General features: G+C 26.6%; 59 protein-coding genes, 1 tRNA gene and 2 pseudogenes (1 of these 62 running past the window's edge). 43 read left to right on the forward strand and 19 right to left on the reverse strand.

The genetic code is table 11. From position 1 onward, the window contains the following. From AVBRAN12642_RS02395 to AVBRAN12642_RS02405, 3 genes are all read right to left on the reverse strand, one after another. A partial coding sequence (locus AVBRAN12642_RS02395) for a cache domain-containing protein (protein WP_336607901.1) occupies nt 1-715 on the reverse strand: 715 nt, incomplete at its 3' end. A gap of 67 nt (nt 716-782) precedes the next feature. Beyond that, nucleotides 783-2,135, reverse strand: a complete 1,353-nt coding sequence (locus tag AVBRAN12642_RS02400) for a magnesium transporter (protein WP_336607693.1) — start codon at nt 2,133-2,135, stop codon at nt 783-785. Nucleotides 2,136-2,138: 3 nt separating this feature from the next. After that, nucleotides 2,139-3,311 (reverse strand): peptidoglycan DD-metalloendopeptidase family protein, encoded by a 1,173-nt coding sequence (locus AVBRAN12642_RS02405; protein ID WP_214116477.1) that lies wholly within the window; start codon nt 3,309-3,311, stop codon nt 2,139-2,141. A 95-nt stretch (nt 3,312-3,406) separates the two neighbouring features. Here AVBRAN12642_RS02405 and AVBRAN12642_RS02410 point away from each other — a divergent pair, with 95 nt between their 5' ends. The 5 genes and pseudogenes from AVBRAN12642_RS02410 to AVBRAN12642_RS02430 all read left to right on the forward strand — a co-directional run bounded on the left by AVBRAN12642_RS02410 (nt 3,407) and on the right by AVBRAN12642_RS02430 (nt 7,315). Beyond that, entirely contained in the window at nt 3,407-4,108 is a 702-nt protein-coding gene (locus AVBRAN12642_RS02410) for a plasminogen-binding N-terminal domain-containing protein (RefSeq protein WP_214116480.1), read from the forward strand. 214 nt (nt 4,109-4,322) lie between these two features. Next, a pseudogene (locus AVBRAN12642_RS09870) lies at nt 4,323-4,631 on the forward strand (lipoprotein required for motility); the annotation flags it as partial. After that, the gene (locus tag AVBRAN12642_RS02420; protein ID WP_214116482.1) at nt 4,607-4,993 is read left to right on the forward strand and encodes a hypothetical protein; all 387 of its coding nucleotides are present in this window, start codon (nt 4,607-4,609) and stop codon (nt 4,991-4,993) included. The pseudogene AVBRAN12642_RS09870 and the gene AVBRAN12642_RS02420, both read left to right, overlap by 25 nt. Further along, nucleotides 4,990-6,285 carry a sigma-54-dependent transcriptional regulator gene (locus tag AVBRAN12642_RS02425; protein ID WP_336607902.1) on the forward strand — a complete coding sequence of 432 codons (1,296 nt, stop codon included), beginning with the start codon at nt 4,990-4,992 and terminating at the stop codon, nt 6,283-6,285. Before AVBRAN12642_RS02420 ends, AVBRAN12642_RS02425 begins: the two co-directional genes overlap by 4 nt. Before the next feature lies 1 nt (nt 6,286). Further along, the gene (locus tag AVBRAN12642_RS02430) at nt 6,287-7,315 is read left to right on the forward strand and encodes an aspartate-semialdehyde dehydrogenase (RefSeq protein ID WP_214116494.1); all 1,029 of its coding nucleotides are present in this window, start codon (nt 6,287-6,289) and stop codon (nt 7,313-7,315) included. Nucleotides 7,316-7,349: 34 nt separating this feature from the next. On the opposite strand, the gene AVBRAN12642_RS02435 is transcribed toward AVBRAN12642_RS02430, so the two are convergent. After that, the gene (locus tag AVBRAN12642_RS02435) at nt 7,350-8,531 is read right to left on the reverse strand and encodes a hypothetical protein (protein WP_336607903.1); all 1,182 of its coding nucleotides are present in this window, start codon (nt 8,529-8,531) and stop codon (nt 7,350-7,352) included. 2 nt (nt 8,532-8,533) lie between these two features. Further along, on the reverse strand, nt 8,534-9,094 hold the full coding sequence (locus AVBRAN12642_RS02440; RefSeq protein WP_214116498.1) for a uracil-DNA glycosylase family protein: 561 nt from the start codon (nt 9,092-9,094) through the stop codon (nt 8,534-8,536). Between the two features lie 88 nt (nt 9,095-9,182). Here AVBRAN12642_RS02440 and rpmH point away from each other — a divergent pair, with 88 nt between their 5' ends. The 19 genes from rpmH to AVBRAN12642_RS02535 all read left to right on the forward strand — a co-directional run bounded on the left by rpmH (nt 9,183) and on the right by AVBRAN12642_RS02535 (nt 27,081). Beyond that, on the forward strand, nt 9,183-9,320 hold the full coding sequence (rpmH, locus tag AVBRAN12642_RS02445; RefSeq protein WP_214116499.1) for a 50S ribosomal protein L34: 138 nt from the start codon (nt 9,183-9,185) through the stop codon (nt 9,318-9,320). Next, nucleotides 9,308-9,646, forward strand: coding sequence for a ribonuclease P protein component (gene rnpA / locus AVBRAN12642_RS02450; protein WP_275592001.1), 339 nt, complete (start codon nt 9,308-9,310; stop codon nt 9,644-9,646). Before rpmH ends, rnpA begins: the two co-directional genes overlap by 13 nt. Nucleotide 9,647: 1 nt before the next feature. Next, the gene (gene yidD / locus AVBRAN12642_RS02455) at nt 9,648-9,980 is read left to right on the forward strand and encodes a membrane protein insertion efficiency factor YidD (protein ID WP_214116501.1); all 333 of its coding nucleotides are present in this window, start codon (nt 9,648-9,650) and stop codon (nt 9,978-9,980) included. 9 nt (nt 9,981-9,989) lie between these two features. Further along, nucleotides 9,990-11,537, forward strand: a complete 1,548-nt coding sequence (gene yidC / locus AVBRAN12642_RS02460) for a membrane protein insertase YidC (protein ID WP_214120382.1) — start codon at nt 9,990-9,992, stop codon at nt 11,535-11,537. Beyond that, nucleotides 11,524-12,153, forward strand: a complete 630-nt coding sequence (locus AVBRAN12642_RS02465) for a Jag N-terminal domain-containing protein (RefSeq protein WP_336607697.1) — start codon at nt 11,524-11,526, stop codon at nt 12,151-12,153. The genes yidC and AVBRAN12642_RS02465 overlap by 14 nt, the downstream gene beginning before the upstream one ends. After that, entirely contained in the window at nt 12,150-13,475 is a 1,326-nt protein-coding gene (gene mnmE / locus AVBRAN12642_RS02470) for a tRNA uridine-5-carboxymethylaminomethyl(34) synthesis GTPase MnmE (RefSeq protein WP_336607904.1), read from the forward strand. Before AVBRAN12642_RS02465 ends, mnmE begins: the two co-directional genes overlap by 4 nt. Nucleotides 13,476-13,696: 221 nt before the next feature. Then, complete coding sequence (locus tag AVBRAN12642_RS02475; RefSeq protein ID WP_214116509.1) at nt 13,697-14,185, forward strand: RDD family protein; 489 nt, start codon at nt 13,697-13,699, stop codon at nt 14,183-14,185. Beyond that, the gene (locus AVBRAN12642_RS02480; RefSeq protein WP_336606873.1) at nt 14,178-16,220 is read left to right on the forward strand and encodes an LPS-assembly protein LptD; all 2,043 of its coding nucleotides are present in this window, start codon (nt 14,178-14,180) and stop codon (nt 16,218-16,220) included. The genes AVBRAN12642_RS02475 and AVBRAN12642_RS02480 overlap by 8 nt, the downstream gene beginning before the upstream one ends. After that, nucleotides 16,210-16,887: a sodium:proton antiporter gene (locus tag AVBRAN12642_RS02485; RefSeq protein WP_214116520.1), complete on the forward strand. Its 678-nt coding sequence runs from the start codon at nt 16,210-16,212 to the stop codon at nt 16,885-16,887. The genes AVBRAN12642_RS02480 and AVBRAN12642_RS02485 overlap by 11 nt, the downstream gene beginning before the upstream one ends. After that, nucleotides 16,871-18,964, forward strand: coding sequence for a polyribonucleotide nucleotidyltransferase (locus AVBRAN12642_RS02490; RefSeq protein ID WP_214120586.1), 2,094 nt, complete (start codon nt 16,871-16,873; stop codon nt 18,962-18,964). Before AVBRAN12642_RS02485 ends, AVBRAN12642_RS02490 begins: the two co-directional genes overlap by 17 nt. Then, nucleotides 18,957-19,553: a LysE family transporter gene (locus AVBRAN12642_RS02495; protein WP_214116524.1), complete on the forward strand. Its 597-nt coding sequence runs from the start codon at nt 18,957-18,959 to the stop codon at nt 19,551-19,553. The genes AVBRAN12642_RS02490 and AVBRAN12642_RS02495 overlap by 8 nt, the downstream gene beginning before the upstream one ends. Continuing rightward, entirely contained in the window at nt 19,543-20,190 is a 648-nt protein-coding gene (locus AVBRAN12642_RS02500; RefSeq protein WP_336606874.1) for a nitroreductase family protein, read from the forward strand. The genes AVBRAN12642_RS02495 and AVBRAN12642_RS02500 overlap by 11 nt, the downstream gene beginning before the upstream one ends. A gap of 10 nt (nt 20,191-20,200) precedes the next feature. Beyond that, nucleotides 20,201-20,500, forward strand: a complete 300-nt coding sequence (locus tag AVBRAN12642_RS02505; RefSeq protein ID WP_214116528.1) for a thiamine-binding protein — start codon at nt 20,201-20,203, stop codon at nt 20,498-20,500. A gap of 7 nt (nt 20,501-20,507) precedes the next feature. Further along, on the forward strand, nt 20,508-21,071 hold the full coding sequence (locus AVBRAN12642_RS02510) for a ComF family protein (RefSeq protein WP_214150330.1): 564 nt from the start codon (nt 20,508-20,510) through the stop codon (nt 21,069-21,071). A 38-nt stretch (nt 21,072-21,109) separates the two neighbouring features. Continuing rightward, entirely contained in the window at nt 21,110-23,713 is a 2,604-nt protein-coding gene (gene gyrA / locus AVBRAN12642_RS02515) for a DNA gyrase subunit A (RefSeq protein WP_336607905.1), read from the forward strand. Continuing rightward, a complete protein-coding gene (locus AVBRAN12642_RS02520) occupies nt 23,691-24,263 on the forward strand; it encodes a manganese efflux pump MntP (RefSeq protein WP_214120127.1) in 573 nt (190 codons plus the stop codon). The genes gyrA and AVBRAN12642_RS02520 overlap by 23 nt, the downstream gene beginning before the upstream one ends. A 98-nt stretch (nt 24,264-24,361) precedes the next feature. Then, complete coding sequence (ald, locus tag AVBRAN12642_RS02525) at nt 24,362-25,474, forward strand: alanine dehydrogenase (protein ID WP_214116534.1); 1,113 nt, start codon at nt 24,362-24,364, stop codon at nt 25,472-25,474. Nucleotides 25,475-25,626: 152 nt separating this feature from the next. Beyond that, a tRNA-Ile gene (locus AVBRAN12642_RS02530) sits at nt 25,627-25,703 on the forward strand. A 64-nt stretch (nt 25,704-25,767) separates the two neighbouring features. Next, on the forward strand, nt 25,768-27,081 hold the full coding sequence (locus AVBRAN12642_RS02535; protein WP_336606876.1) for an oligopeptide:H+ symporter: 1,314 nt from the start codon (nt 25,768-25,770) through the stop codon (nt 27,079-27,081). Between the two features lie 7 nt (nt 27,082-27,088). On the opposite strand, the gene AVBRAN12642_RS02540 is transcribed toward AVBRAN12642_RS02535, so the two are convergent. From AVBRAN12642_RS02540 to AVBRAN12642_RS02565, 6 genes are all read right to left on the reverse strand, one after another. Then, nucleotides 27,089-28,243, reverse strand: coding sequence for a murein hydrolase activator EnvC family protein (locus AVBRAN12642_RS02540; protein WP_214116538.1), 1,155 nt, complete (start codon nt 28,241-28,243; stop codon nt 27,089-27,091). Further along, nucleotides 28,240-29,046: an ABC transporter permease gene (locus tag AVBRAN12642_RS02545; RefSeq protein WP_214116540.1), complete on the reverse strand. Its 807-nt coding sequence runs from the start codon at nt 29,044-29,046 to the stop codon at nt 28,240-28,242. Before AVBRAN12642_RS02545 ends, AVBRAN12642_RS02540 begins: the two co-directional genes overlap by 4 nt. Beyond that, the gene (locus tag AVBRAN12642_RS02550) at nt 29,033-29,710 is read right to left on the reverse strand and encodes a cell division ATP-binding protein FtsE (protein WP_214120129.1); all 678 of its coding nucleotides are present in this window, start codon (nt 29,708-29,710) and stop codon (nt 29,033-29,035) included. The genes AVBRAN12642_RS02545 and AVBRAN12642_RS02550 overlap by 14 nt, the downstream gene beginning before the upstream one ends. After that, nucleotides 29,707-30,840 carry a tRNA (guanosine(46)-N7)-methyltransferase TrmB gene (gene trmB, locus AVBRAN12642_RS02555; protein WP_336606877.1) on the reverse strand — a complete coding sequence of 378 codons (1,134 nt, stop codon included), beginning with the start codon at nt 30,838-30,840 and terminating at the stop codon, nt 29,707-29,709. Before trmB ends, AVBRAN12642_RS02550 begins: the two co-directional genes overlap by 4 nt. After that, a complete protein-coding gene (locus AVBRAN12642_RS02560; protein WP_336606878.1) occupies nt 30,840-32,039 on the reverse strand; it encodes a fibronectin type III domain-containing protein in 1,200 nt (399 codons plus the stop codon). Before AVBRAN12642_RS02560 ends, trmB begins: the two co-directional genes overlap by 1 nt. Nucleotides 32,040-32,101: 62 nt before the next feature. Further along, on the reverse strand, nt 32,102-33,091 hold the full coding sequence (locus AVBRAN12642_RS02565) for an RluA family pseudouridine synthase (protein WP_336606879.1): 990 nt from the start codon (nt 33,089-33,091) through the stop codon (nt 32,102-32,104). A 52-nt stretch (nt 33,092-33,143) separates the two neighbouring features. Between AVBRAN12642_RS02565 and AVBRAN12642_RS02570 the strand changes: the two genes are divergently transcribed. Continuing rightward, the gene (locus AVBRAN12642_RS02570) at nt 33,144-34,259 is read left to right on the forward strand and encodes an FtsW/RodA/SpoVE family cell cycle protein (protein WP_214116552.1); all 1,116 of its coding nucleotides are present in this window, start codon (nt 33,144-33,146) and stop codon (nt 34,257-34,259) included. Nucleotides 34,260-34,287: 28 nt separating this feature from the next. Here AVBRAN12642_RS02570 and AVBRAN12642_RS02575 read toward each other — a convergent pair. Then, nucleotides 34,288-34,485, reverse strand: a pseudogene (locus AVBRAN12642_RS02575) (Rdx family protein); the annotation flags it as partial. Nucleotides 34,486-34,648: 163 nt separating this feature from the next. Here AVBRAN12642_RS02575 and AVBRAN12642_RS02580 point away from each other — a divergent pair. Genes AVBRAN12642_RS02580 through AVBRAN12642_RS02625 form a run of 10 tightly spaced genes read left to right on the forward strand, consistent with a single transcriptional unit; the run spans nt 34,649 to nt 42,621 of the window. Next, the gene (locus AVBRAN12642_RS02580) at nt 34,649-35,059 is read left to right on the forward strand and encodes a Fur family transcriptional regulator (protein WP_214116554.1); all 411 of its coding nucleotides are present in this window, start codon (nt 34,649-34,651) and stop codon (nt 35,057-35,059) included. Between the two features lie 33 nt (nt 35,060-35,092). Then, complete coding sequence (locus AVBRAN12642_RS02585; RefSeq protein WP_214116557.1) at nt 35,093-35,896, forward strand: hypothetical protein; 804 nt, start codon at nt 35,093-35,095, stop codon at nt 35,894-35,896. A gap of 2 nt (nt 35,897-35,898) precedes the next feature. After that, complete coding sequence (gene ubiE / locus AVBRAN12642_RS02590) at nt 35,899-36,600, forward strand: bifunctional demethylmenaquinone methyltransferase/2-methoxy-6-polyprenyl-1,4-benzoquinol methylase UbiE (RefSeq protein ID WP_336606880.1); 702 nt, start codon at nt 35,899-35,901, stop codon at nt 36,598-36,600. Then, nucleotides 36,587-38,116, forward strand: a complete 1,530-nt coding sequence (gene xseA, locus AVBRAN12642_RS02595; protein ID WP_336606881.1) for an exodeoxyribonuclease VII large subunit — start codon at nt 36,587-36,589, stop codon at nt 38,114-38,116. The genes ubiE and xseA overlap by 14 nt, the downstream gene beginning before the upstream one ends. Before the next feature lie 2 nt (nt 38,117-38,118). Beyond that, nucleotides 38,119-39,195 (forward strand): 3-phosphoserine/phosphohydroxythreonine transaminase, encoded by a 1,077-nt coding sequence (gene serC, locus AVBRAN12642_RS02600; protein WP_214116563.1) that lies wholly within the window; start codon nt 38,119-38,121, stop codon nt 39,193-39,195. After that, nucleotides 39,192-39,896 carry a type II secretion system protein gene (locus tag AVBRAN12642_RS02605; RefSeq protein WP_336606882.1) on the forward strand — a complete coding sequence of 235 codons (705 nt, stop codon included), beginning with the start codon at nt 39,192-39,194 and terminating at the stop codon, nt 39,894-39,896. The genes serC and AVBRAN12642_RS02605 overlap by 4 nt, the downstream gene beginning before the upstream one ends. Before the next feature lie 8 nt (nt 39,897-39,904). Continuing rightward, on the forward strand, nt 39,905-40,840 hold the full coding sequence (locus AVBRAN12642_RS02610) for a prepilin-type N-terminal cleavage/methylation domain-containing protein (protein WP_336606883.1): 936 nt from the start codon (nt 39,905-39,907) through the stop codon (nt 40,838-40,840). Then, a complete protein-coding gene (locus AVBRAN12642_RS02615; RefSeq protein ID WP_214150038.1) occupies nt 40,837-41,265 on the forward strand; it encodes a hypothetical protein in 429 nt (142 codons plus the stop codon). Before AVBRAN12642_RS02610 ends, AVBRAN12642_RS02615 begins: the two co-directional genes overlap by 4 nt. 10 nt (nt 41,266-41,275) lie before the next feature. Continuing rightward, entirely contained in the window at nt 41,276-42,274 is a 999-nt protein-coding gene (gene hypE / locus AVBRAN12642_RS02620; RefSeq protein WP_336606884.1) for a hydrogenase expression/formation protein HypE, read from the forward strand. Next, nucleotides 42,274-42,621 (forward strand): hydrogenase maturation nickel metallochaperone HypA/HybF, encoded by a 348-nt coding sequence (locus AVBRAN12642_RS02625; RefSeq protein WP_336606885.1) that lies wholly within the window; start codon nt 42,274-42,276, stop codon nt 42,619-42,621. The genes hypE and AVBRAN12642_RS02625 overlap by 1 nt, the downstream gene beginning before the upstream one ends. Nucleotides 42,622-42,623: 2 nt before the next feature. Here AVBRAN12642_RS02625 and AVBRAN12642_RS02630 read toward each other — a convergent pair whose 3' ends face one another. From AVBRAN12642_RS02630 to rsmH, 3 genes are read right to left on the reverse strand one after another with little or no spacing between them, the layout of a single operon-like run. After that, nucleotides 42,624-44,588, reverse strand: coding sequence for an FUSC family protein (locus tag AVBRAN12642_RS02630; RefSeq protein WP_214116576.1), 1,965 nt, complete (start codon nt 44,586-44,588; stop codon nt 42,624-42,626). Further along, nucleotides 44,575-44,877, reverse strand: coding sequence for a hypothetical protein (locus AVBRAN12642_RS02635; protein WP_214116578.1), 303 nt, complete (start codon nt 44,875-44,877; stop codon nt 44,575-44,577). Before AVBRAN12642_RS02635 ends, AVBRAN12642_RS02630 begins: the two co-directional genes overlap by 14 nt. Further along, complete coding sequence (gene rsmH / locus AVBRAN12642_RS02640; RefSeq protein ID WP_214150036.1) at nt 44,877-45,782, reverse strand: 16S rRNA (cytosine(1402)-N(4))-methyltransferase RsmH; 906 nt, start codon at nt 45,780-45,782, stop codon at nt 44,877-44,879. The genes AVBRAN12642_RS02635 and rsmH overlap by 1 nt, the downstream gene beginning before the upstream one ends. Before the next feature lie 64 nt (nt 45,783-45,846). Between rsmH and AVBRAN12642_RS02645 the strand changes: the two genes are divergently transcribed. The 4 genes from AVBRAN12642_RS02645 to ftsZ all read left to right on the forward strand — a co-directional run bounded on the left by AVBRAN12642_RS02645 (nt 45,847) and on the right by ftsZ (nt 50,490). Further along, nucleotides 45,847-46,344: a hypothetical protein gene (locus tag AVBRAN12642_RS02645; RefSeq protein ID WP_214116582.1), complete on the forward strand. Its 498-nt coding sequence runs from the start codon at nt 45,847-45,849 to the stop codon at nt 46,342-46,344. Between the two features lie 67 nt (nt 46,345-46,411). Beyond that, nucleotides 46,412-47,887: a SurA N-terminal domain-containing protein gene (locus AVBRAN12642_RS02650; protein WP_336606886.1), complete on the forward strand. Its 1,476-nt coding sequence runs from the start codon at nt 46,412-46,414 to the stop codon at nt 47,885-47,887. Then, nucleotides 47,884-49,302: a cell division protein FtsA gene (gene ftsA / locus AVBRAN12642_RS02655; RefSeq protein WP_214116587.1), complete on the forward strand. Its 1,419-nt coding sequence runs from the start codon at nt 47,884-47,886 to the stop codon at nt 49,300-49,302. The genes AVBRAN12642_RS02650 and ftsA overlap by 4 nt, the downstream gene beginning before the upstream one ends. Nucleotides 49,303-49,305: 3 nt before the next feature. Next, nucleotides 49,306-50,490 carry a cell division protein FtsZ gene (gene ftsZ / locus AVBRAN12642_RS02660; RefSeq protein ID WP_214116589.1) on the forward strand — a complete coding sequence of 395 codons (1,185 nt, stop codon included), beginning with the start codon at nt 49,306-49,308 and terminating at the stop codon, nt 50,488-50,490. Nucleotides 50,491-50,846: 356 nt separating this feature from the next. On the opposite strand, the gene AVBRAN12642_RS02665 is transcribed toward ftsZ, so the two are convergent. Genes AVBRAN12642_RS02665 through AVBRAN12642_RS02680 form a run of 4 tightly spaced genes read right to left on the reverse strand, consistent with a single transcriptional unit; the run spans nt 50,847 to nt 54,406 of the window. Beyond that, nucleotides 50,847-52,112: an MFS transporter gene (locus tag AVBRAN12642_RS02665; protein WP_336606887.1), complete on the reverse strand. Its 1,266-nt coding sequence runs from the start codon at nt 52,110-52,112 to the stop codon at nt 50,847-50,849. Beyond that, nucleotides 52,105-53,148 carry an NAD(P)-dependent alcohol dehydrogenase gene (locus tag AVBRAN12642_RS02670; protein WP_336606888.1) on the reverse strand — a complete coding sequence of 348 codons (1,044 nt, stop codon included), beginning with the start codon at nt 53,146-53,148 and terminating at the stop codon, nt 52,105-52,107. The genes AVBRAN12642_RS02665 and AVBRAN12642_RS02670 overlap by 8 nt, the downstream gene beginning before the upstream one ends. A 9-nt stretch (nt 53,149-53,157) precedes the next feature. Continuing rightward, nucleotides 53,158-53,895: a hypothetical protein gene (locus AVBRAN12642_RS02675; protein ID WP_336606889.1), complete on the reverse strand. Its 738-nt coding sequence runs from the start codon at nt 53,893-53,895 to the stop codon at nt 53,158-53,160. 1 nt (nt 53,896) lies between these two features. After that, a complete protein-coding gene (locus tag AVBRAN12642_RS02680) occupies nt 53,897-54,406 on the reverse strand; it encodes a rhomboid family intramembrane serine protease (protein ID WP_214116597.1) in 510 nt (169 codons plus the stop codon). Nucleotides 54,407-54,469: 63 nt separating this feature from the next. On the opposite strand from AVBRAN12642_RS02680, the gene AVBRAN12642_RS02685 reads away from it, so the two are divergent. The 4 genes from AVBRAN12642_RS02685 to proB form a co-directional block, all read left to right on the forward strand. Beyond that, nucleotides 54,470-55,207, forward strand: a complete 738-nt coding sequence (locus AVBRAN12642_RS02685) for a (Fe-S)-binding protein (protein WP_214116599.1) — start codon at nt 54,470-54,472, stop codon at nt 55,205-55,207. Further along, on the forward strand, nt 55,204-56,634 hold the full coding sequence (locus AVBRAN12642_RS02690; protein WP_214116601.1) for a LutB/LldF family L-lactate oxidation iron-sulfur protein: 1,431 nt from the start codon (nt 55,204-55,206) through the stop codon (nt 56,632-56,634). The genes AVBRAN12642_RS02685 and AVBRAN12642_RS02690 overlap by 4 nt, the downstream gene beginning before the upstream one ends. After that, entirely contained in the window at nt 56,627-57,283 is a 657-nt protein-coding gene (locus tag AVBRAN12642_RS02695; RefSeq protein WP_214116603.1) for a LutC/YkgG family protein, read from the forward strand. Before AVBRAN12642_RS02690 ends, AVBRAN12642_RS02695 begins: the two co-directional genes overlap by 8 nt. Nucleotides 57,284-57,412: 129 nt before the next feature. Continuing rightward, nucleotides 57,413-57,671: the start of a glutamate 5-kinase gene (gene proB / locus AVBRAN12642_RS02700; RefSeq protein WP_214116606.1), read on the forward strand. The gene runs 542 nt beyond the window's last position; the window shows 259 of its 801 coding nt (coding positions 1-259); the start codon lies at nt 57,413-57,415; its stop codon lies beyond the right edge, outside the window.

A 57,671-nucleotide genomic window follows, 5' to 3' on the forward strand; every position in this document is an offset into this window, starting at 1 on the left:
GATTATTTAGTGGGCGAGTGATTTGGAATTTTACGAAGATAATCATTAATATTAAAATTATAGCTGCTATAACAACTGCTGCTAATGTAAATTTGTAATTTGAGCTACTAATAACTTCATCAATTATTTTACCTACTTCAGCGATTTCTTGATTTGTTATATCCATATCTATTGTGCAACCATAGATAATATCCATATTTTTATCTTTTTTAGTATAGGTAATGATATTTCTGTTTTTATTAGCTACCTTATCAAAGAATGTAACTTCTGTAAAACCACCACCTGCTAAGCCATTCTTAACAAATTTTTCTACATAGCTTTCGCCTTTAATATCTAAATCTGCTTTTAAATTCTTTCCTACTTTTTCTGGTTGATAATGAACTAAATAAGTTCCATCTGAATTAACAGCAAAAAATCTAATATTTGTGCTATCTAAATTCATACCTTGAAGATATTCAATTGTGCTTTCAAGTGCATCTTCAGGTCCATCTCCGGCTTTTACGAAGTCTTTAAATAATTTTTCAGAAAAATTATAAAATCCAAATACAATGCTTTTTGCAGCACTTCTAGCATCTTTTACTGCTAATTCTTCTACTGTTTTAGTTGTTACATCGTCAATTTCTTGCATTCCTTTGTTAGAAATAAATATTAGGCTAATACCTAAGATACACAAACTAATCAGTATACATAACGAAAGTTTTGTTGAAATTTTCATTTCATCTCCTTTTTCATTGAAAATTAAATCATTAATTTAAACATAATTTTGTTAAAAGTAGATTAAATTATAACAATATTACCTTAGCAAGTAATAAAAAGCTAAAAAACCCTAAAGCATCGGTGGTTGCTGTTAGTAAAACTGCACTACCTAGTGCAGGGTCAAATCCACATTTTTTTAATACCAAAGGTATTAATGAGCCAATTAAACCTGCAAAACCTAAATTTAAAATCATTGATATAAATATCACAAGGCTTAGCATTGGGATTGAAAACCAAAAATACGCAACAGCTCCTAACACAATGGCAAAAATCGTTGCGTTTGAAAACGAAATAGCAATTTCTCTTAATAATATATGTTTTGAATTCTCATAACTTAATTCACCTAAAGCAAGTTTTCTAATAGTTACTGCAAGTGCTTGTGAGCCAGTATTTCCACCCATTGATGCAACTATTGGCATTAAAGCTGCAAGTGCTACTAACTTTTCTATTGCATCAGAAAACATTGCGATAACATGGGCTGAAATTAGCGAAGTAATTAGATTTACAATAAGCCATTTAGCCCTACTTTTAGCTGCTTTTATAGTATTTTCATCTTCGCTATCAATATCTCCAACCCCTGCAAAGTTATACATTTGCTCTGTTGCATAGTCTTGGATTAAGTCGTGTATATCATCATAAGTTATTCTTCCTAATAATTTATTATTATTATCAACTACAGCAATTACACTTAAATCATAGTCTTGAACCATAGAGATAGCATCATTTATAGTGTCATAATCTCTAATAAAATGTAAATCTTTTGCTAAATCTTCATTTTTATCTAGAATTTGCTGAAAAGTATCTTTAAATTCATATAAAATTAAATCTCCTACATGCAAACTATAAATTAATTTTTCATTCTCATCGGTTATAAAAAGTTGGATTATATGTTCTATTTCTTCGCTTTTTTTAAGCTCTTTATATTTGCTAATAGCACTTTCTAGAGTATCACTAAGCTTTGCGGTAAAAATCTCTGTTTGCATATAAGCACCAGCTTTTTCATCATCGTAGCGTTTTAAGAATAAAATATCATCTTGTTCGTCTTTACTAAGATTTGAAAAAATTCTATTTGCTTTTTCATCATCAATTTCTTCAATGCTTTGCATTAAATCAGTTGCATCATCGCTTTCTAATTCGCCTAATGCTAAAGCTAATTTTTTGCTTGAAGATAATTTCAAAACATCGCTTAACATATGTTCAGGCATTAGCGTTGCGATATTTCCTAAGTCTTCATCATCAAGACTTTTAATTATGTTTTCATAAGCTTCATAATCATCATTTTTTATTATTTTTAGGGCTTCTAATAATTCAGCGTAGCTAACATCTTTTTCATCTAAAAAATCTTGTATTATTTCAAAAGCTACTGCTGTATTTTTCATATTTTAATTAAGCTCCACAATATTTTCAAAATTCTCTTCTTTTATAGGAGTTATTTTACTTTCTAATATATGCTTAATTTCACTTATATATTCTTTAGTTATTAAATCAAATTTTTGCTTTTCTTTGCCTACTAGACCATCTTTTGCAACTCTAACAACTGTTGCTGGGTTAATTGCTGCATTGTTTTTATACATACCAAAATGTAAGTGCGGCCCTGTGCTAAGACCTGTAGTTCCTACATAGCCAATTACTTGACCTTGTTTTACACTATCTCCTATTTTATATTTACCAAATTTGCTTAAATGTGCGTATAAAGTCATATAGCCACTTGAGTGATTTACTTGAACTACATTTCCATATCCGCCTTTTACTCCTCTAAACATTATTTTTCCAGCACCTGCTGCTTTTACTGGTGTTCCTGTTGGTGCTGCATAATCTATTCCTAGATGGGCTCTATATTTTTTTAAAATAGGATGAAATCTTCCTGGGTTAAATGGAGAACTAATTCTAACATTTCCAACAGGCAATATAAAAGTATATGTTTCTAATTGTTTTCCGTTTTCATCGTAAAAATCATTATCTCCATATTTAAATATATAATAAGGCTTTTTATTGACTTCAATCATAGCTGATTTTATATTTGCATCTCCATAAATTCTACCTAATCTTCTTTTTTGAGAATAAACGATTACTACCCTATCATCTTTTTTCATTCCTGTATAATTAATTGTTCCTGCATATGCTCTAAGTAGAGCGCTTGCTAATCTAGAGTTTTGAGTATTGTCTATAATATCTTGATATACTGATTTATTTATTTTAAATGTTAAACTTGTTTCTTCAACTTTATAAGTAATTGGAGTAAATGTTATAGCATATTTATCTTCTAAATCCTTATATATTTGTATTTGTAAAGTTTCGCTTATTGGTATTAAAATTTGCTCTATATTATCATTTTCATCTCTTAATATTTGATATTTAACCCCAGCTATAATTTCTGCTGTTAGTTCTTTATCTTCTTTATCAAGATTATGATATATGCTTAATGGAATTTGATTTTTTTGTAAGAAAAATAAAAAACTCTCGCCTCTTTCCCATATTAATTCTTCCATTTTTAATTCTTTTGAGAATAAATTTAAACTTAAAAAAATAGATAAAACTAATATGATTTTTCGCATTATTTTCCTTTAAAATATGATAAAATTTCCAAAATAAGGCAGACATTTTACTTTTTTTTGCTTATAATTTAGTAATTTAATTTTAAAGGGATAATATGTTTAAGAAAACTTTTATTTTAATATGCTTTTCGGTTTTTGCATTTGCTAATCAATTTATAAATGCTGTTATTGACAAGATTGATAATGGCTATGCTTATGCTCATATAGTTGATGCAAAATATGATGAAAATAATTTAAAAAATGGCGCTATTGTTATTAAAGATATTGGAGAATATTCTATAATTGTTGCTAGAGCTAGTTTTGTAAATAATGAGAACAATAATATTAAATTAGAGTTATATACATTTTCTGATTTAAAACAAGATGCTTTACCATTACCTATATTAACTCCACAAATAGGCGATAGAGTAATTTTTAATAATTATATTGAGCATACATTATTAATAGCTCCTAGTCAAAAAATATATGATAGTATTAAAAATAAATATAACAATTTTATATATTTTGATACTAATGTTTTAGCAGCGAATTTATACGCTAAAAAACAACTAACTCCAAATAGAAATGATTTAAGAGAATTTTGTAGAACTTGGGCTATTGGCAGTGTGATGGTTGCATTAAAAAATAACTTATATTTATATGAATGTTCTTCTTTAAAGAAAATAGCTGAATTGGATAATAATTTAGAATATAATCAAATTGATGAAATAAATTTTTATTCAAATATTTCTAAGCAATTAAGCAAAACAACAGATTATTTTTCATATTATAACAAGCTATTTAAAGAAAAGGAATAATAATTGCTTTGAAGCAATTAAATAATTATTTAAAGGAAAAATCGTGAAAAGATTAGGCACCATCGCTTTAGCTATATTTATTTGTGCTTGTGTTCCACAAAAAAAAGAAACAACAGTTCAAGTAGAAAATAACACTCAAAAAACAGCTTATAAAAAAGCAAGTTATCAAGAGCCTGTTTTAAGTCCTGAAGAAGAAGCAGTAAGACTTATGATTTTTAGTTCGGTAGGAGAGGGAATTCCACCTCAAAACACAGTTTCGCAAGCTCAAGCATTAGCACTTGCAAAAAGAGCAGCATTAGCTGATGCTTATCGTCAATTAGCTGGCAAACTTTATGGGGTTAGAGTAAATTCTAGAGAAAATGTAAAAGATGCAATGCTTAGAAGCTCGTTAATTACAACATATGTTAATGGACTTATTAAAAATGCAAACATTACCGGAGAAGGATTTAAAGATGGTCTTTATACGGTTGAATTAGAATTAAAAATTGATAAATATAAATGGAACGAATTGTTCTCATATTAATTAGCTTTTTAGGATTATTAAACGCTGCAAATCCTGATTATATATTTTGGGCTAGATTAAGTACTACTAATCTAGTCCTAACTAACGAAGAATTTCACTTAAGTAGAGCAATGAGTATTGATAAAAAAGCAAGGTATACTTATGTTTGTGAGATTAATGCTACAAAGTCTAATATTTATGATAGTTTAAAAGACCAACAAACAAATTTAATAGATTGTGTTAATAAAGCGATAGTGAGTGAATATGTTGATGTCAATAATTTTAAAGCAAGTATAAAAACTCATTTAAGATTATTGCCAATTTATTTTAAAGCAGAACTTGCTCAAGGTAAAATATTGATTTACACAAAGGATAAGGTATGAAAATAGCCATAGTTGAAGATGATATTAATATGAGAAAATCCTTAGAATTATCATTAAGTGATGATTATGAATTAAAAACTTATAAAAATCCAATTGATGCTTTAAAAGAATTAGATGATAGTTTTGACTTAATAATAAGTGATATTAATATGCCTAAAATGGACGGACTTGAGTTTGTAAAAACAGCTTTAGAACAAAAAATTAGTGCTGAGTTTATAATTATTACAGGAAATGCAACTTTAAATAAAGCAATTGAAGCACTAAGACTTGGAGTAAAAGATTTTTTAACAAAGCCATTTGATTTGGATAAATTATGTGAAGCAATAAATAGAGCAAAAATTATTAGAGAAAAAAAAGCTAATAAAATCAAAAAAGAAATTCCAGTAAAACAAAATGGATTTTTAGGTTCATCAAAAGAACTTGAGAATTTAAAAACAATAGCTTTAAAAGCAGCTAAAACAAATGTCAGTGTATTTTTAAGCGGTGAAAGTGGAGTTGGTAAAGAAGTATTTGCAAAATTTATTCACGAAAATAGTAAAAGAGCAAATAAGCCTTTTATAGCTATTAATATGGCTGCTATCCCTGAAAATTTAATAGAGAGTGAATTGTTTGGATATGAAAAAGGAGCTTTTACAGATGCTAATTCTAGTAAATTGGGCTTATTTGAGTTAGCTAATGAAGGCACTTTATTTCTTGATGAAATAGGCGAAATGAGTGCTAGTATTCAAGCTAAGTTATTAAGAGTTTTACAAGAAAAAACCATACAAAGATTAGGTGGCACAAAATTAATTAATATAGATGTAAGAATTATAAGTGCTAGTAATATAAACATACAAGATAATATTAAAAATAATAAATTTAGAGCAGATTTATTTTATAGATTAAATACAATTATGCTAGATATTTTGCCTTTAAGACAAAGAAAAGATGAAATAATAGAAATTGCTAATGCTACTTTAAATAGAATTTGTAATGAGTATGATTTAGGGGAAAAAACTTTTAGCAAAGAAGCTATAAAAGTATTAAATGATTATAATTATCCTGGAAATATAAGAGAATTGATTTCCATTGTTGAAAGTGCTGCAATTTTAAGCGATGAAAATATAGTAAAAGATAGTGATTTAAGGCTTAATTTTACTAATAATAATAAAAATAATATAAATGACTTAGAATTTGAATTAATTAAAGAAGCTTTAAAGCAAGAAAAGGATATAAAAGCAGCTTCTAAATTAATTTCAATGAGCGAAAAAGTTTTTAGAGAAAAAATGCAAAAATACAATTTAGGAGAGTGAAATGAAAAATATTGCAATCATTGGTGCAACAGGTGCTGTAGGCGAAGAAATATTAAATGTATTAAATGAATACAATTTTCCAGTAAAAGAACTAAGATTATTAGCTAGTAAAAATAGTGCTGGTAAAGAGATTGTATGGCGTGATGAAACTTATGTTATAGAAGAATTAGATGAGCATAGTTTTGATGAAGAAGATGTTGATATAGCATTCTTTTGTGCGGGTGGAAGTATAAGTGAAAAATATGCAAAAATTGCAGCAAATAAAGGTGCTTTGGTTATTGATAATACAAGTTATTTTAGAATGATGAATGATGTGCCTTTAATAGTGCCTGAATGTAATCCTGGTGATTTTGAAAAACATAAAGGAATAATTGCAAATCCAAATTGCTCAACCATTCAAATGGTGCAAGTATTAAAACCACTTGATGATGTATTTGATATAGAAAGAGTTGATGTTAGCACTTATCAAGCGGCAAGTGGAGCAGGGAATTTAGGTATGAGTGAGCTTATGGAAGGTCTTCAAAAAGTATTTGCTTTTGAAGAAATTAAACCGTCAAAATTTACTTATCAACTAGCATTAAATCTAATTCCACAAATTGATGTATTTACTGATAGCGGCTATACAAAAGAAGAGCTAAAAATGGTAAATGAAACTCAAAAAATTATGAATAAAAAAATGCAAATTAGTGCTACTTGCGTTAGAGTGCCAGTGCTTAGAAGTCATAGCGAAAGTATTACAATTACTTTTAAAAATAATGTAGATTTAACAAAAGTAAGAGAGATTTTAAGTAAAGCTCCAAGCGTTGTATTGATGGATAATCCAAATACAAAAGCACATAATGAAGATAGTGAAAATGAAGAGTTACGCTATCCAATGCCTTTATTTACAAGCAATACGAATGAAACTTATGTTGGTAGAATTAGAGTTGATTTAAATAACCCTAAGATTTTACATTTATGGTGTGTAGCTGATCAAATTCGTGTTGGAGCAGCAACTAACGCAGTAAGAATTGCTTTATTATCTTTATAAAATTACTTAAAACTAAGAATTTAAATTCTTAGTTTTATTTTTGTTCGCTAAATTTTGATTGTTTAGCATTCATAATTCTTACATTAAAATGTATTGAATTACCTATAAAATTATCTTTAAATAATCTATCTTTTTTGTTTGAATATAGCTCGTGATAGTAGTAATCTAATCCAACGCTAGTTGAATAAGCTATCCAGTTATAAGCTATTTTTTGCCCTAATAAATCATTTATATACTCTATTTCTTCATCAATTTCGCCTATCGAATTAGCAAAATAAAACATAGACCTTTCGTTTTCTTGGCTTAGGTTTAAAAACATAGGATGATAATTAATTTGAGTGCTTAAATATTTATTCGGTCTAATACTTAAAGCTCTTATTTGTGTTGCCAAAAGAGTTGTTTTTACTAATGGTATATTAAAAAATACGCTAGAATTATTTAATTTCCAAGCATCACTTAAAGCCGAATTTACATTTAGATTTTTCTTTTCAATAGTTTTAAGAGAAATTATATTGCTTTGTTCTCTTATATTATCAGTTATTTTACTTGCTAGTAAGCTATCATCTTTAAATACAGCGATTTTATTATTTGAAATATTTATTAGTTTTGCAACTTGTTCTTGATAATCTATGCTACCAAATGTAAAATTAGAATTTACATTATCAAAATCACTAGATTTTGCTAATGGATTAAATACTGCAATATTTGTAATACTTTTGTTTAATACATTAATGCCGTTTTTTTGAAATCCTGTAATAATTAGTGAATAATCGTGTAATTGGCTTATGATAGGAGCTATATTAGCTTCACTTTCATCTCCTGTAAAATATACTTTCATATATACTTTATCATTTTGTTTCATAAGATATGCAAGTGCAGGAGAAATTATATTACTAGAATAAGATTTTACAACTTTTTCTGGTATAACTAAAGCTATTTTAATTGTGTTTAATTGTTGTTTTTTAGGTAAATCAATATATTCAATTCCATTAAGAAGTTTTACATAAATGTTATTTAGTTTTTCATCATTAGAATTAAATCTTGTTATATAGCTTATGTAAAGACCTTTGTATAATAAGTCTTTTAGACATTCATCAGAGCATTTTTCTTTTTCGTAATTAACATAAAAAACCTTTGCTGGCTCAATTTTGACTAATTCTTGTTTGGCAGCAATAAGATTTGAGCATATTAACATTGTTGTTAATAATTTTTTCATAATTATTCCTTTATTTTTTTTAAGTTATTTATAAAATCATTTTCATAACTTGGATTTTTTTTAATAAAGCTAAAGCTGTAATTTAGCAAAACTTTTCTTTTTTTACCATAAAAGTCATAAAAAATAATATCTCCAATATTAAAATTTGATAATTGTAATATATTTTTTAAATTTTCTCCTAATAAAATTATAATATTTGCTTCACTTTCTAAAAGTTCATTTAAAAAATACTGATAGCACTTTAAAATATTTTCTTGTTTATATTGATTTGAGCATTTTACTATATTTGTAATATATACATTATTTAAATTAAGATTTAAATTCTTGCTTAAAATACTATTAAAATATTCAGCATCATTGTCATTAAAACCAATATCGCTTAGTATGAAAATATTTGATTTAATTACTTTATTTGTATAAAAATTATTTTTACTTTTGTATAAATTGCATAATTTGCAATTTTTTATATCTTTTATATTGTAGTTTTTATTAACGCTTAACTTATCGTTGTAAAAGGAAAATCCGAATAATTTTAAGTAATGTAAATATGTATTTTTATCCATAAAATTTATTTTATATCAAAAATACTTAAAAATAATTAAGTTATTTGTGATAGAATATGCGTTTAATTTTTTTATTTAAGGAAGAAAAATGCCAAAAAGAACTTATCAACCACACAATACACCTCGCAAGAGAACTCACGGATTTCGTGTAAGAATGAAGACTAAAAATGGTCGTAAAGTAATCAATGCAAGACGCGCAAAAGGTAGAAGAAGATTAGCAATCTAAAGGAATTTTCTAGCATAAATGATTCTAAAGATTTTGCTAGACTTTATAAAATTGGTTCAAAATGGTTTGCTAAAAACTGCGTTATTTATCACGAACCAAGCGAAGTTAAAAAAATTGCAGTAATCGCAAGTAAAAAAGTAGGATGTGCTGTTGTAAGGAATAGAACTAAAAGATTAATAAGAGCTATTTTTTTACAACTTTATCCAAATATAAGTAGCGGTTATTACATATTTGTAGCAAAAAAAGGTTTTAGTGATTTAGGTTATTTTGAATTAGAAAAGAATATTAAGTGGAGTCTTAAAAGGTTGGGGTGTTTAAAGGAATAAAATGTTTAGGTATTTAGCTGTTAAATTAGTTGAATTTTATAGATATTTTTTAAGTCCTTTAAAGCCTAAATCTTGTAGATATTATCCAACTTGCTCTCAATATGCGATTATTCAACTTCAATATAATAATTTTTTTAAAGCACTTTTTTTAACAGCTTTAAGAATTTTAAAATGTAATCAATTATTTGTAGGTGGTTTTGATTATCCTATAATTAAAATTAAACATAAACCTATTATGCTTTTTACACATCAAAATAAGATAAAAAAACTTAAAATGATTTTTGTTCCAAAAGATAAACAATTTTATTATATAGTAAAAGTAATATTCAAATAAAGGAAAAATATGTTTGATAATATGTCTCAACAAAAAAGGATTATAATTGCTGTAGTTTTATCTATGGTTTTTTTTATAGGTTATGATTTTTTAATCCCTAAACCAGTTGTTACTAATACTCAACAAATTCAAAAGCAAGAAGTTAGTAATATACAAACAAAAACTCAAAATATCGGAGATATTAAAGCAATAAAAACAAATAATATTATTGCTAGTGTTAATAATGAGCATTTTGATGTTCAAATCAATGAAAATGGAGAAATTAGTAGTTTTATTTTAAAAGATGAAAGATTTTTAAATGAAACAAATGAAGCTATTAATTTAGTTGATAAAAATACTACTTTATATCCTTTATCTATGGTTTTTTATGATAGTGAATTTAATAAAGAATTTAACAATACAACTTTTAAAGCAAATAAAAGTAGTGTAAATATTGGTGAAGAGCTAGTTTTAAGTAAAGATGTAAATGGTGTAATTGTTAATAAAATTATAACATTCAAAGAAAATGGTTTTTATCAAGTAAAAATTACTTTTAGTGATAATAAATTAAGAGATTATGTTATTACTCCAGGTGAGCGTCCGAATGTTTTAGCAGATACTTTAACAGTTCATGGTGCTATGATTTACAAAAATGATGATACTAAAGTAGATTATGAAGATGGAGATATAAAATCAAATGATGAAAGAGTTGAAACTGATTCTATAATAGCTGCATTTTCTGATAGATACTACACAAGCACATTTTATAATTTTGAAAAGCCATTTAAGGTAGTTGTTAAAAATCACAAAGATTTATCAGTTGGTTATGTTGTAGCTAGTGGTAATGATACATTTAATGCTTATATTGGTCCAAAAGAGCATAAAATTTTAGAAGCTGTTAATGAAAAACTTACAAATGTGGTTGAATATGGTTGGTTTACTTTTATTGCTAAACCAATGTTCGCATTTTTAAGTTTTATATATTCACATGTAGGCAATTGGGGTTGGTCTATTGTTATTCTTACGATAGTTGTTAGAATTTGTCTTACATATCCAACTTATAAAAGTATGGTTTCTATGCAAAAATTAAAAGTTTTAGCTCCAAAAATTAAAGAAATTCAAGAAAAATATAAAGGTAATCCACAAAAAATGCAAATGCATATGATGGAGCTTTATAAAAAACATAAGGCAAATCCATTAGGCGGATGTCTACCAATATTAATTCAAATTCCAATATTTTTTGCAATTTATAGGGTATTATTAAATGCTATTGAGCTTAAGGCTGCTCCTTGGGCTTTATGGATTAATGACTTAGCAATACATGATCCTTATTATATTTTACCAATTTATATGGGTGCTACTATGTTTTTACAACAAGTTATAACTCCTATGACTATACAAGACCCTACACAAGCTAAGATTATGAAATTTTTACCTTTAGTATTTGTGATATTTTTTATAAATTTCCCAGCAGGTCTTACATTGTATTGGTGTGTAAATAATACATTTTCACTAGCTCAACAATGGTTTGTAAATAAAATTTTTGCTAATAAAGAAGGAAAAAATGCAAATAGTTGATAGAACACTAGAAGGTGCTATTGATAGAGCAATTAAGGAAACTAATTGCTCTATTAGAGAATTAGAGTATGAAATAATTCAATTGCCAAAAGCTGGTTTTTTAGGTTTTTTTAAAAAAGATGCAATAATTGAAGTAAAAGTTAAGAAAAAAATTGAAATTAATATTATTGAAGATATTGCAAAAGATTTAAAAAATTTATTTTGTAGTGAATATTTTGATGTAAGAGATGTTGTGGTAACTCCAGCTAATGAAAATAGTGTAAATGTAGAATTTATTGCAAATTCTTATGAAAGTTTAATAGGAAAAGACGCACATAAATACAAAGCACTAGATACTATTGTAAATCATCTAATAAACATTAAATACAATCTTCACGCAAGAGTTGAGATTTGTGGTGTTCTTGCCAAATTAAGAGAAAATCTTGAAAAGCATTTAAGCGAAGTAAAGACAAAAATTGATGAAGTGGGTAAGGCTCAAACAAGACCATTAGAAACAAGTTTATTAAATCTAGTATATGAAGAATTATTAAAAGAATTTTCTCATAAAAATATAGTTATAAAAGATAGTTCTTTAGGAAGATACATTGCAATTTATGGAGAATTTAAAAAACAATGAATAGCACAATAGCAGCACTTGCTAGTGCTAGTGGAAATGGTGCTATTAGTATTATTAGATTAAGTGGGGAAAAAGCTTTAGAAATAGCATCAAAATTATTAAGTCAAAAAAACGCAGAAAAATTAAAAAATAATCCCCGCTATGCTCACTTTTTTAAACTATTTTACGAAAATGAATTTGTTGATGAAGGCATTATAATTTATTTTAAAGCCCCTTTTTCTTTTACTGGTGAAGATTGCGTAGAGTTTCAAATTCACGGCGGTTTTACAAACGCACAAAATATACTTATGATTTTAAATAAATTAGGTGCTAGATTTGCAAGAGCAGGGGAATTTAGCAAAAGAGCTTGCTTAAACAATAAAATGAGTTTAGAAAAAGCACTTTTAATAAATGAATTAATTGCTGCAAAGAGTGAAAATGCAAGAAAAATAATATCTAAGAATATAGATGGAGCTTTTAAAGAATTAATCACTAACACCCAAGATGAGTTAATTAAAACTTTAGCTTATTTAGAAACTGCAATTGATTATGCTGATGATGATTTGCCTGAAGATATTTTAGAAAATGCTAAAGCAAAACTACTTAATAACGCTAAAGAATTAGAAACAATTGCAATTAGAAGCGAGAAAAAAAGAGGCTTAATAGAAGGATTTAACCTAGCAATTATTGGAAAACCAAATGTAGGTAAAAGCTCTTTATTAAATGCTTTATTATCATTTAATAGAGCAATAGTTAGTGATATTGCAGGAACTACAAGAGATAGTATTGAAGAGTATTTAAACTATCACGGACATTTAATAAAATTAGTTGATACTGCAGGAATTAGACAAAGTGATGATTTGATAGAAGAATTAGGTATTAAAAGAAGCTATGAGGCTATTAATAAGGCTGATATAGTATTGTTTTTAATTGATTCATCAAAAGAATGCTTAGAAGATGAATTAAAACTTTTAGAATACATTAAAAATAGTGGTAAAAAATATTTTATAGTTCAAAATAAAAGCGACTTAGCACAAGTAAATACTTTAGAAGGTATTAAAATATCAGCATTAAATAATGATATAAAAGCTTTAGAATTTGAATTAAAAAATTATTTAAATTCTCAATTAGACAATGAATTGGTTTTAACAAATACTGATTTAATAAGTGCGTTTTATAGTGCTAGTGAGAATATTTATTTAGCTATAGATAATTTTAATGAGCTTGAAATTTGTGCTTATTATTTAAATGAAAGTTTAAATAAACTATCTCTTTTTGGTAAAAAAACAGGAAGCGATGAATTGTTTGATGCAATGTTTTCTGAGTTTTGCTTGGGTAAGTAAAAATTCATTAAGCTTTTTATGTAAAATTACACTACCCTAGACAACGCGGGTTTAATATATTCGGTCTAACAGATTTTTTTATGTGATTAAGTTTAAGCAACCGTGTTCTGTGATGCAAGTAATTGTGAATTGCAGCCTTTAATGCTTTTCTTCCACTATTTTTTAGGTTACAAGACCTTGAAATTTAACGCTTGTTTGGGGATTTATGTTTAGGGTTTTAAATGGATGATAAAATATTAGAAAAGCTTGAAAAAGAAGATAAACAACTAGCCGATATTGTTGCTAGGTTTATTGCTTTTGTGGCTGATTTTATAATTTGCTATATTCTTATCTTTATTTTAATGATATATTTTATAAATGATGAAGAAATAATTAAAATAAGAACCTTAATAAATAACGAAGATTATATCAATTTAAATATATTATTATTTCGCTATGTAAAAGCATATTTTATTATTAAATTCTTTTATGTTCTTATATTTTTTTATATGTATGGTGCAACTTTTGGCAATATGATTACAAAGACAAAAATTGTAAATTGCGAACATTTTGATACTCCTAATTTTACAGAATCTTTAAATAGAGCTTTAGTGTTTGTATTTTGTGAATTTTTTATAAATGGGGTATTGTTTGTATCTATATTCTTTAATAAGACAAGAAGAAATTTTGCTGATATTGCCAGCAAATCTATGGTGATTAAAGTTGATTAAAAAAATATCTTATTTGATATTGCTTATTGGCTTACTTTATTCAAATCAAATTGAAATTCAATCAGATGAGTTTGTAAAAAAAGATAATTACATAATCTCAAATAAAGATATATTGTTGTTTAAAGAAAATTATTTTGCAAGAGCAAATAGTGGTAAATATAATCAAGATACAAAAGAATTAGAATTATTTGGAGATGTATTTTTAATAAACAATAATCAAACTACTATATCAAATTATGCAAAAATTAATTTAGGTAATTCTTGTGCAAATTTTGATAATTTTTTTATAAGCGATTCTTTTATTGAAGTATGGTTAAAAAGTAAGAATAGTTCTTATATAAATGGTGATTTTATTGTAAAAAATGCAAGTGTTAGTTCTTGTGATGTTGCAAATCCTGAATGGAGTATTGATTTTAAGGAAGGTATTTATAATACTAAAACTCAAGATTTAGTATTAAAAGGTATGGTTTTAAGATTTAAAAATATACCAATTTTTTATATGCCATATTTTGCTATTAATACAGATGATAGTAGAAAAACTGGTTTTTTGGTTCCTAAATTATCAATAAAAAGCAAGGAAGCTATTCATTATGAGCAACCATTTTTTTGGGCAATTAATCATAGAATGGATTTAGAATTAAGACCACAAATTAGAACAAATAGGGGTTATGGAATTTATTCTAATTTTCGTTTTGTTGATAGCCCTTATTCTAAAGGAAATATAGGAGTTGGGTATTTTAAAGAATTTAATAGTTATTTTAATAAAGAAGAATTGAAATTTGGCGAGCATTATGGATTTAATATGCACTATGAAAGAGATAAAATCTTTAATACAAATAACAAAAATCAAGAAGGATTATATTTAGACTTTTTAAGAATTAGTGATATTGATTATTTGAATTTATCTAGTTTTTTAGATAATAATGATGAAGCCATAATAACTTCAAAATTTAATTATTTTTATACAGATAATAAAGATTATTTCGGTTTATATGCTAAATATTATCAAGACACTTCAAGTATTAATCAAGATTATACTTTACAAGAAATTCCAAATCTACATTATCATAGATTTTATGATACTTTATTTGATAATCATATTAACTATAAAGCAGATTTTTCATATAGCAATTTTTATAGAAGAGAAGGTAGCACATTAAATAGATTTCATTTTTATGTTCCAATTGAGTTTAATAAAAGCTTATTTAATGATTATATTAACTTTGTTTTAAATGAAGAATTTGAATTAGGACTTAACTTTTATAATAATTATAGTAGAAGAGATGATTATAATTTTAATTCTACTCATAGTGCTTTTATATATACTAATTTATTTAGAAAGTATGATTATATATTGCATAATATTAATTTTGGTTTTGGTGCTAGTCTTAGGACTGGTTCAAAAGAAATAGAAAATGAATTTTTCATACCAAATACTTATGATGATTTAACCTTTAATATTGAGTTATCTCAAATAATTTTTAGTGATAATGATAAAAAACTTAAGCATTCTTTAACGCTTAGGACAGAAGATTCTAAGTTTAATATTTTAAGCAATCAGCTTAAGTATTATTTTAATAATAATTTTAATATTAATAATACTACGGAGTATTCGTTCAAAAATTCTAATATTGATAGATTTTTTATAGAAGGAGTATATACAACCCAGCCATTTAAAATAAGTTCTGGATTTTATTATAATAAAATTGATGAGCTTCTTGTGAAAAATAAGCCTTATGATAGATTTTTAACTAGTAAATTTCAATATGAATTTATGCCTTATAACATAATATATTCTCAAGCTTGGTTTAATTTAAATAGTAAGAAATTTGAAAACTATAGTATAGGTTTTACTCATAAAAAAAGATGTATAAATTATTCTTTAGAATTTAAAGAAAGCACAACAGCAAAACTTACTCAAATGGGTGTAAAATCTGTAAGAGATAGGGGAGTTTATTTGAAATTCAATCTTTATCCAATAGGCGGTGTAAGATATAATTTTGCTTTAAGAGGTGATGATACTTATGATTTTTGACAATCCTTTACAAGCTGCTAATAAATTTAGTGAAAAATTATTGCAATATAAAGAATTAGAAGGACATATAATTATAGGAAATAGTATTAAAAATATTCCTTTTATTGAGACTATTGCAAGTGAACTTAATTTATATTATGATATGCTTTTTAACAAAGGCATATATGCCCCAAATAATGAATGTCAGATAGCAAAAATTAGTGAAACAAGAGATATAGTATGTATTCAAGAATTAATTGAAGCTTTTTCCATAACTCAAGAATATATTTTATCAATGAGCACTGTGCTTTATGATGAATCAATTATGGGTAAAATTGCAAAATATAGAAAGTCTTTACCACTTAGCAATCTTAAAGGTAAGGATATTTTATTGTTAGACCAAGGTTCAAACAGCGGTTTAACTATTAATGTATGTCATAAAAGTTTATTGGGTTTAGGCGTTAGAAGTATAAAATATGCAAGTGCTTTAGTAGCTGCTGATGCTTATAATTATTATAATGATTTATTTGATAAAGTTTATTATTTAGAAAAAATAGAACATTTTATAGATAAAGATTATTACTACAAGCAACCACTTGAAATATCAAGTGAATATGCGTGTGAGATTTTAGAAACGAGCAATTATTATTTGCCATATCAAAAGGAGATAAATGAAAAAAATAATTAAGATTAACGATAAAGAATTAGTATTTGAACTTGATTTAGTTGCAAAACAAGCAAATGCAAGTGTTTTAATGACTTGTGGTAAAACGGTTATGTTAGCAAGTGTTGCTAGAGAAGATGAATGTGTTAGTGAAGATTTTTTACCATTAACCGTTAGCTATGTAGAAAAAACTTATGCAGCAGGTAAAATTCCAGGCGGTTTTGTGAAAAGAGAAACAAAACCAAGTGATTATGAGACTTTAACTTCAAGAATAATTGATAGAACATTACGCCCATTATTTCCTAAGGGTTATTTACACCCAACTCATATCGTTGTTATGCTTCTTTCGGTTGAAGAAAATGTTGATATTCAGCCACTTGCACTTTATGCAGCAAGTGCGGCTTTATTTTTAAGTGATATTGAAATTGTATATCCAGCAGTTGGGGTTAGGGTTGCTAAGGATGAAAATGGTTTTGTTCTAAATCCTGATTTAAATTCTTTAGAACTTTCAAGTCTTGATTTGTTTGTAAGTGGTCTTAAAGATGAATTATTAATGATAGAAATGAAAGCAAATGAGACTAATAATTCAATGAATGAGATGAGCGAGAGTGAGTTATTACAAGCTTTAGAATTTGCAAAAGGTAGTATTTTAAATATAAGTAATGATTTTTATAATACTTTTAAAGAATATAAAAAATCTTATGAGTTTAACTATAAAGCTGATAGCGAAAATCTAGCAGTATATGAATATTTAGAAAAAAACTATTTAGAAGATATAAAATTTGCAATTAATAAAATGGCTAAAAGCGAAAGGGCAAGTGAGCTTAAAGCTATTGCAAAAAAAGTTGTTTTAGATGAAGAATTTATAAATAATAATTGGAGTGAAGCTGAACTTGATTATGAATTAAATCGTATTAAAAAGCACATAGTAAGAAAGCAAATCTTAAAAGAAAGAAGAAGAGCTGATGGGAGAGCTTTAGATGAGGTTCGTCCTATTAGTATATTGACTAATATTTTACCAAATGCGCACGGCTCTTGTTTATTTACAAGGGGTCAAACTCAAGCATTAGTGGTTTGCACTTTAGGTAGTGACAATGACGCTCAAGCAATTGAATTATTAAATAATAAATCAACTACCTATGAAAGATTTATGTTTAATTATAATTTTCCTGGTTTTTGTGTAGGCGAAGCAAGTCCTTTAAAAGCACCTTCAAGAAGAGAATTAGGACACGGAAATCTAGCAAAAAGAGCTTTAAGTTCTTCAGTTAGTAAAGATTATGCTCATACTATTAGAATAGTTTCAGAAATATTAGAAAGTAATGGAAGTAGCTCAATGGCTAGTGTTTGTGGTGGCTCATTAGCTCTTCGTGCTGCAGCAGTTCCTAGTAAAAAACTAGTAGCTGGAGTTGCTATGGGGCTTATAATTGAAGATAATGAATATGCTGTATTAACTGATATTATGGGCTTAGAAGATCACGATGGGGATATGGATTTTAAAGTAGCAGGTAGTGTTGATGGAATAACTGCTATGCAAATGGATATAAAATTAGGTGGGGTTAGCACTGAAATATTAACCCAAGCTTTAGAAGCTGCTAGAAAAGGAAGAATTCATATTCTTAATTTAATGGAAGAAGCAAATTCTAAGATTGTTATTAATGAAGAAATTTTACCTAAATTAGAAATATTTAGCGTAAGTGCTAATGATATTCCAGAAATTATTGGTCAAGGTGGTAAAACTATTAAAGAAATCATAGATAAATTTGGCGTTAGCATAGATTTAGATAGAGATAAAAATGAAGTAAAAATTAGTGGAAAATTAGTAAAAGAAGCTAAAGAATATATATTAAATGAAGTGTTAAAACCAAAATCTAAAGGCAAAAAACAAGCTCCTAAAGTAGAATTTGAAATAGGAACTAGATTTAGTGGTGTTGTTAAAAAAGTAGCTAATTTTGGAGTATTTGTAACCTTACAAGACGGCATTGATGGATTATTACATTCTAATAAAATTAAGGGCAAAAGCTTTAATGAGGGCGAAACGCTAGAAGTAATAGTTAGTGAAATTAAAGATGGAAAAGTAGGACTTAGTTTAGCAGATGAATGATTTATTTGATGGGATATTATTAGGACTTGGAGTTTGCGTTCCTTTTGGTCCTGTTAATATTCTAATTTTAAGTTATGCACTAAAATCTTTTAAGAATGCTTTTGCTTTAGGTTTTGGTGCTTTTGTCGCTGATTTACTTTATTTATCATTATTAAGCTTTAGCGTTTTAGAATTTATTAAAAATGATTTATTTTTAAATATTTTAAGTATTTTTGGCTTTATATTTTTAAGTTATTTAGCATTTTTAATGCTAAAGCCAGTAAAAGATATAAATCTTCATAAGAATTTAGAAAATACAAATATATTTAGTAATTTTATTAAAGGATTTTTACTAAATCTAGCAAATCCTTATGTAATCACATTTTGGCTTAGCGTTGCAACTATGCTAAGCACTAAACAAAATCCTATATATTTATTTTTAGGACTTAGCGTTAGCATACTTATTTGGATATTTTCGCTTTCGTTTTTTGTATATAAATATACAAATTTATTTAGTCTAAAAGTGCTAAAGATTATTAATATAATTTCTGCTTTTATTTTAGAATATTTTGCAATTATGCTTGTTTTAAGGAGATTTTATGACTTTTAAGGAATGTTTGGATAATAGATTTTCTTGTAGAGATTTTATTGACTATGAATTAAGTAAAGATGAATTAATTAATATAGTAGAACTTGCAAAATTAAGCCCTAGTGCAACAAATATGCAACCAGCAAAACTAAGCTTTTTTAGCGGTAAAAGCCTTGCTAAATTAAGTGATGATTTATTAAATGCTGTAAAAAATAACTTAAAAAGTCAAGATATAAAATTATATCCTGATATTTGGTTTGAACCTTATAAGAGCAGAAGATTTCAGACAGGAATTAGGCTTTATGAAGCACTTAATATAAAGCGAGATGAGAAAGAAAAAAGGCTAGAGCAATGGCATAAGAATTTTAAATTCTTTAATGCTAAAAATCTAGCAATTTTACATATTGATAATGGTTTAAACGAAGGTTCTTTGTTAGATTGTGGTATTTTTCTAGCTAATTTTTTAAATGCGGCTACATATTTAGGATTTAGCACTTGTGTTTTAGGTAGTATTACTGAATATTGCGATACTATTAGAGAAAATGGGGTTGAAGGCAAAATCATATGTGGCATTGCAATAGGTAAAAAAAGTAGCGATAATGTAAATAATTTTAAAACTACAAGAGCAAGTAACGAAGAAATAATTAAATTTATTTAAAGGAGAAAAAATGAGTGTTACAATGGATTTTTGTATTTTTTCTATGAGCGATGATAGTAAAAGTGAAGAAATAGCACCAATTATTGAGTATTTAAGAAAGAAAAATATAAAACATAAATTAGGTGCAATGGGAACTAGCGTAGAAACTGATGATTTAAAAAGTGCTTTAAAAATTTTAAATAAAGCAAATAAATTAATTAATAAAGATAGAGTTTATTTAGTAGCCAAATTTGACATTCACAAAAGTAGAAATGATAATCTAAAATATAAGGTAAAATCGGTTAAAAAGCGTCTAAAAGATAAAGAATAAAATCTTTATGCTATGTTATAATTGCTCTAAGCCTACATTTAAGATTTTTTGTAAAACTTGTGAAAAAGAATTTAAATTACTTGAATGTAAAAGAAGAATTTTAGATGATGGTTTAGAAGTAATTAGCTTTTATAAATATTCTAAAATTAAAAAATTATTAAATCACAAGCATTTTATTAGTGGATATTTTATATTAAATAAACTCGCATCTTATTCTTATAAAAGATTTCATTTTGATAATGAATTAGCTTATGCTATAGGCTTAGATGATGATTGCTCTAGCGGGTATTCTCATACAGCAATACTTATTAAAAATATGAAATCAAAAAATATTATTCCATTATATAACGCAATTAAAGCAAAAAATAAGATTATTTATAAAGGTAAAAGTCTTTCGTTTAGAAAGAAAAATAAAAGAAAATATGAATTGCAAAAGACCTTGGATTTACCTGTAATTTTAGTAGATGATATTATCACTTCAGGCGAGTCTTTAAAACAAGCGAATTCAGTGCTTAAAAAAGCTAAAATTAAGGTTCTTTTTGCAGTCGTATTAGCCGATGCGAAAGTTTAGTTTGCTAGTATAAAAAAATCTTTACTTAAAGGAAAACAATGAATTTATTTGATAATAGTGAAATTACTATTGTAGATATTGAAGATAGTATAAAAACAAGCTATCTTGATTATTCTATGTCAGTAATTATAGGCCGTGCCTTACCTGATGCAAGAGATGGATTAAAGCCGGTTCATAGAAGAATTCTTTATGCAATGAATGATTTAGGAGTAGGTTCAAAAAGTGCTTATAAAAAATCAGCTCGTATAGTGGGTGATGTAATCGGTAAATACCATCCGCACGGAGATACTGCTGTTTATGATGCTTTAGTAAGAATGGCACAAAGCTTTTCAATGAGATACCCAAGTATTGATGGTCAAGGAAACTTTGGTTCAGTTGATGGAGATGGTGCTGCAGCTATGCGTTATACTGAAGCTAGAATGACAATTTTGGCTGAAGAATTGTTAAAAGATTTAGATAAAGACACCGTTGATTTTGTTCCAAACTATGATGATAGTATGAGTGAGCCTGATGTTTTACCTTCAAGAGTGCCTAATTTATTATTAAACGGCTCAAGTGGTATTGCTGTTGGTATGGCAACTAATATTCCGCCACATAGTTTAGATGAATTAGTAGATGGACTTTTATATTTACTTGAGAATAAAAACGCTAGTTTAGAAGAAATAATGCAGTTTATAAAAGGTCCTGATTTTCCAACTGGTGGGATAATTTTTGGTAAAAAAGGCATTATAGAAGCTTATAAAACAGGTCGTGGTAGAATTAAAGTAAGAGCAAAAACTCATATAGAACAAAAAGGAAATAAAGAGCTAATAGTAATTGATGAGTTACCTTATCAAGTAAATAAAGCAAGACTTCACGAGCAAATTGCAGAGCTTGTAAAAGAAAAGCAAATAGAAGGTATAAGCGAGACAAGAGATGAGAGTGATAGAGATGGAATTCGCCTTGTAATTGAGCTTAAGCGTGATGCTATGAGTGAAATTGTGCTAAATAATTTATTTAAAAGCACCACAATGGAGACAACATTTGGTGTGATAATGTTAGCAATTCACAATAAAGAACCTAAGGTATTTTCTTTAATTGAGCTATTAGATTTATTCTTAAATCATAGAAAAACCGTAATTATTAGAAGAACTATTTTTGAACTTGAAAAAGCAAAAGCAAGAGCACATATCTTAGAAGGTCTTAAAATTGCACTAGATAATATAGATGAAGTAATTGCATTAATTAAATCAAGTGCAGATACTGCAAGTGCAAGAGATGCTTTAGTAGAAAAATTTAGCTTAACTGAATTACAAGCTAATGCTATTTTAGAAATGAGACTTAGCCGTCTTACAGGACTTGAAAGAGATAAATTAGAAGATGAGTTAAGAGAGCTTTTAGCAAAAATTGAAGAACTAAATGCAATCTTAAAAAGTGAAGAAAAAATAGAAGAAATAATTCACGATGAATTATTAGAAATTAAAAATAAATTTAAAGTTCCAAGAATTACTGAAATAGTAGATGATTATGATGAAATTGATGTAGAAGATTTAATACCAAATGAGCCAATGGTAATTACAATTACTCATCGTGGATATATCAAAAGAGTTCCTACAAAATCATATGAAAAACAAAAGCGTGGTGGTAAAGGTAAAGTCGCAGTTACTACTTATGATGATGATTTTATAGAGAGTTTCTTTACTGCAAATTCTCACGATACGCTAATGTTTGTTACTAATAAAGGACAACTATATTGGTTAAAAGTTTATAAAATTCCTGAAGGTAGCAGAACTGCTAAAGGAAAAGCTGTTGTAAATCTAATCAATCTTTTACCAGATGAAAAAATTATGGCAATAATTCCAACAACTGATTTTGCTAAGACAAAATCACTTGCATTCTTTACTAAAAATGGTCTTATTAAACGCACGAATTTAAGTGAATATAGTAATATCCGTTCAGTTGGTGTAAGAGCTATTAATCTTGATGAAAACGATGAATTAGTAAGTGTTTTAATAGCACAAAATGATGATAGTGAAAATATTGATTTGGTTGATGAAAATAGTGAAAATATTGAAGATGATAATATTCAAATTGTTGAAGAAGAAAATTCTTTAGATGAAAACCAAGAAAACCAAGAAGAGCAAGTTAGTGGAACTATGATTTTTGTAGCTACTAAAAAGGGTATGTGTATTAAATTCCCACTTACAAAAGTTCGTCAAATTGGTCGTGTAGCTCGTGGGGTAACTGCTATTCGCTTTAAAGAAGAGCAAGATTATGTAATAGGTGCAGTGGTTATTGAAAGTAATGAGCAAGAAATTTTAAGTGTTAGCCAAAAAGGTATCGCAAAAAGAACTGATGCAGGAGAATATCGCTTACAAAGTCGTGGTGGTAAGGGCGTAATTTGTATGAAACTTACTCAAAAGACAAAAGATTTAGTAGGCATTGTAATTGTTGATGATACTATGGATTTAATGGCGCTTACAAGTAGTGGCAAGATGATTAGAACTGATATGCAAAGCATTAGAAAAGCTGGTAGAAATACAAGCGGAGTAATTGTTGTAAATGTTGGTAGCGATGAGGTTGTAAGCATTGCAAAATGCCCTAAGGAAGAAGACGAAGAAGAAAATTTAGAAGAAGAGAATGGCTTATTTGATGATAATTGATATTGTTATTTTAGCTTTCTCTTTAGCAATTGACGCATTTTTTGTAGCATTAAGTATTTGCTTAGTGCTACAAAAACAATCTTTAAAAAAGTTATTGGTTTTTAGTGCATTATCTGCTTGTTTTCAAGTTTTAATGCCTATTTTAGGATATTATGTAACTTATTTATTAAATGTAAGGTATATGAAGTTAATTCAAGCAATTGATCATTATGTGATTTTTGCAATTTTTGTATTTTTAGCATATAAATTATTTAAAGAATTCTTAGATAATGAAAATGAGAATATTAATATAAGTTATGGTTCATTATTTTTGCTTAGCATAGCAACTAGTATTGATGCACTAGGTGCAGGACTTATGATATTTTCTTTGGAATATAATTTATTTATTTCTTCTTTATTAATAGCTTTAATTACATTTTTTATGTGCTTTTCTAGTTTATTTATAAGTAAAATGAAAGTTAATAAAAAAATTTTACAACCAATAGGAAGCTTGCTACTTTTATTTTTGGCGTTTAAAATTGTAATAGTTCATATGCTAGAAAACATATAACTTGTAAATTCGTAACACTTTTTATAATTTTTTCAAAAAAATCTTTTGAAGTTTTTATTTTTTTTATATCATACTCCTTTATCACAAAAGGAGTATAAATGATTATAGGTTGTTTAAAAGAAATTAAAGACCAAGAATATAGAGTTGGCTTAACGCCTTTAGATGTTATTGAATATATAAATCATGGACATGAAGTTTTAGTAGAAAGTAAAGCCGGTGCTGGTATTGATATAAGTGATGAAGAATATATAAAAGCCGGAGCAAAGATTTTAACTAAAGAAGAAATTTTTGAAAAAGCTGGAATGATTATTAAAGTAAAAGAACCGATTGAAAGTGAATATAAGTATTTTAAAAAAGGACAGATTTTATATACATATTTACATTTAGCAGCAGATGAAAAACTTACAAAAATGTTAATAGATAAAGAAATATCAGCATTTGCTTATGAGACAATTCAAGAAGGTAAAAATCTTCCTTGCTTAGCTCCTATGAGTGCTATTGCTGGTCGTTTAGCGGTAATTCAAGGTTGTAAGTATTTGGAAAAAACTTATGGTGGTAACGGAATGCTGCTTAGTGGTCTAACTGGTGTTAAAAAAGGAAAAGTTGTAATTTTAGGTAGTGGTATGGTAGGGCTTAATGCTGCTCAACTTGCTTTTGGTATGGGAGCAGAAGTTGTAATTTTAGGTCGTGATGCTAATAGACTAGATTATATTGACCATGTATTTAATGGTAAGATTACTACTTTATATAGTAATATTTCAAATATATTAGATAGTATAAAAGATGCTGATGTAGTAATTGGAGCTGCGTTAGTTCCAGGAGCAAAAACTCCTAAATTATTATCTAGAAAACATTTAAAACATATGAAAAAAGGTGCTGTTATAGTTGATGTTGCAATTGATCAAGGCGGTTGTTTTGAGACAAGCCGTGCAACAACTCATACAAACCCTATTTATGAAGTTGATGGGATAATTCATTATGCAGTTGGTAATATGCCAGGAGCAGTTGCAAAAACAGCTACTTTAGCACTATTAAACGCTACAACTCCTTATGGAATTAAAATAGCAAACCTTGGAGTAATTGGTGCTATAACTTGTTTTGAAAGTTTAAGATATGGTTTAAATACACATAAAGGACACTGCACTCACGAAGGTGTGGCAAATGCCTTTAACCTTGAGTATTTTAATCCTAAGAATTTCATTGCTATGTAATATGATTAGGCATTTATATTTTTTATAAATGCCTATAGGTTTTTATGGGTTATTTTGTAATATTCAATAAAAGCCTATAAAAAAGATAAAAATTTTATTGTTTAAGTAATTTTTAAGTTTTTAAATATATAATAACAGCTTTTAATCACGGAGGATTTATAGCTCAGTTGGTTAGAGCAACCGGCTCATAACCGGTTGGTCCCAGGTTCGAGTCCTGGTAAATCCACCACCTCCTTTAAATTTAATAGAATTAAATCTTTCTTAGGCTTCAAGATTTTCTTTAGGAGAAAACGATGTCAAAAAATAAGTTAAAACCACTATTACCAATATGTTACATAGAAGCCCTAGAAAGATTTGCCTTTTTAGGCTTTTTAGGTATTTTTGTGTTTTATTTAATGGATACATTTTCTTTTTCTAAAGGTGAAGCAAGTGCAATAAGTGCAAGTTTGGGTGCTGCCATTTATGCTTTTGGTATATTTGGAGCATATTTAAGTGATTTTTGCTTAGGTGCAAAAAGATGTGTAATTTTAGGAATTATTTTTCTTACTTTAGGGTATTTATGTTTAACTTTTGATTTATTAACAATATCTCTTTTTTGCATTATTTTTGGTAGTGTATTAATCAAGTCAAATATTACAAGTTTGTTATCTAAAAGTTATCCTAATGATAGCGAGTATGTATTTAGTATGTTTTATATTTTTGTAAATATAGGATGTTTTTTGGGGCAAATTAGTGCTGGTCTTTTAATACTACATTCTTATAATTTAGCATTTTTCATATCATTTTTTAGTGTATTTTGTGCTATTTTAGTATTTTTTTATAATTCAAAATATATATCTAGCGAACCTATAAAATATGATTTTTTTAAAAATAATATAGCTATGTTTATTTTGATATTTTTATTTATTGCATTCTTAGCTACTCAAGAACTTTTGGTGGTTAGTAAAATTATAAGTATTTTTTCAATTTTAATTTTAATAATTTTTTATATTTTTATTTATAGAAAAATACCAACAAAAAATAATTTTAAAAAATTAGCTTTTTATTTAATAGCTGCTGTGTTTTTTTATATGTTGATTTTTCAAAGCTTTAATACTTTAAATATTTTAATTAAAAGTAAGGTTTCTTTTAGTATTTTAAATTATCAAATTCCAGCTAGTTGGTATTTAGCTTTTATGTTTTTAGTTAGTATTTTTACAAGTATGCTTTTAAGTTTTATAAGTAAAAAAAGCTCAATTAATGAAGCATTAATTATACCAGTTGCTATGATTATTGCTGCTAGTTCATTTATTGTTTTAGGAATGCTTAGTAAAGATGATTTTATTAATCCAATATATATATTAATTACTTATTTTATGTTGGGTATTTCTCAAACAAGCATAGGGGTTTTAGGACTTAGCATAGTATCAAAATTAACTCCAAGTGGATTTAATTCAAGCACTATGGGAATTTGGTTTTTATGTTCTGGTGCCGCACAAGGAATTGAAGGAATTATTGCAAAATATATTGATAATATTAGTTATGAATTGTATTTTAGTATGCAAGGATTTTTTGTATTATTTTTAGCATTACTAATGTTATTTGCATATAAATACTTAAAAGTATAACTATAATTTAATTGTTGATTAGTTCTAACGGATTTATGTGGTAGTTTTTTTGTGTAACTTCAAAAGTTAAATCCCTTTCAACTTTTCCAACAATGTTTCCTTTTTTTAATACTTCTCCAACCTTTGCAAGTTTGCTAAATTTTGATAAGTGAGCGTATATTGTGTGAATTCCATTTGCGTGTTCAACAATTACAACCTTATCAAGGACTGCAGTATCATTTGCAAAAACTACTTTTCCATCAAATACTACTCTTACATTGGCATCAGGCGTATTTGAGCGTAGCACTACATTTTCATTAAATATTTTTAATTTATATATAGGGTCTATGTAATCTCCAAATTTTTGTTTTACACTAAAATCAACCAAAGGTGCTATAGTTTTTGCTCCTGTATATTTTGCTACCTTTCCATCATAACTTAAGGTATCAGAATGTTTTACTTGTGTAGTTTGACTTGATTTTTTATTTGATTTTTCATTTTCTATGATTTTTAACTTAGCCAAAGTTGCTCTAATTTCATCTTGTTGTTTTTGTAAATTTGTTAGGCGTTGTTTATATATTTTTTCATCTTGTTTTTGTTTAGAAATTAAATTCTCTTGGCGTTTTTTAAGTTCGCTTAATTCTTTTGCTTGTTTTTTATAATTATCAATATTTACATTCATTTCACTAATTTTTTTTTGCTTATAATCAATTTGCTGTTGTGTTCTTGCATAATCTTTTGAAATTTTATAAAGCTCATTATTCAAAACTTCAGAAAGTGTATTTAATACTTCAATAGAAACTATACTCATTGAGCTATCAATTAAATCTTTTGGTGCTATTAAATCATACGAAAAATCCTTAGCAATTATTTCAACTAATTTAGCACCTAATTTCTCTTTATCTTTCATTAGCTCTTTATTTTGTGTGATAAATGTATTTAATTCTCCATTTTGAGCATTTACAAGTTCTTGTAATTCTGCTGTTATATTTGAAGTTTTTTTAACTTTTTCATTTATTTCTTTTAATTTTTGTTCCCCTTCAATTATTTCACTTGCCAAATCTTCTAATTTTTTTGATATTTGTTCTTTTTCATTTTGAGTTTGCTCTAGTTTTTTTGTGTTGTTTTCTATTTGATTTGCAAACAAACTTAAGCTAAACAAAACTATTAGAAGTTTTTTCATTGTCTTTTTACCTTAAACATTACAATCATTATACATAGTAATGAAGCTAGTAAAGAATAAGAGCTTACTTCAATTAAACTAGGTAAAAAATCAATTTGCGGTAAATCTATATCAAGTTTTGCTAAAAATTCTTTTATATAAGAGATATTATTAAAATTAATAAAAAACGCAAATAATAAAGCAAAACAAATTATATTATCTACAAATACAATCTTAAGCATTGGTGCAGCTCTTTGGAAGAAATTTGCCCCAAATAAATTAAGAATATAAATTCTATTTTCGTGCTCGTATTTAAAAATTTTTATTTGTTTTATAAATAAAGCAATAGATAATATGCTTATGCAAATTAAACATATATAAGAGATTAATTTTATAATATTTAATAGTTTATATATTTTAATGTGTGTTTTTGAGAATGTTTCTACTTTTAAAACATTTGGTATTTTTAATAGTTGTTTTTTGATTTGATTTATTTCGTTTTCATTAATAAATTTAGTAAAGCTAATATTATAAAATTTCGGTAGTTTTGATTTTAAGGTATTTAAATTAGCATTTGTTATATCTTTTTTTAATTTATTAAGAATTTCACTAGGGTCTAATTCATTAATACTTGAAAAATACTCAATATTAGCTAAATCAACTGCTTGAATTTCAAGCTCGCTTACTAATACTACGCTGTAATCTTTATTTAATTTGGTTTCATAATCTTTTATTAATTCATCAATAAAAAAGGCAAATTGAAAACAAAAACATATAATAAAAAGTGGAAAAATAAAACTAATATGTGTTTTAAATAAATTCATTCAAAACCCCATTTTCTATATTTAAATGTCTATAATTAAAATCAATTCTAGGTGGAATTTGATGAGTTACTGCGATAATGCAAGCATTGAATGTGTTTCTAGCAGCATTTAGTAATTGCCAAATAATATCAGCTGAATGAATATCAAGATTTCCTGTTGGCTCATCACAAATTATTATTTTAGGATTGTGTATGATTGCTCTTGCAAGGGCTATTCTTTGCTGCTCTCCGCCACTTAATTCTAAAGGCATTTTTTTAGCTTTATGCTGAAGTTTTGTGTATTTTAATAACACATCTACATGCTTGCTGATTTGTTCATTTTTAACGCCAGCTATTTTTAAAGGTAATGCTATATTATCGCTTACATTTAGCTCGTTAATTAGCTTGTAATCTTGAAAAATTATTCCTAATTTTCTTCTAAGTTTTAACAATTCAGCATTGCTAATATTTCCCATATTTTTAAACAAAACATGCAAATCCCCACTAAATTCGCTAAATTCTCCAAAAAAACTTTTAAGCAATGTTGTTTTTCCGCTACCACTTTTACCGGTGATAAATATAAAATCACCTTCATTAGCACTAAAATTTATATTATGCAATACTATTTCATTATTGTAGGCTAGAGTTAAATTATTGGCATTTATTAAAGTAGCATTGCTTTTCATTGTAAAAACTCTTTTAATTTAATAAATGCTTTTAAATTTAAAGTATTTGGGCAAAAGTCGTGAAACAAAAACTCAAATTCTTCATTTTCTTTACATAACAAATAAGAGCTACTTGGTGTGTCAAATCCACCATAAGCTATTTGAATGATTTTTGCATTATCACATTCATAAATTCTTGATATTTTTAAGAAAAAATCTTCATCAATATGTTTTATAAAATTAAGTTTATTAAAATCAATTTTGAAATTAATTTTTTGATTTATGATTTCTTGATTTAAATTCTTTTTATTTCTCACATAGCAAACAAAATCATATATATCTTTATTCATTTTAAGCCAACGGCTTTCGTATTTACTTATTATCCTTGCGTCCTTATTTTTAAAATAATCATAGTCTAAATCAGAAAAAATATTTTTTGTATATTCTGCATACATTAAACTATCGCTTCTTAATTCAAAAAATCCATTTTCTTTTAATACTCTTTCGCACTCGCTTTTAAATTCATTTGATACAACTCTTCTATAAGGAGCGTCGTCCCAAGGCACAGGAAAATGCAAATATATTCCATTTAAACAACTATTATTTAATTCTTTTATAGCTATTCTTGCATCAAAATCTAATAAATATATATTATTTAAATCTTTAGCTAATTTACTTACTTGAATAAGACTAGGTTTATGAATTTCTATTCCAATATAAGTATTTTGAGGATTATTTTTTGCTTGATATAGCAAATGTCTTCCTGAACCAAAACCAATCTCTAAATAAACATTATTTAATGAATTAATTAATTCTTTAAAGTCCTTAGGAGATGATATGACATTACTTGCTAATTCTTTAAATTTATTATAATGATATGCTTTTGATATGATTTCATCACAAAATGTTTTTTCAAATACTTCTAAGGCTTTTTGCATTAAGGCTAAGTCGGTAATTTTTGTTAATTTATCAATTTTTACTACAAATTCATTATTTTTTTCGTTAAGTTCTATAAAAAAACTAGAATTATTAATATTAGTATAAACTAAAGTTTTGCCTAATTGTGTTTTTGTTTTAAATTTAAATTCAACCTCTCCAACACTAATTGGCAAGGTTAAATTCTTTATATATTTTGCTTTAAAATTTGGCATTATTTAACACTCAATTTTGAACTAGGTTTTGATTCTATTCCAAATTCATCAACGCCAATTATTTGATAAACATCTCCAGGCATATATGTAGTATCTACATAATAATCATTTTGTATTCCGTTTGCAACTTCTGTTGAATTTTTAATAAGTTTATAGGTTTTTATACGATTATCCGTGCTAATCCATTTTATTTTTAGTGTATTTTCATTTTGTAATTCAAATCCTGTAAGAGCAGGAGTTTTAGGTTTATCAAGGCTCATTCCAACTACATTTACGCCAGTTTTTGCACTCTCAAGTCCGTCTTTATCTATCATAGTTACATAATAATATCTGCTTACTCCATCATCTCCTATATTATCCTCATAGCTATTTTCTGTAGTTGTAGCTAGCTCAAAAAATGGTAATAAAGATGCTTTTGAATAATATATTTTATAATGAGAAAAGTCTTCATATTTAGGAGCGTCCCAAGTAAGAATTATTTTTTTAGGTAGGTTTGTGGTTACATTGATATTTACAATTTGTGGTGGTAAAACTTTACTAATTGCTTCAACTTCAGCACTAGCATCACTTTCAACTCCGTTATAAGTTAGTGCAGTTACTTTGTATTTAGCATATAGATTTGCTTTAACTTCGTCTAAATATTCAGCACTTAAGCGATTATTAATAGTTGCTACTTTATACCACTTATCAGAATTAGCGTCTTGTTTATAAATATTATATTTTACAACTCTTGAATCAGTATGCGGTCTCCAAATTATTTTGATTTTATTAGGAAGTCCTGCTATTGCTTGAATAAATGTAACTGGTTCAATTTTTCCTATAGTTTTTACATTTATAGTAGATAGTTTTGAATTACCTTCTTTATTAAAAGTTACGAAAGTATAAGCATAGCTAGTATCAGGATTTAAATTATTATCAGAATAATGAGTTGCATATCTATCATTTATAGTAGCGATTAGTTTGTCTTTTGCATTTTCATCATTTAGCTCTTTTCTATAAATCTTATAACCATCTATATTTTGATCATATATAGGGTCCCACTCAAATCCTATTTCTCTCATACCTTGAAGAGTTCTTATATTATTTACCATAGTAAGATTATCAATCGGAGCAATTTCACTAAGACTTGTTGTGCTAGAGCACGCATTAAAACCTATAATAAAAGCCGTAAATAAACTTATTTTAATAATTTTCTTCATATTTTGCCTTTCGTGTAAAGATTTAATTATACTAAGTATGAATAATGATTTATAAGCATATCCTATTCCAAATTATTACTAAATTGATTTAATAAATTATGAGCTAGATTTAAGTCAAGTTTTATATCTTTAAAATCTTTAATAGCTTCATTAAAACTCAAACAATTACTTGAATAAAATTCCATAAAATTATTTGTTATTGGGTGGGTGTAATTTATATAAAATGAATGTAGCATTAATCTATTTGCTTTATTTTTACTGCTCTCATCAGCATAAATACTATCTCCTAAAATATATCTATTTACACTTGCTAGATGGGTTCTTATTTGATGAGTTCTACCGCTTTCTAATTTTGCTGAAATTAAAGCTTTATCGTTTGTATTTGCAAGATTTATAAAATGAGTTCTAGCCCATTTGCCCCATCTATCTTCATTTAAGCCGTATTTTTTAATACATTCATCTTTGCTTAAAGATTGCATTTTTAATCTATTATTCTCATTTCTTTTTATATATTTTTCTATATGATTTTGATTTATTGTGTGGTTTGTAACTGCTAGATAAATTCTATTGACTTCTCTATTTTTAATCTGATTTGCTAAGCTAAAATATGCTTCATTGCTTTTAGCTACTAGCATAACTCCGCTAGTATCTTTATCAAGTCTATGCACTATTCCTGCTCTTATTTTGCCGTTAATATCAGCTAGTTTATAATTTCTCTCAAGTAGCCATTCTACTAATGATGCTTCTTTTAAAGAAGAGCAGCCGTGAGTTGCTACATTATTTGGCTTATTTACTACTAGCATATACTCATCTTCATACAGAATTTCTACATCAAAATTAGCTTCATATTTAATATTTATATCTTTTATATCAGGGTAATTAATCTCTATTTCATCATTTATATTTAGTTTATATGAGTTTTTAATTACTTTATTATTTACTAATACATTTTGATTTTTTATTAGATTAGAAATTTGTGAGCGACTTTGTCCTAAAACTTTAGCTAAATATATATCAATTCTTTCAATTTCACTTGCTACAATCTTACTCAATATTAACCTTTTTAAATCATATTCATAAACAAATTTAGCAAAAGGTTGTAAATTGATAAAACTAGATGGTAAAATTTTAACCCACTTTGATTTTATATTGCCATTGCTCGTATTTCCAATAATAATTTTTTCATTTTTATTAATGAATGAGGCGAATGAAGTTTTAGCGCATAAACAAATTATATATGTGATTGTAGGGTTTTTTGCTTTTTTTATATTTTTTTTATTACCCATTAAAAAAATTGAATGGCTTATTCCTTTTTTTTACTGGTTTTGCATAGGTTTATTATTATTAGTTGATGTTTTAGGGGCTACTAAATTAGGAGCTACTAGATGGCTTGAAATTCCTTTTACAAGATTTACAATTCAGCCTAGTGAGATTTTTAAACCTGCATTTTTATTAATGCTTGCTTATTTAATTAGACACAATCCTCCACCTGATGATGGATATAGATTTAAAGATTTTTGCAAAATTAGTTTTTATATAATTTTACCTTTTGTTCTTATTAAAAGTGAGCCTGACTTAGGTTCTGCTTTAATTATTTTAATAGTTGGCTATGTTACATTGTTTTTAGTGGGTATTCATCATAAAATTATTTTAACAGGGGCATTATTACTTGGAATTTGTATGCCAATAGCTCCTATTGTCTATGATAATTTAAATGATTACCAAAAGAAAAGAATTACTGATTTTTTAAGTGAAAAACCAAGTTATCAAGTAAGACAAAGTATGATAGCAATAGGAAGTGGTGGAATAAATGGTAAAAGCAAAGATGATGCTACTCAAACTCATTTTAAATTCTTACCAATTAGCACGAGTGATTTTATTTTTGCATATACTATTGAAAGATACGGATTTTTAGGTGCTTGCTTGCTTTTAGGATTATATTTATTACTGATTTTGCATTTGCTAAGCTTTAATAAAAAGCTTAAAAAAGATTATTTTGCTAAAACTTTTACATCAGCTCTATCCATATTAATATTTATTTATGTTGGGGTTAATGTATCTATGACTATAGGGTTTGCTCCTGTTGTTGGAGTGCCACTGCCGTTTTTTAGCTATGGTGGAAGTTCTTTTGTAACTTTTATGATACTTTTTGGAATATATGAAAATTTATTATCATTTAGGTTTGACCCTGATTATAAATTAGTAAGAATTGATTTGTAATTAAAGAATTTAAAATTAAATTCTTTAATTATCTATAGGCTTTAATAAGTGAATTAATCTCATTAATATGTGGAAATCTTTTGCTATCACAACCTATTAATTCATTTTTTGAATATATTTTCTCATTATCACAAATAACTATAAAATCGCCTTTACTTCCTATTTCAAATTCTACTTCTATTCCTTGAAATTCACCAATTAATTCATCTGCAACCCTTGCAGCTTGTGGTTCATATTTTCAAGCATTACAATAAATGATTTTCGCTTTCATTTTTTCTCCTTACAAAAATATTACAAATTTAAAATAACTTAATTAATGACTAGAAATATTAAGTTATTTATAGTATTCTTTCGCATTTAATAAAAAATATTATTTGGTAAAGGTAAATATGAAGTTTTTAGAGATTTTAAAGGATAGAAAGCTAAAAGCAACTCCGCAAAGAATAAGCATTTTAAAAGTTTTATCAAAACACGAACACCCTAGTATTGATGAATTATACGAGCAAATAAAGGTTGAATATCCTGCAATTTCACTTGCTACTGTTTATAAAAATCTTAGCACTATGATTGATGAGGGTTTAGTAGTTGAGATTTCAATCCCTAATGATAAATCAAAATACGATATATATGAATACGAACATATTCATTTGGTTTGTAATAATTGTAAAAGTGTTTTTGATTTAGATAAAGTTAAGGCTGGACTTGATAAATATCAACAAACTTTACAAACTAAGTTAGATAATCCTATAGAAAGTATTAAAATTACAGCGTTTTTGGCTACTTGTTCAAATTGCAAATAATATAAGTTAAAATAAGATAAAAAAGGAGTTTAGGTGAGTATTTTAAAACACTTTCTCTTTTTTACCTTAGAGAGTAATTTAGAGTTTAAAAAGCTTAAAGATAGTTTTTGTTTATTTGAAAATAGTCTTTATAAACTTGATATAATTGATAGCAATTTACATTTTTTAAAAGCTAATTTATCAAGAGCTGACATAGAATATCATACGAGTGAGCTTAGCTTAAATGAAGTAAAAAGTAAAAGTTTAAAATACAAAAGAGCCATCACTCAAGGCAAGATGATAGAACAATTTAATAATTTTTATATCTGCACTTTATTTGATGAAAATTCTCAAGATGGACTTAGTTTTAGTGAATATGAAAGATTAAAAATATTTTTAACTTATGGGCTTAAATCAAGGGATTTAAGCATTAGCATAGGACTTGCTTTAAGGATATATTTGTTTTATTTGAGTATTAATTCTAAACAAGAGATAATAAAAGAAATTCTTAATTTATTCTCTTTTATTTACGAAGAAAATATAATAAAAACTATCAATAAAAATGATAATTTTTATGATAATTTATCTTGTATTATTTTAGATGAAAATAATTTTTATACCACAAATTGTGCTAAGGTCAATTTTGTAAAAATCTTTTCAAAAGTTTTAAGAAAAGAAGCTATAAAAGTATTAAGATTTAATGAAAGTTGCGAAAAATTAATAATATTGCTTGAATTTTTAAGCTTTTTTAAAACTCATAAAAAATTAGATTTTCAAGAAAAATTAGCAAAAAATAAAAGCGTTAAAAAAATAGCTAGAAAAATTAGTAAAATAGCTAGAACTTATTATTTAGGATAAATATGCAAAAACAAGAAAAAATAGTAGAAATGTTTAATGAAATAGCTCCAAGCTATGATAAAGCTAATAAGGTTTTAAGTTTTGGTATCGATGCAAAATGGAGATTTGATGCGATTAGTAAGGTTAAAGATTTTCTTAATTTAAATTCTAATTTAAATATAGCTGATATTGCTTGTGGGACAGGCGATATGTGTGTTTTGCTAAGTAAAATTCCAAATGCAAAGGTTGTAGGGATTGACCCAAGTAGTGGAATGCTAGAAGTGGCTAAAAAGCGTCATTTAGAAATTGATTTTAAATTAGGCTATGCAAATAATTTGCCATTAGATAATGAAAGCGTAGATTTAATTACTATTAGTTATGGTTTTAGAAATGTGGTTGAAAAAGATGAAGCATTAGAAGAATTTAAAAGAGTGCTAAAGCCTAATGGAATGCTTTTAGTATTAGAGTTTTTTAAAAGAGAAAAGGGCGGTATAATAGGATTTTTCCGTGATTTTTATCTAAAAAAAATATTACCTATAATAGGTGGAATTTTAAGCAAAAACAAAGCAGCTTATGAATATTTACCTAATTCTATTGATGATTTTTACTCAAATGATGAATTTAAAGATAAATTAAAAGAGCATAATTTTGATTTAAAACTTTTCAAAACTTATAGTTTTGGAGTTAGTTCATTGTTTATAGCGAGTAAAAATGTTAGCAAATAAACTAGAAAAAACATATTTTAGTGTAAGCGAAATCAATAATCTTGCTAAAAATAATTTAGAAAGCACTTTTTTAAATATCGCAATTCAAGGAGAAGTTAGCAAGATTACAAATCATACTTCAGGGCATTGGTATTTTACTATTAAAGATGAGTTATCAAGCCTTGATTGCACTATGTTTTCAAGTTATAACAAAGGTAAGGCTAATTTAATAGTAGGCAATAAAATAATAGCCATTGGAAAACTTACCATATATCCTGCTAGTGGAAAGTATCAACTAAACTGCACTGATTATGAATTAGCCGATGGATTGGGTAAATTACAAGCAGCTTTTAATGAGCTTTATAAGAAATTAAAAGATGAAGGCTTGTTTTTAGATATTTATAAAAAACAAATTCCAAAAAATATTAAAAAAATTGCAGTAATTACAGCTATTAATTCAGCTGCTGCTAAAGATATTTTAAGAGTTTATGAAAACAACGAAGCTTATTTAATAAAATTAGTGTTTTTTGATAGTTTAATGCAAGGAGAAAATGCTAGTAAAAGAGTAGTTGAGTGTATTAAAAAGGCTAATGAATTTGATTTTGATATTATATTAATAGCTCGTGGCGGTGGTAGTAAAGAAGATTTATTTTGCTTTAACGATGAAGCTTTAGTAAGACAAATCGTAGCATCTAAAATCCCAATAATTACGGGTTTAGGACACGAAATAGATACTCATTTAAGTGATTTAGCAGCTAGTAAATATTATGCAACCCCAACTGCGGCTATGCAAAGCTTGGTTTATAATAAGTTTGATAGAATGCTAGATTTAGATAATTTGCAAAATTATTTTAATTTAACTATTAAAAAACATTTGGATAAAAAAGAGCAAAATTATTTATATTTAGCAAGTAAATTTTCTAAAAAAGAAGTGAATTTTAAATTTAATTCATATAAAAATAATCTTTTAAATAAAAAGACTTTATTTCAAAATAAGCTAAAAAATATTTTAAAACAAAATGAGCTAATTTTAAATAATCAAAAAACTATTTTAAATAATAATTTTCATAAAGCCTTAGAAAATAAAGAAAAGCTTTATAATATTTATGAAAATAAGATAAATATCACAAAGCTTAAAAGCAATATTTCAAGTATGCAATTTAGTCTAAATCAATATGAAAAACTAGCAAAGCAATCATTTAATAAGGCTATTTTAAATAAAAATCAATCTTTAAATGATTTTATAAAGAGTAAAAATATCATTGATTTTAAAATAAAACTAGCAAAAGACAAACTAGAAAATCAAAAAATATTATTAAATAACAGCTTTAAACCTAAATTTAAAGAAAAATATGTAAAAATAAACAATTATCAAAAGATTTTAAGCACTCATCAATCATTCTTAGAAAGCATTAAAGAATATGCTAGAGTTATGAAAGATAATAAAGGCATAAAACTTAGTGCTTTAAAAGAAGGCGATGAAATCACGCTAAAATCAATTGATTGTGTAAAAATAGCAAAGATTATAAAGGAGTAAAAATGAGACAATACAATTTTAGTGCAGGACCATCTGAATTACCATTAGAGGTTTTAAAAGAAATTCAAGAAGAATTATTAAGTTATAAAAATAACGGCTTTTCTATTATGGAAATTAGTCATCGCTCAAGTTATTATGAGCAAATGCACAATGACGCTATTAAAGATGCAAAAGAGCTTTATGGAATAAATGATGATTATGAAGTAATTTTCGTTCAAGGTGGTGCTACTATGCAATTTAGCTTATTGGCTATGAATTTTAGCCTAGATAATAAGCCTTGTGAATACATTGATACTGATGTATGGACGCAAAAAGCTTGTGAAGAAGCTATCTTAGCTGGAGTAAATGCAAAAATCGTAGCTAGTTCAAAAGATAGTAAATATAATTATATTCCAAAAATTGCTTTAAATAATGATAGTTCTTATACTTATATTTGTTCAAACAACACGGTGCATGGAACTCAATATAAGCAACTTCCTATTTCAAATTCTCCTTTGATTGTTGATGCTAGTTCGGACTTTTTTTCTAAGAAATTAGACTTTTCAAATATAGGTGTTTTATATGGTGGAGTTCAAAAAAATGCTGGTATAGCAGGATTTGCATGTTTAATTATTAGAAAAGACTTATTAGAACGCAGTAAAAATAAAACTATGCCTAAAATGTTTAATTACAACACTTATGCAGATAATAATTCTTTATTTAATACTCCGCCTACATTTGCTATTTATGTATATGCAAAAATTATGAAATGGATTAAAGCTAAAGGCGGACTTGATGCAATTAATCAAGAAAATGAAATAAAAGCTAAATATCTTTATGATATTATTGATAATAGTAATTTTTACAAAGCTTATGTAAATAATGATGATAGATCAGTTATGAATGTTTGCTTTACTACAGGAAATGATGAATTAGACTTAGAATTTTGGAGTAAAGCTGCTAAAGAACACAATATGCTAGGTTTAAAAGGTCATAAAAAACTTGGCGGATTAAGAGCTAGTATTTACAATAGTGCTAGTTTAGAAAAAGTTAAAATTTTAGGCGAATATATGAAAGAATACGAAAGGGTTCGTGGATGAAAAAAGGCTTTTCATTAATTGAGCTTATATTTTCTATGGTTGTAATTGGAATTAGCTTAGCAGCTATTCCAAAAATAGTTAATGCTAGTTTAGAAGGCGATGAGATAGGTTATAAACAAGAATATTTTTATGAAGTAAAAGAGCTTTATGGACTTATTAGAAATCTACCTTATGATAATTCTAATATAGCTTATGATGAATACAAAACCAATAGCTTATTATCTCAATATATATTAACTCCTGCTTTACAAGGTAAGATAACTTATAAAGTTGATGAGTTAAATCAAATTAATATTAATTCAAGATATTATGCTACTTCATCAGGAAGTGCTGCAAATATCAATAATATTTCTATAAATAATCAAAAAAATGTAAGCTTTTCTAATGTTTTAGGTCAAAAGATAAATTATATATATGGTAAGTATTCAAAAATAGATTCATCTTATAAATTTGGTTTTAAAACCCCTATTGATTGTGCTATATCAACAAATAGTATATGTGGAGATATAGGCGGGACTAGCACAATGTATGTAGGTCAAATGCAGATTTTAGATGGAGCTAATCCTATTGTATCATTTGATGTATTTTTTAATAAATTTGGAAGATTAGATAGTATTTATAGCCAATATGCAATGAAGACTAGTGATACCACTTGGGATAGCACTAATGAAGCAAAATTAAAAAATTATTTAAGTTTATAAGGAAGTAGATGAAAAAGGCTTTTACGATAATAGAATTAATTGTTGTTATTGTTATTTTAGGAATAATTGCAGGGCTTGGTATTGAGATTATTAAATTTTCTTACGATAACGAACAAAGAGTTAGAGCATTAAATGAACTTGAGCTTAAATCTCAAGCTACTATGGACTTTTTAACAACACACCTAAACAATGCCATTAAAAATAGCTTTAGACTTAAAAAAGCTGAAAATTCTGAATGTGTAAATTCTGTAACTGATTGTAAGTTTGTTTTTAATATTGAAGATGATTCTTTAAAGAATGATTTTAAGATTTTTGAATGGGCTAGAATTGCTATTATTGATAAAAAGCATAATAAATGGGACGGGCTTAATGAAACTAAAAGTGTTGTTCATGCAGCTGTAAATGATAAAGCAAGTTGCTATGATGGAACAAATTATTTTAATTGTTTTTCTCATAAGCAAAAAGGTATTAATACTAAAATTATTAATTCGTATTCTTTAGGAGATAAGTTAGGCGTATATTTTTTAGGGGATAATATAGCAACTTCAACTTCTTTTATGGAAAAAGATTTGTATGATTTAGAAATAGCTGAAAGAAATGTTGGTAGTGGTAAGAAAGAAGATTATGCAAAAATTGAACTAAAACTAAGTGATAAGATTTTTACAATTAGTAATGTATATGTATTAGTTGATAAGATTGAAGGTATTAAGTTTGAAGATGGTGAATTAAAATATTATAGTTATGATTTTAAAGATAAAAAACCAAATTTCGCAACAAATACCATTGATAAAGTAACACTTGTAAATAATGTTAGTGATTTTATTATTAGTAATAATAACGGCGTTACTAAAATTAAATTATGCTTAGAAGTAAATGATTTGCCAGGTAGTTTTATTACTAAAAAGACAAGCCTTAAAGTTTGCAAAAGTGGGGTAATAATATGAAAAAATCAGGTTTTAGTATGATAACTGCTATTATATTTATTATTTTAGTAAGCGTTGTTGGAGTTTTAACCTTGCAATCATCAAAAAGCACCGTATCATTTGCAGCTAGAGCTTATCTTAAAGAGCAAGTTGAACTTATAATGGACGGAGCTAGAGCAAAGGCATTAAGTAGATGGTTTGAATCAGGTGATCCTATAGTTAATTCAGGTATTATGTCAAACGCAAAAATAACCGAGAATTACTATTACCCTAGTAATAGTGATAGAAAATATTTAATCACAATAGAATATACAAAAGTTGATAGTTCTAAAGCGTTAAAATTTGATAAAAACACCGTTTTAGCAAGAATTAGTGTTGAGACAGGAGAAGCTTTATCAAAAGTAGCAAAAATTAGATTAGTAAGAGATTACACAATAGGAAATTAAAGGAAATATTATGCAAAAGCAAGTTTTATTAAGCTATGGTGGTGGCGGAGATGAGATGAATGAGTTTTTAAATAATTTTATTTTAAAACATATTCAAGCTGATAATTCTCAAGGACTTAGCGAAGATGCTGCTGTTTGTGATGGTTTTTCTAAAATTGCTTTTTCAACTGATTCTTTTGTGCTTGACCCAATTTTTATTAATGGTGCAAATATAGGTAAAATCGCAGCTTGTGGTTCTATAAATGATGTTTTGATGATGGGAGCAAAGCCTAAATATCTTACTTTAGGTCTTATTTTAGAAGAAGGTTTTTTACTTGATGATTTAGCAAAAATATTAAATGATTTATCAAATACTGCAAAAGAATTTGAAGTAGGAATTAAGTGTGGGGATTTAAAGGTAGTTCCTAAGGGTAAGGCTGATAAGATATATATAAATACAACTTGTATAGGCGATGCAAATGGATTTATTAATAATAATAAAATTAGCACAAAAAGTATTAAAGAAGGCGACGCTATTATAGTAAGTGGTGATTTAGGAAGGCATGGAGCTTGTGTAATGGCTTCTAGATTTGGTTTTAACTACGATATTATGAGTGATGCAAAATGTTTATATAGTGAAGTAAGAGATATTTTAAAATACGATATAAAATGTCTAAGAGACGCTACTCGTGGTGGTTTATCTAGCGTGTTAAATGAATTAGCAAAATCAAGTGGCTTGGAATTTATAATCAATGAAAGTGATGTTAGTATAAGTGATGGGGTTTTAGGGCTTTGTGAATTATTAGGATTTGATGCTTTAGAATTAGCTAATGAAGGAACATTTGTTTGTATTTGTTCTAAAGAAGATGCGCAAAATGTATTAAAAGAATTAAAAAAATATAATGATTTTGCAAATATAATAGGTGTAGTGCATAAGTCAAAAAGCCCATCAGTAAAGCTTAATAATAGCTATGGTGGAAGTAGGATTTTACAAATGCCAAAAGGCGAATTATTGCCAAGGATTTGCTAATGCATGAAATGGCAATTGTTAATAATCTTTTAGATGAGTGTGAAAGAATTAAAATAAATAATAAAGCTACAAAAATTACTAGAGTAAGAGTTAGCATAGGTAGACTTAGTGGGGTTGAAGAGCATTATTTTAAAGAAGCTTTCAATGCTTTTACTAGCGATAATAATTCAAGTTATTACAATGCTAAATTAGAAGTAGTTTTAAAAGAACTTGAACTTTTTTGTAAAGATTGCAATTGTAGTTTTATTCAAAATAAAAATGAGTTTTGTTGTAAAAATTGCTCTAGTAATAATGTTGAGATTAAAAGTGGCGATGAATTATTATTAGAGCAAGTTGAATTAGAGTAATTTTAGTTATCAATTAGGTATTTATATACTATATCTTGGCGTTTTGAGATTTGGTTTATAAAATACTTAATTCTCTCATCGTTTGTTAGAATTTTATCATCTATTTCATCGTAAAAATAATAAGGCAAGTCATTACTTATATTTTCCATCATTTTAAATCTAGTGATTAAAATTCCAATATCTGATTGTTCTTTTAATTGAATTTTATTATATTTTGAATATAAATACTCATTTAATGATATACATAAGTTATTCATTTCCAAAACTGCTTCTAGTAGTCTAATTTGCTCAATTTTATTATGTTTGTTTCTGCTTTCATATAAAAGGTTTTTAAGGCTTTTAATATTTAATAAAATTTTATTTTCATAATTTAAATAATCTTCTTTTTTAATAACAGCACTTAAGAAGTTTTTAAGATTATTTATTGCGTCTTTTAAAGTAGGTTTTATATCATCTTCGCTTTTGCTAGGCCAAAGATACGAAAAGGTATAAACTATAAAAAATGCTACAATAAAATCAATTAATCTATATACAAGTAATCTTTCATAATCAAGTCCTAAACTCGCAAATAAAATAGCAAGATTTAGCATAATAAAAATAGTTGCTATAAAATATGGAAAATGCTTAAAATATATACAAGCAAAATATGATAAAAATAGCACTACAAAAATTAATTTTGAATGTATTGAAAAAATAATTAAAAGTCCTAATGCAAAGCCTATGAGTGCTGCATAAATGGTTTCTTTATTATTAATTGTAGTTGAATTGATAGTTTCTTTAAACATTGTAAAAACACCCATCGCTATCCAAATTCCGTGGTCAATTTTGAAAAATAATGCTAAAAATAATGAAAACGAAGTTGCTAATGCAACTTTTATTGAGAATTTAAAATACTTATTATCAAAATGAAACTTTTCTAAAATAGTTTTAATTGTGATTTTTTTATCTTTTGGTTTTAAGGTTAATTGTTTTGCTCCACCTTGTTTAAATAATTCAAGCTTGTAATAAAGAACTTCTACTAAGGTGCATAATATTGGTAAGGTATTTAATTGTTTTAATCTATCAAGGCAAAATGATTTGAGATTGACTTTTTCATCTTTAAATATCTTTTTTAATTCTTCAAGATTAAAAATAATTTCATTTTGAATATTTTTTATATGAGCATTTTTTGAATTTTGTTTAAAAAATGTCCTTAGTGAAAATAAAGCAAGTGCTATTTCTTCACACTTTAGCAAATAAAACATAGCCATTTCTTGGTGTCTTATAAGGCTTGAATCTTTTATATTTACTGATTTACTTTCAAAAAGTCTTTTAAATTCATTAATCCTTGTTACGAATAAATTTTGCCACATTTCATATTTGCTATTTGTCATATTTTCACTCATATAAATCAAATCATTTAAAAGCATTATAAAACTTCTTCTAGTAAATCCACCATAAGTATAAAATGCAAATGTTCTAAAAATAGTTGCTACGCAAGAGCCAATTAATGTCGCATAAAATACTTCTAAAGAATCAAAATTATTTAGACTAGCACTAATTAACATAGCCATAACAAGTAAGGTTGCATATATGCCAACTTTTAGTGCGTCTTGTGAAATTGCACCTGCAAAAATAACAGCGAAAATCCAAATAAAACTAGGAATTGCCATAAAAAAATCAAGTTTGATTAAATAAGGAACTACTAGAGCAAAAAAACAACCAAAAAAAGTAAAAGCTAGCAAATATAATATTTTCTTAGTTCCTACCGAATTAAGATTGTTCATATAAAATATAAAAACACAAGATAAAACACTAAAAATAGTATAGTTTTCGTGAATTGTAAAATAGCTTATGATTAAGCAAATAGCAAGTCCAACGCAAGCTTTCATAGCGTATAGTAATGAAAAATTACTAGGGTCGTATTTATGAAAATACACTTTTAATTTTTGATACGAATTAATAAAATATTGTTTATTTAGTTCCATATTGCACTTCAAAATAATTTGTAATTTTATTTTTAAATTGTAAAGCTTCTATTTTTCTTTTAAGCTCTTTATTTTCTTCGCTTAATACTTCTCTTTTATCTTTTAATTGAGCATAAACTTTACTTGATTCATAGAGTTGAAGTCTAACCCAAACTAAGCTAATTGATATAATCATTATTATAAAAAATAATAATATTAGCCTTTTGTTAAAACCTAAAATAGAATAATCTTGGTATTTATTTATTAGTAATTCTTCTTTTTCTTCTGTACTTGTTCTTATGTTTTTCATTATTTTAAATAAAACGCTCTAAGTTTTGCACAACTTGACCTAGAATTATATTTTATTTCTTCTTTGCTAGGTTCAATTGGTTTTTTAGTAATAATTTTTCCTAAGGAATGGTTATTACCACATTCACATCTAATTGCAAATTCATCACAAATGCAATTATTTGCCCATTTTTTAAAAGTGTCTTTTACTATTTTATCTTCTAAAGAATGAAAAGTAATTATACAAATTAGACAATTTTTAAATTCTTTTAGTTGCTCTAAAAATCTTTTAAGCACTCCTAATTCATCATTTACTTCAATTCTAATTGCTTGAAATATTAAAGTTTTTAGGCTTACACTACGATTGTTTAACTTTGCATTTCCTATTATTTTACTAAGTTCTTTGCAAGAGTTAATAGGTCTATTTTTGATAATATTTGAAGCTATATCAGAAGCTAGTTTTTCTGGTAATTCTGCGTAATTTTTAAAAATTTCACTTAGTTGCTTGTTAGTATAGGTATTAATTAGAGTTTTTGCATCAAAATCTTTATTTTTATCCATTCTCATATCTAATTCACTAGAATCAAAAGAAAACCCCCTATCATCTTTATCTAATTGCAAACTAGATACTCCAATATCTGCTAATACACCTTTAATTTCATTTTTGTTATTAATGAAAGAAAATATATTTTCATAATTTGTTTTATAAATTTGAATATCTACATTAAATTCTTTTAATTTTTCTTTAGAATAATTGATGGCTTCTATATCTTGGTCACACGCTATTAGATTTAGTTTATTATTATTTTTTAATATAGCACTAGCGTGTCCTGCATAGCCCAAAGTCGCGTCAAGATAATAACCATTATCTAAATCTTTAAATAATTTAACTACTTCATCTTTTAAAACGGGAATATGAATTTGCAAATGCTTACCTTGTAATTTAATATTGTATATATAATAAATAAAACTTTTTAACAAGGATATAATAATGTTTGCTGAAATCAAAAAATACGCAAAAATAATGTATGAAAAAGACTTTATATATGGACTTAATGGTTCTATATCTTCAAGATTTGAAGATAATGCGTTTTTAATAAACAAAAATACAATATTTAATGATGATAATTCATTCTTTATTAAATTATTATTAAATGAAAATTATAAACAATATGATGCTTGTAAATATGTAAAATTACATTCAAAAATATATAATTCTTTTTCACAAGCTAAAGTGATAGCCGTAGTTTGCACTAAAGATATAATGAAAATATGCAATGGTTCAAGTTTGAAATATCAAAATCAAAATATTTTTATAGAAAATGAATTAATTTTGCAAGATATGAATGTTTTAATAGATAAATTAAGAAAAAATAAATCTAATTTTTTAATGATAAAGAATTTTGGATTATTGATTTTTGATAGAGATTTTAATGGTTTATTTTCTAAAATTTTTGATATAGATTTGCAGGCTAAAATTTCTTTATAAATTAAATCTTTGTTAATGCTTATAAGATAGGATTTTTCTTTAAAAACACTTGAAATTAGGATAAATAATGATTACTTGGATGCAGCGTCATAAAAAATATTTAGTTGTTACAATTTGGATTAGCGTTATAGCATTTGTTGGTGCAGGAACTGTTGGTTGGGGTAGTGTAGATTTAAATAGTTCAAGAAGCAAATATGTAGCAAAAGTAGGAAATTTAGGCGTAACACATAAAGAATTTAATGATAAATATAGCGAATTATTTTATATTCAAAATCAATTATCTAATGGTGAATTAACAGAAGAACAAGCGTTAAAATTAGGACTGGATAAACAAGCATTAGTGGAATTAATAAGAGAAAAATTATTATTAAATTATGCTTATGATTTGGGATTTTATGCTAGTGAAGAAGAAGTTGTAAAAACAATAGCTAGCTATGAGTTATTTAATAAAAGTGAAGAAGATAAAACATTTGATAAAAGTAAATATTTAACATATTTGAAAAATTTAAGAATGAGTGAAGCAGATTTTGCTAATCAAATCAAAAATAAATTAGAAATTTCTAAATTATTAAAATTACTAGTAGTTCCAGCAAACAAAGAAGAATTAGAAATCGCAAATGCTAGTTTAAATATGCAAGATGAGATAAATTTAAAAATTATAGATTTGTCTAAAGAAGAAGATAAAATCAAATTAAGCGAAGATGAATTAAAGTCTTATTGGCAAGAACATAAAGATGAATATAAAACTGAACTATCATATGATTATTCTGTATATACATTAAATCCTAATTTAGACAATTTAATTGAAAGTGATATGAAAGCTTATTGGGAAAATAATAAATTTAATTATAAAGATGAAGAAGGCAAAATTAAAGAATATGAACTAGCATTAAATAATGTTAAGATAGATTTTGCTTTAAGTTTATTAGAAAAAGAAGCTAAACTTGATTACATTAAGTTAAAAAATAATGAAATTAAATTCCAATCAACTACAAATCAAAATGCTTATTCTGAATTAGTTTTACAAAATAAAGATTTAAAAGTAGGTGAAATGAGTAAGCCTTTTATTATGGATAATAAATATTACATAGTAAGACTTGATAAAATAAATCAGCCAACTGCTTTAGAATTTGAAAAAGCTAAAATGATGGTAGAAGAAGATTTAAGAGAATTAAAATTTAAAGAATTATTGTCAAATACAGGTGAAGAAGAATTAAAAAAAGATAAAATTAATGGCAAAAATATAGGTTTTATATCTAAAGTTTCTAAAAATAATACCGATTTAACGGATACAGAATTTTTTACATTTGTGAGCGAGTTATTTTTGAAAAATACTAAAAAATCTTATGTGCTTTTAAATGATAAAGTATTAGTATATGAAATACTTTCTCAAAAATTAGTTGATAATACAAGTGAAAAGAATAATACTGATTTAAGTAATGAGTTGAAAAATATTAATTTTACTCTTATGCTTGATGATTTAATAAAAGAATTAGATAAGCGTTATGAAATTAAAAATTATTATAAAGGTAGTGAATTTTGAATATTTTAGCTATTGATCTTGGTTCTAGTTTAATAAAAGTAGCTATTGTTAGTTTTGATGGGGAAGGTATCAAAGTAGTTAGTGTTGCTAATACACAAACTTACGGAATTAAATCTGGAAAAATTACAAGCATTAATGACGCAAGTAATTCCATTAAAAAAGCAGTAAATAAGGTTAAGGAAAATTTAAGTATTAATATAGATAAAATTGCTGTTTCTGTTAGTGGAGCTTATACAAATTCTGTAACCGGATATGCTGACATAAGGCTAGATGCTAATGGCTCGGCAATTACGATTAAGGATATAGAAAAAGCAATTAATGCTGCTAGAACATCTGCAGATATTCATAGCGATCAAATTCCAATTCATATACTGCCTTATAGATTTAGAGCGAATAATACTGATAATATTGAAGATCCACTTGGTATGATGGCTTCAAGCTTTAGATTGGAAGCTAATATTATTACTATGAATAAAAATGATTATGAAAATATAAAGCAAATATTATCAAATGCTGATATAAAAAACTATGTTTTAGTATCTTCTATATATGCTAATTCAATTTATTGTTTAAATAACGATGAAAGAGAAAATGGTGTTGCTATCATTGATTGTGGTTCGCAAGTATGTGATATTGCAATATATGCTTATAATTCAATTATATGGATGTATTATTTTCCTTTTGGTTCTTGGCATATTACAAGCGATATTGCTAAATATCTTACCGCTAGCAATGAGGTTGCAGATAAAATTAAATTACAATTTTCTTTATTTAAAGATGAAGAAAATAGCACTCATGTAGAATATTACAAAACCGGTTCTCAAACTCTTGATAGAGTATCTGTTGAATCAGTTTCAAAGTGTGTAAATATGAGACTTACAGAAATGCTTGAATGTATATATGCTAGCATAGATGATAGTCCTTATGAGAAATTTTTCTCAAGAGTAGTTTTAACTGGAGGTTGTTTTAAAATAGACAATATGGCTGAAAGAGCAACTCCTAAATTTAACAATAAAGCCGTAAGAACCGTTATAGAAAAAAATAGCGTATTTTATGGGGATAATGAGATTTTTACTATGCCTGAATATACATGTTTATTAGGCCTATGTATGTATTCTTGTGGTTTTCATACTAAATATGAGCTTAATTCTAGTGGTGTTTTATTAACTAGACAAAAAACCACAGAATTAGAAAAAATCATAGATTTTTCGGTAGATAAAGAAATAGAAACTAAAAACAATACTTCTTATTACACAAATATAGATGTTAAGGAACAAAAATTGCTTAAGATTGAAAAAAATGACAAAGATGAAGTATTAGAGTCATTAAAGATTAGTTCTAATGAAGAAAAATCTGAAGGCGTTTTTGCTAAATCTTGGAAGAAAGTTTGTGCTTATATAGAAAGGATATTTTAAGAAATGGATTTTGATATTTTAGGTGATAATATAGATTTTAAAGTAATGGAGAGTGAAATGGATTGCGGCGTTAAGATAAAAGTAATTGGTGTTGGTGGAGCAGGTGGAAATATGATAAATCATATTGTAGAAACTTGTGCTAGTTCTTTAAAAGTTGATATTTCTAATGTAGATATTATGATTGCAAATACTGATATTCAAGATATAAATAGGTCAAAAGCAAACATTAAAATACAATTAGGACCAAAGAAGACAAATGGTCGTGGAGCTGGTGCAAATCCTGAAATAGGTAGAATTTCAGCTGAAGAAGTTGAAGATGAAATTAAAGAACGCTTAGCAGGAACAGAATTATTATTTATCGCCGAAGGTCTAGGCGGTGGAACTGGCACTGGTGCAGGTCCAGTGATTGCTAAAATTGCAAAATCTTTAGGCATACTTGTTGTTTCTGTTGCTACATTCCCATTTAGTTACGAAAAAGCTAGAATTAAAGCTGCTGAAAAAGGATTAGAAGAGCTAAAAAAAGAAAGCGATTGCGTTATATTAATCCAAAATGATAAGTTAAAATTAGTAGTTCCAAAAACTTTAAATACTAGAGAAGCTAACAAATTTGCTAATGATGTTTTAGTAAATGCTGTAACCGGCATAATTAAAATGTTATTAATTGAAGCTGATACTAATATAGATTTTGCAGATGTTACTTCTGTTATGAGCCATCGTGGAACAGCACTTATGGGAATGGGAAGAGCTGAAGGTGAAAATGCTATTAAAGAAGCGTATGCAAATGCAATTGATTCTCCATTATTAGAAAATTATACAACTAACCTACAAGATGCTAAAGCTATGATAGTATTTTTTAGCTATGGTGAAAATATTCCTTTCTTCCAACTTGTTGAGACAATGGAAGAGATTTCAAATTCTAGTAACGAAGATTTAAATGTATTCTGCGGACATGTATTAGATACTAGCTTGCCAGCTGATGCTGTTGAAGTTACTATTATAGCTACAGGTTTTGATGAAACAAGAGCACAAAAAGCTAAAATTGAGCAAGAGAGCAAAAAGCGTGAAGAAGAGTTAAGCTATAAAATAGTTCAACCTGAAATGCAAAAAGTAAGTGGCGGAACAATAAAAGTAGATTATAAAACTAGAGATTTTAACGAACCTGCATTCGTTAGAAATGGTCAAGATTAATATAAAAAATTGGCTTAAAATGTTGCTATAATTTTATTTATGGGGGACAAAATATCCCCCAAATGTCCCCGCAATATTTTTTGCATATATTATTTAAAAAGATTTTAAAAGTATTTCAAAGCCGATTTAATGGGCTTTTATAAAGATTTTGTAAAGTATGTTGTAAAGGTTTTTTAAAAGCATTTTATGAAATGTAAAGCAAAAACTCTTATTTTATACACTTTGTAAAGCACTTACATTTTACAAAAATCAAGCTTAAATAACGAGCACATAAAGCTTTCAACTCATTTTATATCACTTACATTCTTTACATAAGTTTATATAATAAAAATCTAGCAATGATTAAAAACCCATTGCTAGATTTTTTTTCTAAAAGCAAAATAAATTAAGATTAATTGTAAAAATGCTAAAAATAGTATTAATTTTATAGAATTTAAAAAGCCAATTTCGTAATTATTATTAAAAATTATAGATATTATCATCACAGCATAGCTTCCAAAACTTTGTTGAAAAGTATTTATATAATTATTTGCATTTGTTTTATCTTTAGAAATTTTTATAGAGTAAGAAATTAAAGCACTCATAGATAAGCCTTGTGCGAAAGCATAAATTAAATAACATATTGAAAGATTTAATAAGGTTTTTTCTTCAATATTTAATAATAAAATATTTGCAATTATTATGATAAAAATACCTAGCAAACTTAATTTAAAAGATCCAAATTTATCGCTTAAATATCCGCTTATTGGAGATAAAATAGCAGCAATTAATGAGCCTAAAAGCATTACTTTACTAGCTTCAAAATTATCATAATTTTTACTCATAATTAAATAATTCGGCAGTATTAATGAGTAGCTTAAAGCAAAAAACTGCATTAAAAATACAATTAAAGTAGATGAGAAAAATTGCAAATTCTTAGCACTTGCAATAATTTTGCTTTTATTTAGCATAAAAATAATTAAAATACTAAAAAATAAAATATAAATATATTTAATACTTATAGCAACACTAATTACTAGCAATACAATTAATATATATTCTTTTAAGTCTAATTTATATTTTGTTCCAAGATTTGGAATATTTTTAATTCCTAAAACAAAGGCAAAAACCAAAAAAGGTGTTAAAAATATAAAAATATCTTTAAACTTAAAATATTTCATAATAAATCCACCATAAATTGGCCCAAAACCAGGTGCAGTCGCTACTAAAAATATACAAAATCCCATCAAAAATCCGAAGTATTTTTCACTAGCTTTAAAAATTACCATATTAAACATAAGTGGTAGAGCAATACCTGCAGCAATTCCTTGTAAAAATCTAGCAAAAACTAAAATATAAAACTCACCTGCGCTTGAGCAAATTATTAGGCTTATTAAAAATAATAAATTAGTAAAAATAAAAAGTTTTTTAGTATTTATTTGATTTACTAAATATGAGCTTAGTGGCATTGTAAGTGTGATTGCTAGTAAAAACATAGAAGTAAGTAAAGAAGCTTTATTAATATCAATATTAAAAGTTTGTATTAAATAAGCAAAAGTTACATTTAAAGAAGTTTCAATTAATACGCTTAAAAATGATATTAAGCCTAAAGATATTAGGCTTAAAATTAGATTTTTATTCATTAAAATCAATTACATATCTAAAAGAATTTGAATTATTCAATAAATCATCATAAGCTTTATTAATTTCATTAGGTTTTATAATTTTAACTTCTGGATAAATTGAGTGTTTTAATGAAAATTCAAGCATTTCTTTAGTTTCTTTAATGCCACCTATTAATGAGCCATAAATTTTCTTATGACTTACTCTAATTAAGGCATTTAGACTAATTGATACTTGTTCGTTTATTGGTGGTAAGCCAACGATTGCCATTTCTCCGCCGTATTTTAAAGCTCTTGCATACGCTAAGACATCGTATTTACTTGGAATTGTGCTAATTATTACATCAAATTTTTTATCAACCTTATTAATATCATTATAATAATTACTTGCTCCAAGTTTAATAGCTGCTTCTTTTTTAGTATCGTTTCTAGCTATTACACTAACATTTGCACCCATTGCTTTTGCGTATTTAAAAGCCATTACACCCAAGCCCCCAAATCCTGCGATTGCTATATCCATACCTTTACTAACTTTAGAGAATTTAAGTGGAGAATAAGTAGTAATTCCTGCACAAAAAAGTGGAGCAATTAGTTTTAGTGGAGCATTATTAGGAACTTTAATTGCATAGTTTTTATGAACTTTTATATAATTTGAATATCCGCCTTTAGTAATTTCTGAATTATTAAAATAATCAACACTATTATAAGTCCAAACAGCACCTTTTTGACAAAATTGCTCATTTGAGTTTAAACAAGCATCACATTCACCACAAGAATTAATCAAACAACCAATTCCTGCGTAATTTCCTATTTCAAATTCTTTTACATTTTTACCGATTTCAACTACTAAGCCAACTACTTCATGACCTGGAACTATAGGATATTTTGTAGCTTTCCATTCATTTTTAGCAGCGTGAATATCACTATGGCAAATCCCACAATACATAGTTTTAATCAATATCTCATCATCTCTTAAAGCACTTCTTTTAAAAGTAATTGGCTTAAAATTAGCACTTTCATCATAAGCTGCAAAGCCTTTAGTTATAATTTCACTCATATTTTTTCCTTATTTGCAAGTTAATTCTAAAGTAGCGTTTAGTTTAAAATTACTATCTTTTTCTATTGGTGTATCATCGTATTTGTAATCAGCACCTAATATTTGATTTTGTGCTATTTCATAATGTTTTATTGATTTTATTTCACAAATTTTATTTGTAAGATTAGAATATTTATCTTTTATACCTATAGCTTTTTTAAATATTTCATCATACAATTCTTGTTTTATTATGCTTATTTCTTCTTTACTAACTGATAGATTTAAGGCAGGAGAATTAATTGTAATATACTCATTATTAGCTAGTATGTTATCTATATCTTTTAATAAATTCTTATAGTTTTGATATTCTTCTTTTTTAAACTCACATCTTAAAGCAGAATCAAATTTATAACCATTTGGAATATTCATTCCATCTTGATAGGCTATATTAGGTTGTAATATATAGCTTCCACCTTCACATAAATTACTTTCTTTTACTCTTTCTAATACCTTAGAGAACAATTCTTCTATTTCATTCTTTTCATTTTCATTTAGATTTTCTTTTATACTAAGTTGTTTTGTCATAGTAAATTTTGGATTTGAAATATAAGAATCATAATTTAATCTTTTTTCTACTTCTATTGTTTGCTCAATAACAATTTCATCTTTATTTATTAAATACTCATAAATTTTAGTAGATATTAATCCTAATATAAAGAATATAAATAAACTAAAGCATAAGCTAAAACCTTTTAAAAAATTTTTCATTCTATCTCCTTAAAAAATAAATTCCATAAGCATAGATTATGCCAAAAATAGCACCAAAAATATGAGCCTGCCAAGCAATATTTTGAAAAATCACAGCAGAAATTATACTAGTTACTACAATAGCTATTAAAAATCCATTTTGTCTTAAAATAATTGCAGCATAGCCCATTAAAGCACTAATAGCTCCACTAGCTCCAAGTAAAATGAAATTATAATATCCCATATTTATCATTAAATAATAATACCCCAAAGATGAAATAATTGCACCTACAAAATATACAATTAATAAGTGTTTGATATTTAAAAATCTAAGAATTTGAGATAGCATAAAAAGCATTACCATATTCATAAAAATATGCTCAAAATCTCCGTGCAAAAACGAGTAGGTAAAAAATGTATAAAAATCACTTCCATAATAAAGTGCAAAGTTATTTATAAATACAGATTTACCAAATAAAAATTCAAGTAAATAAATCAACACATTTAAAAAAATAATCGCATAAAAAACCATTTTAACCCTTTAATATTTTTAAAGTTATATAATAAATTATCATTTTATTAAAAAGGGTTAAAAATGCAAAAAAAAGTATATTTTTATGCGACCTGTCTAGCAAGTGCTGCTATGCAGAATACTATTTTAAACTCTATTAAGCTTTTAAGAAGTGCTGGAGTTGAAGTGATTTTTAAAAAAGATCAAACCTGTTGCGGTCAGCCAAGTTATAACACAGGATATTTTAAAGATACTAAAAAAGTAGCTTTATATAATGCCGAATTATTTAGTGAAGATTTGCCAGTAGTAATTCCTAGTGGAAGTTGCGGTGGTATGATGAGCCATGATTATGTTGAGCTTTTTAAAGACGATGCAAATTATGAAAAAATTAAAAAATTTAGCTCAAAAGTAATAGAACTTAGTCAATATTTAGAACAAATCGGATTTAAGATAGAAGATAAAGGAGAGCCTATTAAGGTTACTTGGCATAGCAATTGCCACGCTTTAAGAGTGCAAAAAAGCATTGAAGCTTCTAAAAATTTATTAAGAAGTCTTAAAAATGTTGAATTAGTTGAGCTTAAATATGAAGAAGAATGCTGCGGATTTGGTGGGACTTTTAGTGTAAAAGAGCCTGAAATCTCAAACGCTATGGCAACTGCAAAAGTAAATGATATAGTTGAAAGTGGAGCAAAGGTTATAATTTCAGCTGATGGTGGGTGTTTATTAAACATTCGTGGAACTATTGCAAAAATGGGTCTTGATATCAAAACTTATCATTTATATGACTTTTTAGCTGCTAGAATGCAAGGAGAAAAGATATGAAAAATCATAGTGAATTAATTAAAACTAAATTAGCTGATAAACAAATGAGAGAAAATGTAAGCTCTGCAATGCACGCCTTACAAGATAGAAGAAAAAACCTAATAAATGCAAAATTTCAAGATTGGCAAGGGCTTAGAACAAAAGCACAAAAAGCTAAAAATAATGCTTTATATACCTTAAAAGATAGGGTATTAGAATTTGAAAAAAATGCTACAAAAAATGGAATGAAAGTGCATTTTGCAAATACTAAAGAAGATGCTTGTGAGATAATTTATGAGCTAATGATGGAAAAGAAAATCAGTAAAGTCTTAAAAGGCAAATCAATGGCTAGTGAAGAAATAGGCTTAAATCACTATTTAGAACACAAAGGCTTAAATGCAATTGAGACTGATTTAGGAGAGCTGATTTTACAATTAGGTAATGAAACTCCTGTTCATATAGTTGTCCCTGCAATTCATAAAAATCGTTATGAAATAGGAGAATTATTTAGCGAAAAATTAGGCGTAGCTAAAGAAAGTGAGCCTGAAAAATTAAATGCAATTGCTAGAACTCATTTAAGAAATGAATTTGAAGGTTTGCAAATGGGAATTAGCGGGGTAAATTTTGCAATTTCAAGTGAAGGTGCTATTTGGCTGATTGAAAACGAAGGCAATGGTAGAATGTGCACAACTGCTCCAACTATTCATGTAGCAATTTGTGGAATTGAAAAAATAGTAGAGAGTTTTACTGATGCAGCTACAACTGATACATTATTAACTCCATCTGCTACAGGACAATTTATCCCTGCGTATAACAATATTATTACAGGCCCTAGAAAAGCTGATGAGCTAGATGGTCCTAAAGAAGTGCATATAATATTATTTAACAACCATAGAACAAATATTTTAAGTAACGAAGATTATTATGAAGCATTACGCTGCATTAGATGTGGTGCTTGTATGAACTTTTGTCCTGTGTATGATAAAATCGGCGGTCATAGTTATGATGCTGTTTATCCTGGGCCAATTGGAGAAGTTATATCTCCGCAATTATTCGGTATGAAAGAGCATGGAGATATTTTAAGTTTATGTTCTTTATGTGGTCGTTGCTCTGAAGTTTGCCCTGTAAAAATCCCACTTGATAGTATGATTAGAAAATTACGCCGTGATAAGATAGGTGAAGCTGGGGACAATGCTCCACTAGGTGCAAATGAATTAGAGCATAGTGCAATGGAAAGCTATGGATTTGCTAAGTTTGCTGATATTGCTACAAGTCCAAAAATGTGGAGAGTTGCTATTGGTAACGCAAGTAAGTTTAACTGGCTATTACAAAGTCTAGGAACAAGCCTACCTGTGCTTAAAAATTGGGCTACTTATAAAGACTTACCTGAACTTAAAGGAAATATTTATAAAGAATTAGAAAACTTAGAAGGAGTTTCTTATGAATAAGAGAATTGAAGAGATAAGCAATCGCTCAAGAAATCAGATTTTAAATGCAATTGAATGTGGTGTAAGACACGAGTTAAATGATAAAAGTATAGACCCAAGTGTGCATATAAAACAAAGCGATAATCCTTTAGAAGAAACTAAAACTAAAATGAGTGAAAACAAATTTGAAGTTCATGAAGTTAGTGGCTTAGACAATGTTTATGATGAAATAAACAAAATCACAAGCTCTTATGGATATTCATCTTTAATTTATCCAAAAAGCCTAAGTGCTGATGTAGAAAAAATAAATGCAAGTAAAAAAGTTTGTTTTGATAAAAGCGTAGAAGAATTAAGAAGTGAAGTTTTTCATAGTGATTTTTCAGTAATTGATGTAGAATTTGCTATTAGCTCACATGGGGTTGCTTGTATAAAATCAAGTGCAAATCAACCAAGAATGCTAAGCCTTGCTCCAATGCTTTGCATTATGCTACTTGATAAAACAAAAATTGAGCCTTCACTTGCTAGTGGTCTTGCTAGAATAAAAGCTGAAAATGAGATTTTACCTACTAATATTTTATATATTGCAGGTCCTAGTAGAACATCTGATATTGAGCTTGTAACCGTTTTTGGAGTTCATGGAAGTCAAAAAGTTCATATAATATTTTACTAAAATTTACCCCTAATATTAGGGGTAAAATATTATTATTTTATATTCTAATCATTTTAAATTCTCATTTGTAATTTTTATATTTAAGCATTAATTTAAAGTATTTAATATTCTTCTAAATAAGGGGAAAATATGAATGAGAATTTAAAAATTAATTTAAAAGATAGCAAAAGAATTGTAATCAAAGTTGGCACTTCAACTCTAACTTATGAAAATGGTAATTTAAACTTAGGATTAATTAATAAGTTAGCTTGGGTTTTAGCTGATTTGAAAAATCAAGGAAAAGAAGTTGTATTGGTTACTTCAGGTGCGATTGGGGTTGGTTCAAAAAAACTTGGCTTTAAGCAAAGACCTACAATTACTATGGAAAAACAAGCAGCAGCAGCAATAG

Origin of the sequence: Campylobacter sp. RM12642 (assembly GCF_020137635.1) — a bacterium.
Classification (GTDB): Bacteria; Campylobacterota; Campylobacteria; order Campylobacterales; family Campylobacteraceae; genus Campylobacter_E.

What these genes read in the sequence shown, in the direction of transcription:
- AVBRAN12642_RS02560 (WP_336606878.1), bottom strand. Translation starts at nt 32,039, where the DNA reads ATGAAGAAAATTATTAAAATAAGTTTATTTACGGCTTTTATTATAGGT.
- AVBRAN12642_RS02435 (WP_336607903.1), bottom strand. Translation starts at nt 8,531, where the DNA reads ATGAAAAAATTATTAACAACAATGTTAATATGCTCAAATCTTATTGCT.
- ald (WP_214116534.1), top strand. Translation starts at nt 24,362, where the DNA reads ATGATTATAGGTTGTTTAAAAGAAATTAAAGACCAAGAATATAGAGTT.
- ubiE (WP_336606880.1), top strand. Translation starts at nt 35,899, where the DNA reads ATGCAAAAACAAGAAAAAATAGTAGAAATGTTTAATGAAATAGCTCCA.
- yidD (WP_214116501.1), top strand. Translation starts at nt 9,648, where the DNA reads ATGTTTAGGTATTTAGCTGTTAAATTAGTTGAATTTTATAGATATTTT.
- hypE (WP_336606884.1), top strand. Translation starts at nt 41,276, where the DNA reads ATGCAAAAGCAAGTTTTATTAAGCTATGGTGGTGGCGGAGATGAGATG.
- AVBRAN12642_RS02635 (WP_214116578.1), bottom strand. Translation starts at nt 44,877, where the DNA reads ATGAAAAACATAAGAACAAGTACAGAAGAAAAAGAAGAATTACTAATA.
- AVBRAN12642_RS02605 (WP_336606882.1), top strand. Translation starts at nt 39,192, where the DNA reads ATGAAAAAAGGCTTTTCATTAATTGAGCTTATATTTTCTATGGTTGTA.
- AVBRAN12642_RS02505 (WP_214116528.1), top strand. Translation starts at nt 20,201, where the DNA reads ATGAGTGTTACAATGGATTTTTGTATTTTTTCTATGAGCGATGATAGT.
- mnmE (WP_336607904.1), top strand. Translation starts at nt 12,150, where the DNA reads ATGAATAGCACAATAGCAGCACTTGCTAGTGCTAGTGGAAATGGTGCT.
- AVBRAN12642_RS02500 (WP_336606874.1), top strand. Translation starts at nt 19,543, where the DNA reads ATGACTTTTAAGGAATGTTTGGATAATAGATTTTCTTGTAGAGATTTT.
- AVBRAN12642_RS02670 (WP_336606888.1), bottom strand. Translation starts at nt 53,148, where the DNA reads ATGAGTGAAATTATAACTAAAGGCTTTGCAGCTTATGATGAAAGTGCT.
- AVBRAN12642_RS02405 (WP_214116477.1), bottom strand. Translation starts at nt 3,311, where the DNA reads ATGCGAAAAATCATATTAGTTTTATCTATTTTTTTAAGTTTAAATTTA.
- AVBRAN12642_RS02540 (WP_214116538.1), bottom strand. Translation starts at nt 28,243, where the DNA reads ATGAAAAAACTTCTAATAGTTTTGTTTAGCTTAAGTTTGTTTGCAAAT.
- AVBRAN12642_RS02580 (WP_214116554.1), top strand. Translation starts at nt 34,649, where the DNA reads ATGAAGTTTTTAGAGATTTTAAAGGATAGAAAGCTAAAAGCAACTCCG.
- AVBRAN12642_RS02475 (WP_214116509.1), top strand. Translation starts at nt 13,697, where the DNA reads ATGGATGATAAAATATTAGAAAAGCTTGAAAAAGAAGATAAACAACTA.
- AVBRAN12642_RS02545 (WP_214116540.1), bottom strand. Translation starts at nt 29,046, where the DNA reads ATGAATTTATTTAAAACACATATTAGTTTTATTTTTCCACTTTTTATT.
- AVBRAN12642_RS02440 (WP_214116498.1), bottom strand. Translation starts at nt 9,094, where the DNA reads ATGGATAAAAATACATATTTACATTACTTAAAATTATTCGGATTTTCC.
- AVBRAN12642_RS02645 (WP_214116582.1), top strand. Translation starts at nt 45,847, where the DNA reads ATGTTTGCTGAAATCAAAAAATACGCAAAAATAATGTATGAAAAAGAC.
- AVBRAN12642_RS02465 (WP_336607697.1), top strand. Translation starts at nt 11,524, where the DNA reads ATGCAAATAGTTGATAGAACACTAGAAGGTGCTATTGATAGAGCAATT.
- AVBRAN12642_RS02510 (WP_214150330.1), top strand. Translation starts at nt 20,508, where the DNA reads ATGCTATGTTATAATTGCTCTAAGCCTACATTTAAGATTTTTTGTAAA.
- AVBRAN12642_RS02650 (WP_336606886.1), top strand. Translation starts at nt 46,412, where the DNA reads ATGATTACTTGGATGCAGCGTCATAAAAAATATTTAGTTGTTACAATT.
- AVBRAN12642_RS02420 (WP_214116482.1), top strand. Translation starts at nt 4,607, where the DNA reads ATGGAACGAATTGTTCTCATATTAATTAGCTTTTTAGGATTATTAAAC.
- AVBRAN12642_RS02690 (WP_214116601.1), top strand. Translation starts at nt 55,204, where the DNA reads ATGAAAAATCATAGTGAATTAATTAAAACTAAATTAGCTGATAAACAA.
- AVBRAN12642_RS02615 (WP_214150038.1), top strand. Translation starts at nt 40,837, where the DNA reads ATGAAAAAATCAGGTTTTAGTATGATAACTGCTATTATATTTATTATT.
- ftsZ (WP_214116589.1), top strand. Translation starts at nt 49,306, where the DNA reads ATGGATTTTGATATTTTAGGTGATAATATAGATTTTAAAGTAATGGAG.
- AVBRAN12642_RS02680 (WP_214116597.1), bottom strand. Translation starts at nt 54,406, where the DNA reads ATGGTTTTTTATGCGATTATTTTTTTAAATGTGTTGATTTATTTACTT.
- AVBRAN12642_RS02400 (WP_336607693.1), bottom strand. Translation starts at nt 2,135, where the DNA reads ATGAAAAATACAGCAGTAGCTTTTGAAATAATACAAGATTTTTTAGAT.
- AVBRAN12642_RS02665 (WP_336606887.1), bottom strand. Translation starts at nt 52,112, where the DNA reads ATGAATAAAAATCTAATTTTAAGCCTAATATCTTTAGGCTTAATATCA.
- gyrA (WP_336607905.1), top strand. Translation starts at nt 21,110, where the DNA reads ATGAATTTATTTGATAATAGTGAAATTACTATTGTAGATATTGAAGAT.
- AVBRAN12642_RS02685 (WP_214116599.1), top strand. Translation starts at nt 54,470, where the DNA reads ATGCAAAAAAAAGTATATTTTTATGCGACCTGTCTAGCAAGTGCTGCT.
- AVBRAN12642_RS02695 (WP_214116603.1), top strand. Translation starts at nt 56,627, where the DNA reads ATGAATAAGAGAATTGAAGAGATAAGCAATCGCTCAAGAAATCAGATT.
- AVBRAN12642_RS02630 (WP_214116576.1), bottom strand. Translation starts at nt 44,588, where the DNA reads ATGGAACTAAATAAACAATATTTTATTAATTCGTATCAAAAATTAAAA.
- AVBRAN12642_RS02430 (WP_214116494.1), top strand. Translation starts at nt 6,287, where the DNA reads ATGAAAAATATTGCAATCATTGGTGCAACAGGTGCTGTAGGCGAAGAA.
- AVBRAN12642_RS02485 (WP_214116520.1), top strand. Translation starts at nt 16,210, where the DNA reads ATGATTTTTGACAATCCTTTACAAGCTGCTAATAAATTTAGTGAAAAA.
- AVBRAN12642_RS02610 (WP_336606883.1), top strand. Translation starts at nt 39,905, where the DNA reads ATGAAAAAGGCTTTTACGATAATAGAATTAATTGTTGTTATTGTTATT.
- trmB (WP_336606877.1), bottom strand. Translation starts at nt 30,840, where the DNA reads ATGCCAAATTTTAAAGCAAAATATATAAAGAATTTAACCTTGCCAATT.
- AVBRAN12642_RS02535 (WP_336606876.1), top strand. Translation starts at nt 25,768, where the DNA reads ATGTCAAAAAATAAGTTAAAACCACTATTACCAATATGTTACATAGAA.
- AVBRAN12642_RS02425 (WP_336607902.1), top strand. Translation starts at nt 4,990, where the DNA reads ATGAAAATAGCCATAGTTGAAGATGATATTAATATGAGAAAATCCTTA.
- AVBRAN12642_RS02520 (WP_214120127.1), top strand. Translation starts at nt 23,691, where the DNA reads ATGGCTTATTTGATGATAATTGATATTGTTATTTTAGCTTTCTCTTTA.
- AVBRAN12642_RS02625 (WP_336606885.1), top strand. Translation starts at nt 42,274, where the DNA reads ATGCATGAAATGGCAATTGTTAATAATCTTTTAGATGAGTGTGAAAGA.
- yidC (WP_214120382.1), top strand. Translation starts at nt 9,990, where the DNA reads ATGTTTGATAATATGTCTCAACAAAAAAGGATTATAATTGCTGTAGTT.
- rpmH (WP_214116499.1), top strand. Translation starts at nt 9,183, where the DNA reads ATGCCAAAAAGAACTTATCAACCACACAATACACCTCGCAAGAGAACT.
- AVBRAN12642_RS02490 (WP_214120586.1), top strand. Translation starts at nt 16,871, where the DNA reads ATGAAAAAAATAATTAAGATTAACGATAAAGAATTAGTATTTGAACTT.
- AVBRAN12642_RS02410 (WP_214116480.1), top strand. Translation starts at nt 3,407, where the DNA reads ATGTTTAAGAAAACTTTTATTTTAATATGCTTTTCGGTTTTTGCATTT.
- xseA (WP_336606881.1), top strand. Translation starts at nt 36,587, where the DNA reads ATGTTAGCAAATAAACTAGAAAAAACATATTTTAGTGTAAGCGAAATC.
- AVBRAN12642_RS02495 (WP_214116524.1), top strand. Translation starts at nt 18,957, where the DNA reads ATGAATGATTTATTTGATGGGATATTATTAGGACTTGGAGTTTGCGTT.
- serC (WP_214116563.1), top strand. Translation starts at nt 38,119, where the DNA reads ATGAGACAATACAATTTTAGTGCAGGACCATCTGAATTACCATTAGAG.
- AVBRAN12642_RS02675 (WP_336606889.1), bottom strand. Translation starts at nt 53,895, where the DNA reads ATGAAAAATTTTTTAAAAGGTTTTAGCTTATGCTTTAGTTTATTTATA.
- AVBRAN12642_RS02550 (WP_214120129.1), bottom strand. Translation starts at nt 29,710, where the DNA reads ATGAAAAGCAATGCTACTTTAATAAATGCCAATAATTTAACTCTAGCC.